The organism is uncultured Roseovarius sp., from assembly GCF_913057115.1.
Classification (GTDB): domain Bacteria; phylum Pseudomonadota; class Alphaproteobacteria; order Rhodobacterales; family Rhodobacteraceae; genus Roseovarius.
On sequence record NZ_CAJXNN010000015.1, the window covers coordinates 1 to 56,711 of the forward strand.

The 56,711-nt window shown below is 61.7% G+C and carries 53 protein-coding genes (1 of these 53 running past the window's edge); 26 read left to right on the plus strand and 27 right to left on the minus strand.

Annotated features, from left to right (window positions below; genetic code table 11):
- The 3 genes from QZ498_RS08140 to QZ498_RS08150 form a co-directional block, all read right to left on the minus strand.
- Positions 1-1,199, minus strand: a 1,199-nt coding sequence (locus QZ498_RS08140; protein ID WP_294621361.1) for an ABC transporter permease, incomplete at its 3' end; no start/stop codon positions are given.
- Positions 1,196-2,005: a taurine ABC transporter ATP-binding protein gene (locus tag QZ498_RS08145; RefSeq protein ID WP_154151646.1), complete on the minus strand. Its 810-nt coding sequence runs from the start codon at positions 2,003-2,005 to the stop codon at positions 1,196-1,198. The genes QZ498_RS08140 and QZ498_RS08145, both read right to left, overlap by 4 nt.
- Before the next feature lie 82 nt (positions 2,006-2,087).
- Positions 2,088-3,086 carry an ABC transporter substrate-binding protein gene (locus QZ498_RS08150; protein WP_294621362.1) on the minus strand — a complete coding sequence of 333 codons (999 nt, stop codon included), beginning with the start codon at positions 3,084-3,086 and terminating at the stop codon, positions 2,088-2,090.
- Positions 3,087-3,481: 395 nt separating this feature from the next.
- Between QZ498_RS08150 and QZ498_RS08155 the strand changes: the two genes are divergently transcribed.
- Together QZ498_RS08155 and QZ498_RS08160 are read left to right on the plus strand one after the other, a co-directional pair.
- Positions 3,482-4,864: an aminotransferase class III-fold pyridoxal phosphate-dependent enzyme gene (locus tag QZ498_RS08155; RefSeq protein ID WP_294621363.1), complete on the plus strand. Its 1,383-nt coding sequence runs from the start codon at positions 3,482-3,484 to the stop codon at positions 4,862-4,864.
- A 150-nt stretch (positions 4,865-5,014) separates the two neighbouring features.
- Positions 5,015-5,596, plus strand: a complete 582-nt coding sequence (locus QZ498_RS08160) for a HupE/UreJ family protein (protein ID WP_294621365.1) — start codon at positions 5,015-5,017, stop codon at positions 5,594-5,596.
- A gap of 102 nt (positions 5,597-5,698) precedes the next feature.
- On the opposite strand, the gene QZ498_RS08165 is transcribed toward QZ498_RS08160, so the two are convergent.
- Entirely contained in the window at positions 5,699-6,046 is a 348-nt protein-coding gene (locus QZ498_RS08165) for an antibiotic biosynthesis monooxygenase (protein WP_294621366.1), read from the minus strand.
- A 223-nt stretch (positions 6,047-6,269) separates the two neighbouring features.
- On the opposite strand from QZ498_RS08165, the gene QZ498_RS08170 reads away from it, so the two are divergent.
- From QZ498_RS08170 to QZ498_RS08200, 7 genes are all read left to right on the plus strand, one after another.
- The gene (locus QZ498_RS08170; protein ID WP_294621367.1) at positions 6,270-7,739 is read left to right on the plus strand and encodes a PLP-dependent aminotransferase family protein; all 1,470 of its coding nucleotides are present in this window, start codon (positions 6,270-6,272) and stop codon (positions 7,737-7,739) included.
- 239 nt (positions 7,740-7,978) lie between these two features.
- Positions 7,979-9,757: a sulfoacetaldehyde acetyltransferase gene (gene xsc, locus QZ498_RS08175; protein WP_294621368.1), complete on the plus strand. Its 1,779-nt coding sequence runs from the start codon at positions 7,979-7,981 to the stop codon at positions 9,755-9,757.
- 4 nt (positions 9,758-9,761) lie between these two features.
- Positions 9,762-10,928 (plus strand): acetate/propionate family kinase, encoded by a 1,167-nt coding sequence (locus tag QZ498_RS08180; RefSeq protein WP_294621369.1) that lies wholly within the window; start codon positions 9,762-9,764, stop codon positions 10,926-10,928.
- Positions 10,929-11,058: 130 nt separating this feature from the next.
- Positions 11,059-13,887 (plus strand): molybdopterin oxidoreductase family protein, encoded by a 2,829-nt coding sequence (locus tag QZ498_RS08185; protein WP_294621370.1) that lies wholly within the window; start codon positions 11,059-11,061, stop codon positions 13,885-13,887.
- Positions 13,884-14,033 (plus strand): hypothetical protein, encoded by a 150-nt coding sequence (locus QZ498_RS08190; protein ID WP_294621372.1) that lies wholly within the window; start codon positions 13,884-13,886, stop codon positions 14,031-14,033. The genes QZ498_RS08185 and QZ498_RS08190 overlap by 4 nt, the downstream gene beginning before the upstream one ends.
- Positions 14,030-14,800, plus strand: coding sequence for a 4Fe-4S dicluster domain-containing protein (locus tag QZ498_RS08195; protein ID WP_294621373.1), 771 nt, complete (start codon positions 14,030-14,032; stop codon positions 14,798-14,800). Before QZ498_RS08190 ends, QZ498_RS08195 begins: the two co-directional genes overlap by 4 nt.
- Positions 14,800-15,672, plus strand: coding sequence for a DmsC/YnfH family molybdoenzyme membrane anchor subunit (locus QZ498_RS08200; RefSeq protein WP_294621374.1), 873 nt, complete (start codon positions 14,800-14,802; stop codon positions 15,670-15,672). Before QZ498_RS08195 ends, QZ498_RS08200 begins: the two co-directional genes overlap by 1 nt.
- Before the next feature lie 197 nt (positions 15,673-15,869).
- On the opposite strand, the gene QZ498_RS08205 is transcribed toward QZ498_RS08200, so the two are convergent.
- From QZ498_RS08205 to QZ498_RS08215, 3 genes are all read right to left on the minus strand, one after another.
- Entirely contained in the window at positions 15,870-16,445 is a 576-nt protein-coding gene (locus tag QZ498_RS08205) for a DUF1523 family protein (protein ID WP_294621375.1), read from the minus strand.
- An 11-nt stretch (positions 16,446-16,456) separates the two neighbouring features.
- A complete protein-coding gene (locus QZ498_RS08210) occupies positions 16,457-16,723 on the minus strand; it encodes a hypothetical protein (protein WP_294621376.1) in 267 nt (88 codons plus the stop codon).
- A 122-nt stretch (positions 16,724-16,845) separates the two neighbouring features.
- Positions 16,846-18,054, minus strand: coding sequence for an aminopeptidase P family protein (locus QZ498_RS08215; RefSeq protein WP_294621378.1), 1,209 nt, complete (start codon positions 18,052-18,054; stop codon positions 16,846-16,848).
- A gap of 155 nt (positions 18,055-18,209) precedes the next feature.
- Between QZ498_RS08215 and QZ498_RS08220 the strand changes: the two genes are divergently transcribed.
- Positions 18,210-19,211: a P1 family peptidase gene (locus QZ498_RS08220; RefSeq protein WP_294621379.1), complete on the plus strand. Its 1,002-nt coding sequence runs from the start codon at positions 18,210-18,212 to the stop codon at positions 19,209-19,211.
- Here the strand turns inward: QZ498_RS08220 and QZ498_RS08225 are convergent.
- Positions 19,208-19,933, minus strand: coding sequence for a 2-dehydro-3-deoxygalactonokinase (locus QZ498_RS08225; RefSeq protein WP_294621380.1), 726 nt, complete (start codon positions 19,931-19,933; stop codon positions 19,208-19,210). The genes QZ498_RS08220 and QZ498_RS08225 overlap by 4 nt on opposite strands.
- Positions 19,934-19,936: 3 nt before the next feature.
- On the minus strand, positions 19,937-20,353 hold the full coding sequence (locus QZ498_RS08230; RefSeq protein WP_294621381.1) for a TIGR01244 family sulfur transferase: 417 nt from the start codon (positions 20,351-20,353) through the stop codon (positions 19,937-19,939).
- Between the two features lie 131 nt (positions 20,354-20,484).
- On the opposite strand from QZ498_RS08230, the gene QZ498_RS08235 reads away from it, so the two are divergent.
- Entirely contained in the window at positions 20,485-24,057 is a 3,573-nt protein-coding gene (locus tag QZ498_RS08235) for a hydantoinase B/oxoprolinase family protein (RefSeq protein WP_294621382.1), read from the plus strand.
- Here the strand turns inward: QZ498_RS08235 and QZ498_RS08240 are convergent.
- The gene (locus tag QZ498_RS08240; protein ID WP_294621383.1) at positions 24,054-24,521 is read right to left on the minus strand and encodes an Lrp/AsnC family transcriptional regulator; all 468 of its coding nucleotides are present in this window, start codon (positions 24,519-24,521) and stop codon (positions 24,054-24,056) included. The two genes, QZ498_RS08235 and QZ498_RS08240, sit on opposite strands and share 4 nt — an antisense overlap.
- Before the next feature lie 147 nt (positions 24,522-24,668).
- On the opposite strand from QZ498_RS08240, the gene QZ498_RS08245 reads away from it, so the two are divergent.
- The 3 genes from QZ498_RS08245 to QZ498_RS08255 all read left to right on the plus strand — a co-directional run bounded on the left by QZ498_RS08245 (position 24,669) and on the right by QZ498_RS08255 (position 27,125).
- Positions 24,669-25,103 (plus strand): universal stress protein, encoded by a 435-nt coding sequence (locus tag QZ498_RS08245; RefSeq protein WP_294621385.1) that lies wholly within the window; start codon positions 24,669-24,671, stop codon positions 25,101-25,103.
- Between the two features lie 27 nt (positions 25,104-25,130).
- Positions 25,131-26,672 (plus strand): sodium:alanine symporter family protein, encoded by a 1,542-nt coding sequence (locus QZ498_RS08250; RefSeq protein ID WP_294621386.1) that lies wholly within the window; start codon positions 25,131-25,133, stop codon positions 26,670-26,672.
- A 165-nt stretch (positions 26,673-26,837) separates the two neighbouring features.
- Positions 26,838-27,125, plus strand: coding sequence for a hypothetical protein (locus tag QZ498_RS08255; RefSeq protein WP_294621387.1), 288 nt, complete (start codon positions 26,838-26,840; stop codon positions 27,123-27,125).
- Positions 27,126-27,167: 42 nt separating this feature from the next.
- Here QZ498_RS08255 and QZ498_RS08260 read toward each other — a convergent pair whose 3' ends face one another.
- The gene (locus tag QZ498_RS08260) at positions 27,168-28,517 is read right to left on the minus strand and encodes an aminotransferase class III-fold pyridoxal phosphate-dependent enzyme (RefSeq protein ID WP_294621388.1); all 1,350 of its coding nucleotides are present in this window, start codon (positions 28,515-28,517) and stop codon (positions 27,168-27,170) included.
- A gap of 72 nt (positions 28,518-28,589) precedes the next feature.
- Complete coding sequence (gene zapE / locus QZ498_RS08265; protein ID WP_294621389.1) at positions 28,590-29,660, minus strand: cell division protein ZapE; 1,071 nt, start codon at positions 29,658-29,660, stop codon at positions 28,590-28,592.
- Positions 29,661-29,799: 139 nt separating this feature from the next.
- Here zapE and QZ498_RS08270 point away from each other — a divergent pair, with 139 nt between their 5' ends.
- From QZ498_RS08270 to QZ498_RS08280, 3 genes are all read left to right on the plus strand, one after another.
- Positions 29,800-31,038, plus strand: a complete 1,239-nt coding sequence (locus QZ498_RS08270; RefSeq protein WP_294621391.1) for an MFS transporter — start codon at positions 29,800-29,802, stop codon at positions 31,036-31,038.
- Positions 31,039-31,084: 46 nt separating this feature from the next.
- Positions 31,085-32,188 (plus strand): chorismate synthase, encoded by a 1,104-nt coding sequence (gene aroC, locus QZ498_RS08275; protein ID WP_294621392.1) that lies wholly within the window; start codon positions 31,085-31,087, stop codon positions 32,186-32,188.
- 65 nt (positions 32,189-32,253) lie between these two features.
- On the plus strand, positions 32,254-32,853 hold the full coding sequence (locus QZ498_RS08280; RefSeq protein WP_294621439.1) for a hypothetical protein: 600 nt from the start codon (positions 32,254-32,256) through the stop codon (positions 32,851-32,853).
- 61 nt (positions 32,854-32,914) lie between these two features.
- Here QZ498_RS08280 and QZ498_RS08285 read toward each other — a convergent pair whose 3' ends face one another.
- Positions 32,915-33,676 (minus strand): IclR family transcriptional regulator C-terminal domain-containing protein, encoded by a 762-nt coding sequence (locus QZ498_RS08285; protein ID WP_294621393.1) that lies wholly within the window; start codon positions 33,674-33,676, stop codon positions 32,915-32,917.
- Between the two features lie 73 nt (positions 33,677-33,749).
- On the opposite strand from QZ498_RS08285, the gene QZ498_RS08290 reads away from it, so the two are divergent.
- From QZ498_RS08290 to QZ498_RS08305, 4 genes are all read left to right on the plus strand, one after another.
- Positions 33,750-35,105 carry a selenium-binding family protein gene (locus QZ498_RS08290; RefSeq protein WP_294621394.1) on the plus strand — a complete coding sequence of 452 codons (1,356 nt, stop codon included), beginning with the start codon at positions 33,750-33,752 and terminating at the stop codon, positions 35,103-35,105.
- Entirely contained in the window at positions 35,102-35,470 is a 369-nt protein-coding gene (locus QZ498_RS08295; RefSeq protein ID WP_294621395.1) for a 2Fe-2S iron-sulfur cluster-binding protein, read from the plus strand. Before QZ498_RS08290 ends, QZ498_RS08295 begins: the two co-directional genes overlap by 4 nt.
- Position 35,471: 1 nt before the next feature.
- On the plus strand, positions 35,472-35,936 hold the full coding sequence (locus QZ498_RS08300; protein ID WP_294621397.1) for a CoA-binding protein: 465 nt from the start codon (positions 35,472-35,474) through the stop codon (positions 35,934-35,936).
- 250 nt (positions 35,937-36,186) lie between these two features.
- A complete protein-coding gene (locus QZ498_RS08305; protein WP_294621398.1) occupies positions 36,187-36,522 on the plus strand; it encodes a DUF1992 domain-containing protein in 336 nt (111 codons plus the stop codon).
- Positions 36,523-36,945: 423 nt separating this feature from the next.
- Here QZ498_RS08305 and QZ498_RS08310 read toward each other — a convergent pair whose 3' ends face one another.
- From QZ498_RS08310 to dapB, 4 genes are all read right to left on the minus strand, one after another.
- Complete coding sequence (locus tag QZ498_RS08310; protein WP_294621399.1) at positions 36,946-37,953, minus strand: phosphotransferase family protein; 1,008 nt, start codon at positions 37,951-37,953, stop codon at positions 36,946-36,948.
- On the minus strand, positions 37,950-39,164 hold the full coding sequence (locus tag QZ498_RS08315; RefSeq protein ID WP_294621403.1) for an acyl-CoA dehydrogenase family protein: 1,215 nt from the start codon (positions 39,162-39,164) through the stop codon (positions 37,950-37,952). The genes QZ498_RS08310 and QZ498_RS08315 overlap by 4 nt, the downstream gene beginning before the upstream one ends.
- A 272-nt stretch (positions 39,165-39,436) precedes the next feature.
- Positions 39,437-39,790, minus strand: a complete 354-nt coding sequence (locus QZ498_RS08320; protein WP_294621404.1) for a dihydrodipicolinate reductase — start codon at positions 39,788-39,790, stop codon at positions 39,437-39,439.
- Positions 39,791-39,843: 53 nt separating this feature from the next.
- On the minus strand, positions 39,844-40,662 hold the full coding sequence (gene dapB / locus QZ498_RS08325) for a 4-hydroxy-tetrahydrodipicolinate reductase (RefSeq protein ID WP_294621405.1): 819 nt from the start codon (positions 40,660-40,662) through the stop codon (positions 39,844-39,846).
- A gap of 140 nt (positions 40,663-40,802) precedes the next feature.
- On the opposite strand from dapB, the gene rbfA reads away from it, so the two are divergent.
- The 5 genes from rbfA to QZ498_RS08350 all read left to right on the plus strand — a co-directional run bounded on the left by rbfA (position 40,803) and on the right by QZ498_RS08350 (position 44,928).
- Complete coding sequence (gene rbfA / locus QZ498_RS08330; RefSeq protein ID WP_294621406.1) at positions 40,803-41,198, plus strand: 30S ribosome-binding factor RbfA; 396 nt, start codon at positions 40,803-40,805, stop codon at positions 41,196-41,198.
- Entirely contained in the window at positions 41,185-41,937 is a 753-nt protein-coding gene (locus QZ498_RS08335; protein WP_294621408.1) for a phosphodiester glycosidase family protein, read from the plus strand. The genes rbfA and QZ498_RS08335 overlap by 14 nt, the downstream gene beginning before the upstream one ends.
- 66 nt (positions 41,938-42,003) lie before the next feature.
- Positions 42,004-43,404 (plus strand): MATE family efflux transporter, encoded by a 1,401-nt coding sequence (locus tag QZ498_RS08340; protein WP_294621410.1) that lies wholly within the window; start codon positions 42,004-42,006, stop codon positions 43,402-43,404.
- A 61-nt stretch (positions 43,405-43,465) separates the two neighbouring features.
- Entirely contained in the window at positions 43,466-44,371 is a 906-nt protein-coding gene (gene truB / locus QZ498_RS08345) for a tRNA pseudouridine(55) synthase TruB (RefSeq protein WP_294621440.1), read from the plus strand.
- On the plus strand, positions 44,368-44,928 hold the full coding sequence (locus QZ498_RS08350; RefSeq protein ID WP_294621411.1) for a DUF1643 domain-containing protein: 561 nt from the start codon (positions 44,368-44,370) through the stop codon (positions 44,926-44,928). The genes truB and QZ498_RS08350 overlap by 4 nt, the downstream gene beginning before the upstream one ends.
- Before the next feature lie 8 nt (positions 44,929-44,936).
- On the opposite strand, the gene QZ498_RS08355 is transcribed toward QZ498_RS08350, so the two are convergent.
- The 10 genes from QZ498_RS08355 to QZ498_RS08400 form a co-directional block, all read right to left on the minus strand.
- The gene (locus QZ498_RS08355) at positions 44,937-45,518 is read right to left on the minus strand and encodes an amino acid synthesis family protein (protein ID WP_294621412.1); all 582 of its coding nucleotides are present in this window, start codon (positions 45,516-45,518) and stop codon (positions 44,937-44,939) included.
- Positions 45,496-46,353, minus strand: coding sequence for a UPF0280 family protein (locus QZ498_RS08360; RefSeq protein WP_294621414.1), 858 nt, complete (start codon positions 46,351-46,353; stop codon positions 45,496-45,498). The genes QZ498_RS08355 and QZ498_RS08360 overlap by 23 nt, the downstream gene beginning before the upstream one ends.
- Positions 46,350-47,804, minus strand: coding sequence for a 6-hydroxynicotinate reductase (locus tag QZ498_RS08365; protein ID WP_294621415.1), 1,455 nt, complete (start codon positions 47,802-47,804; stop codon positions 46,350-46,352). The genes QZ498_RS08360 and QZ498_RS08365 overlap by 4 nt, the downstream gene beginning before the upstream one ends.
- The gene (locus tag QZ498_RS08370; RefSeq protein ID WP_294621416.1) at positions 47,801-50,494 is read right to left on the minus strand and encodes a molybdopterin cofactor-binding domain-containing protein; all 2,694 of its coding nucleotides are present in this window, start codon (positions 50,492-50,494) and stop codon (positions 47,801-47,803) included. The genes QZ498_RS08365 and QZ498_RS08370 overlap by 4 nt, the downstream gene beginning before the upstream one ends.
- Positions 50,491-51,345 carry a xanthine dehydrogenase family protein subunit M gene (locus QZ498_RS08375; RefSeq protein ID WP_294621417.1) on the minus strand — a complete coding sequence of 285 codons (855 nt, stop codon included), beginning with the start codon at positions 51,343-51,345 and terminating at the stop codon, positions 50,491-50,493. Before QZ498_RS08375 ends, QZ498_RS08370 begins: the two co-directional genes overlap by 4 nt.
- Positions 51,346-51,426: 81 nt before the next feature.
- Entirely contained in the window at positions 51,427-52,683 is a 1,257-nt protein-coding gene (locus tag QZ498_RS08380; protein WP_294621418.1) for an aminotransferase class V-fold PLP-dependent enzyme, read from the minus strand.
- A gap of 148 nt (positions 52,684-52,831) precedes the next feature.
- Complete coding sequence (locus QZ498_RS08385; RefSeq protein WP_294621419.1) at positions 52,832-54,466, minus strand: acyl-CoA synthetase; 1,635 nt, start codon at positions 54,464-54,466, stop codon at positions 52,832-52,834.
- Between the two features lie 5 nt (positions 54,467-54,471).
- Complete coding sequence (locus QZ498_RS08390; RefSeq protein ID WP_294621420.1) at positions 54,472-55,275, minus strand: enoyl-CoA hydratase; 804 nt, start codon at positions 55,273-55,275, stop codon at positions 54,472-54,474.
- Between the two features lie 23 nt (positions 55,276-55,298).
- Complete coding sequence (locus QZ498_RS08395) at positions 55,299-55,763, minus strand: OsmC family protein (protein WP_294621421.1); 465 nt, start codon at positions 55,761-55,763, stop codon at positions 55,299-55,301.
- Positions 55,760-56,711, minus strand: the 3' portion of a protein-coding gene (locus QZ498_RS08400; protein ID WP_294621422.1) for a glycine cleavage T C-terminal barrel domain-containing protein. 218 nt of this gene lie beyond the right edge of the window; the window shows 952 of its 1,170 coding nt (coding positions 219-1,170); its start codon lies off the right edge, out of view; the stop codon is at positions 55,760-55,762. The genes QZ498_RS08395 and QZ498_RS08400 overlap by 4 nt, the downstream gene beginning before the upstream one ends.

The following is a 56,711-nucleotide window of genomic DNA, read 5'->3' on the forward strand; positions in this document are numbered from 1 at the left end:
CCGATGATCCCGATCAGGATGATCCCCATGATCACGATATCGGTGTTCTGGAAGCGGCTGGCGACCATCACCATCATGCCCGCGCCCTTTTCGGCGGCGACAAGTTCGGCGGCAACCACCGTGCCCCAACAGACCCCCATGGCCACACGCGCGCCGGTGAAGATCTCGGGCAGGGAATTCGGCACGATCACATGGCGCATCAGCTGCCACTTGCTGGCCCCCAGCGAATAGGCCGCATGCACCTTGGAAATCGCCACGCCCGACACCCCGGCACGGGCCGAAATCGTCATGATCCAGAGCGCGGCCAGGAACAGCAGGATGATCTTGCCGGTTTCACCAATACCGGCCCAGATGATGACCAGCGGGATCAGCGCCAAGGGCGGCACCGGGCGCATGAATTCCACGATCGGGTCAAACCAGCCGCGGAACCAATCGGAAAGGCCCATGGCATAGCCCAACGGAATGCCCACCGCGGCGCCGATAATAAAGCCTACGATCACCCGGAAGAGCGACCAGAAAAGGTGCTGCCAGAGGGTGAAGTTCTGATAGCCCTCGCTGGCGATCTCGCCCACGCGCGCGACCACCGCCTCGGGCGAGGGTAGCCAGATGGGTTCCATCTGCATGCCCTTGGCGGGGCTGAAGTTGATCGAGCCTTTGGAGGTGAGCGCAACCGTGCCATCGGCAACGCGGACGCTTTCTCCGGCGCTCACCGGCTGGCCATCAATCGCGACGATCTTGGCCCCTTCCTTGCGCTTCACCTCGTCGTTCTTGTCCATCAACAAAAGCTCGGACCGCCACGCGCCCACCTTGATGGCGTCGTCTTTGGCAAAGCCTTCACCGGGGTCGACCTCGGGCACATCGGCGTCCTCACCCACCTTGAAGACACGGGCGAAAACTGTGGCGTCATCGCGGGCACCGTCCGGGGCCTCAAGCGTGTAGGTGAACTGGGTCTCGCCCACGAAGGGTCCGGGCGCATGGATTGGCACCCATTTCGACCCGGTGAACGCCCCCCAGAGAAGGAAAATCGTGATCACCGATATCACGCTGGCCCAGCGATCCGGCCTTACCGCGCTTTCATCGCCAAATGTCACCGTCTTGAGCGAGGTGAAATCCTGCATCTGGCGGAATTTGCTCACGCCCATGCGCACCACGAAAAACGCCGCCGTAAAGATCACGATGTAGATAATCAGAATGGTCATGCCGAAGCCTCCTCGGTGCGGCCCATGATCTCTTCTTCCATGTCCCAGATCATCGACAGGATTTCCTCGCGCTTCTGGCCGAACTCGGGGTTCTTCTTGACCTCACGAAGGTCCTTGCCCACGCCATCATCGGCGAAGGGCAGGCGATATTCCTTGTGAATGCGCCCCGGGCGCGGGGCCATGACCAACAAGCGTTCCCCCAGCAAAAGCGCCTCTTCGACCGAGTGGGTGATCAGGATGATCGTCTTGCCGGTTTCTTTCCACAGCTTCAGAACCAAACCTTGCATCTTTTCACGGGTCAGCGCGTCCAAAGCGCCCAATGGCTCGTCCATCAAGATCACGTCGGGATCATTGGCAAGGCAGCGGGCCAAGGCGACACGCTGCTGCATCCCGCCCGACAATTCATAAACCGCCTTTTCCTTGAAGTCCTGAAGGCCCACCACATCGAGCAAATGGTCGACCGTTCCGGCCCATTCCTTTTCACGCTTGCCAGCCATGCGCGGCCCGAAACTCACGTTGTCGCGCACGCTCATCCACTCGAAGAGCGCGCCTTGCTGAAACACCATGCCGCGCTCGGCGTCCGGCCCGGTGACCAGATGATCGTTCAGCATGATCTTGCCTTCGGTCGGGGCCAAAAACCCCGCGACGATATTCAAAAGCGTGGTCTTGCCACAGCCCGAAGGCCCCAGCACACTCATCAATTCGCCTGTCTTGATCTCAAGACTGACGTCTTTCAAGGCTTGCACATGCCCGCCATTCGGCAGGTCAAAGCGCATCGATATATTTTCGATGGATAGCGTCGACATCCCCGCCCCCGTTGTTGATTTTTGAAATTTTTGAGTGTGGCGCGGGCCAAAGGATCAGGCCCGCGCCGCGTGACAGCGGGGATTACATCCCGTGGGCTTGCTCAAGCGGCCCGGTGTTCACGTTGTTCTCGTAAGTGTCCAGCGCGGCGTCGATGCTGCCGGCTTCCACAAAGACGTCGGCAACGCCTTTCATGAATTCCTGTGCACCGCCACCAAGCCACTTCTCGGTCAACTGCTCATCAACCGGCGGGAAAACGAAGGTGTCGATGGTGGCTGCTGTGGCCTCGACATCCATACCGCTGTCCTTGGCGATGACGGGCAGCATCTTGTCGCGGTTGGCGTCATCGGCCCACATCGCGTTGGCATCTGCGGTGACTTTCAGGAACTTGGCGACCACGTCGCCGTTTTCGGCGATGTAATCGGCAGGGCCACTGGTCACGTCAAACACCAGAATACCCAGTTCTTCCTTCTCAGCGCCGGTCAGCAGGACATTGCCGTGCTCTTTCGCACGACGCAGGCTGCCACCCCAGCCGCAGAACAGGTCAATCGCGCCTTGTGCGATGGCGGCAGCGCCCTCAGGCGGCGCCATGTTGACCACATCCATGGTCGAAATATCGACGCCAAAGTGGTTCATCTGCTTGAGGAAACCATAGTGCGCGGCGGTGCCCAGCGGCACGGCGGCCTTCTTGCCTTCAAGTTCCTTGGCGTTGGTCTTGTCGATCTCAAGCGCCTCGGCGGCGACACAGTTGTCGTTTTCCGAATAGCTCACCGCAACGTCGACGATCTGCAAATCCTGCCCCGCGCTTGTGGCCACCACGAAGGGCGGAACCCCTTGGCTGACCGACAGCTGCACATCGCCCGAGGCCATGGCCGCGCTCATCGCCGTACCGGTGTCGAAGGCGCGCCAGTTCACGGTCATGCCCAGCGCCTCGTCATACATGCCTTCGACCTTGGCGTACTGGAACGGCATCGGCCACTCAAGGAAGTAGCCCACGGTGATCTCTTCGGCGCTGGCGGCGCTGGCGCCACCCAGCATGGCCGCGCCGGCCGCAGCCGATATCAGTTTGGTTTTCAGCGTCATAATCTTGGTTCTCCCGTTGGTTCTTGGACCGGGCCTTTGCAGACCCTGTTGTTATAGATGCGCAGACAGCTGGCCATCCCCTTGGGTTTGGCGCAGCGGTCCGGTGCAGGTGTATCCGAGACCAATTCGCGATTCCGATCAATGCTTTTATCGGTCTGCTCCAGGTATTTCGCGCTTCGTGAAGGCAAATTTCGGGAAATCGCAAAGGAAAACGGCACGATTTGCTACAATATAAATACACGGGCGAGTCGCGGTGCCGCTCTGGCCTTAAACAAAGGTAAGTTTTGGCCCTATCGGATTCTTGGGATTCCGGGCTGATATGCCAGTCAGACAGCACCGGGCCAAGGCCCGCCACCCGGCATGCGAAACCCGGGCCCAACAGATGGAGACCCACCATGGATGGCACCCTGAAGAACGATATCGAAAAGGTCGTCGATGCCGACCGCGCCCACGTCTGGCACCACCTGATCCAGCACAAGCCGTTTGAAACCGGCGCACCGCGTATCATCGTGGAAGGCAAGGGCATGCGGGTCTGGGATCAGCATGGCAAGGAACACCTTGATGCGGTCTCGGGCGGGGTATGGACGGTAAACGTCGGCTATGGCCGTGAACGCATTGCCAACGCCGTGCGCGACCAATTGATCAAGCTCAATTATTTCGCTGGCACCACCGGCTCCATTCCCGGCGCGCTGTTTTCCGAGCGTCTGATCGAGAAGATGCCGGGGATGAGCCGAGTTTACTACACCAACTCCGGCTCCGAGGCGAACGAGAAAGCCTTCAAGATGGTCCGCCAGATCGCGCACAAGCGCTACGGCGGCAAGAAATACAAGATCCTCTACCGCGACCGCGATTACCACGGCTCCACCCTCGCCACCATGTCGGCGGGCGGTCAGGATGAGCGCAACGCCCAATACGGCCCCTTCGCGCCCGGTTTCGTGCGCGTGCCGCATTGTCTTGAATACCGCGCGCAGTGGGACCTGTCGGGCGAGGAATACGGCGTCGCCGCCGCCAACGCCATCGAAGAGGTGATCCTTGCCGAAGGCCCCGACACCGTCGGCGCGCTCTGCCTTGAACCCGTCACCGCCGGGGGCGGCGTCATCACCCCGCCGCCGGGCTACTGGCCCCGCGTGCAGGAGATTTGCCGCAAGTACGACATACTGCTGCATATCGACGAAGTGGTTTGCGGCGTCGGCCGCACCGGCACATGGTTCGGCTATCAGCACTACGGGATTGAGCCTGATTTCGTGACCATGGCCAAGGGCGTCGCCTCGGGTTACGCCGCGATTGCCTGCTGTGTGACCAATGAAAAGGTCTTCGACATGTTCAAGGAATCGCCCGACGATCCCATGGACTACTTCCGCGACATTTCCACCTTCGGCGGCTGCACCGCTGGCCCCGCTGCCGCGCTGGAAAACATGGCCATCATCGAAGAGGAAGGCCTGCTGGAAAACACCACGCAAATGGGCGATTACATGCTCGACCAGTTGCGCGCCCTGCAAGACAAGCACGCCGTGATCGGCGAGGTGCGCGGCAAGGGCCTTTTCCTTGGGGCCGAACTGGTCGCCGACCGCGACAGCCGCGAACCCGTGGCCGAGAAACTGGCACAGGCCGTGGTTGGTGACTGCAATGCCCAAGGCGTGATCATCGGCGTCACCAACCGGTCGATCCCCGGGTTCAACAACACGCTGTGTTACTCGCCCGCGCTGATCTCGACCAAGAACGACATCGACCAGATCGTCGAGGCCACGGACAAGGCCCTGACCAAGGTCTTCGGCTGATCACACTCCCAAAGATTAGCTTCTTCCCTACTCCCCGGCGCGCCGCGCCGGGGTTTTTTACCTGCGTGGTTGCATCCTCGGCCCAAAGCAGGCCATCTGACCCAAGACGTGACTCACCCCGAGGCGTCGGCAGACCAAATTGAGGACCACATGAAAAAGACCCCCGCACTCGCCACAATGGCCATCCTTGCCGCCACCCCCGCCGCCGCCCACCTGCCGCCCGGCGAATACGGCTCATTCCTTGCCGGGGTCACCCACCCGCTTTTCGGCCTTGATCACGTTCTGGCCATGATTGCCGTTGGCCTTTGGGCCGCGCAAATCGGCGGGCGGGCGCTCTGGCAAGTGCCCAGCGCCTTTGTCCTCGCCATGCTGGCCGGGTTCGCACTGGCATTGGCAGGCCTGCCGCTCCCCATGGTCGAACCGGCAATCCTTGTGTCGATCATCGTGCTGGGCCTTGTCGTCGCCATGGCCCTGCGCCCCGCCGCTCCTTGGGCCATGGCACTGGTCGCCGGCTTCGCGCTCTTCCATGGCCACGCTCACGGCGGAGAACTGGGCGGCGCACAAGCGCTGACATTCGGCGCGGGCTTTGCCATGGCCACCGCCGCGCTGCACGCCATGGGCCTTCTGATCGCGCTGATCTTTGCCCGCGCCCTTCAGGCAGGCTCCGGCCTCGTCCTGCGCCTCATGGGTGGGGCCACCGCCCTCGCCGGGGCCGCCATCGCCTTTGGCTAATCATCACAGAAAACCCCGGCGCATCGTGCCGGGGTTTTCTCTAAGCGGCACCGATTTCTTCAAAAGAAATCGGACCGAAATCTTTTAAAGATTTCGGTACCCTCACTGCCCATGTGCCGCTTTACTATCCGCAGGGGCCTCATCCCGCTCGTGCATCCCGTAATCCCGGATCACGCTGACCACCCGCAGGCGATAATCGTCGAACATCCTCTCACGCCCGGCCTTTTGCGCCCCCCGGTGCGCCTCCAAGGTGCGCCAACGCTCGACCGCAGCTTCATCCTCCCAAAAGCTCAGCGATAACAGCTTCTCGGGGTTGGTCAGGCTCTGGAACCGCTCCACGCTGATGAACCCCTCCACGCCTTCCGCCAAGGGCCGCATCTTGGCGGCCATCTCAAGGTAATCCGCCTTCTGCCCCTCACCGGGGGTCACTTCAAAAATGACCGCGATCATTTTTACCTCCTATGTCATCGACTTGACCCCAGACAACCGGATTACAACCTTCTGTGCAAACCCTGTTCCGCACCACCATGACCCGGGTTTTGTACGAAACGTACGTTCCGCCTCACGCACCCCCCGATTTTTGTACGAAACTCACGTACAAAACGTACGACTCGTACAAAACTCACACCATACCAGATTGCCAGCGCGATAAGTCCAATCTAACGTCACCTCTATGGCAATCTCGGTCGAAACCTTCTTTCTCAACCCCGATGATGAGGGCACGCTACAGGCCCGCATCCAACAGATGATCGCCCAAGGCATCCTGTCGGGGCGCTTCCGAAAGGGCGAAAAACTCCCTAGTTCCCGTAAGTTAGCCCAACATCTCGGAGTCAGCCGTATCACCGTGACCCTCGCCTACACCGAGCTTTTGGCCAACGATTACCTCGAATCGCGCGACCGCTCAGGCTATTATGTATCTGAAAACGCGCCAGAACCTCCGCAGTTCACCCCCAACCCCACCAGCAGCGGCGACAATATCGACTGGTCCCGCGCGCTTGGCCGCCGCTTTACCGGCGGGCGTACCCCTACCAAACCGCTCGATTGGTCAAGCTACCGTTATCCCTTTATCTATGGCCAAACCGACCCCACACTGTTCGATCACGCCAACTGGCGGCACTGCGCATTGCAAGCCCTTGGGCAAAAAGACTTTTCCGCGCTCACCACCGATTACTTCGACCAAGACGACCCCAAACTGATCGAGTTCATCGCCCGTCATACCCTGCCCCGGCGCGGCATCCTTGCCCAACCCGACGAGATCCTCGTCACCATGGGCGCCCAGAACGCCCTGTGGCTCACGGCGCAGGTTTTGCTGACCCAGCGGCGCACCGCCGCCATCGAGGAACCCTGCTACCACGCCCTTCGCGACATCCTCACGCAATCGCGCTGCTATCTCTCCCCCGTTGAGGTGGATACCAACGGCCTGCCCCCCGATGCGCTGCCCAATCATGCCGATGTGATTTTCACCACGCCCAGCCACCAATCGCCCACCAATGCCACCATGCCGCTTGAGCGGCGCAAGGCGCTGTTGGAAAAGGCGCGCAAGATGGACGCGCTGATTGTCGAGGACGACTACGAATTCGAGATTTCTTTCCTTCGCAGCCCCTCACCGGCTCTCAAATCGCTCGATACCGATGGCCGGGTGATCTATGTCGGCAGCTTCTCCAAGTCGATCTTCCCCGGCCTGCGACTTGGCTATCTTGTTGGATCAAAACAGTTTATCCGCGAATGCCGGGCCTTGCGAGCCTCTGTGCTGCGCCACCCGCCGGGGCATATACAGCGCACCGCGGCTTATTTCCTCAGCCTCGGCCATTACGACAGCCTGATACGGCGGATGGGGCAGGTCTTTGCCCGCCGCCGCAAAGTGATGGAGAAAGCGCTGGCGGATCATGGCCTTGGCGTCGAGGGGCGCGGCGTCTTTGGCGGCTCGTCCATCTGGATGCGCGCCCCCGAGGGCGTGGATACCGAGGAGTTGGACCATATCCTGCGCGCGCGCAGTGTGCTGATAGAACCCGGGCGCACCTTCTTTCGCGGCCCTGGTGCGCCGCGCAACTTTTACCGGCTGGCCTATTCCTCGATCCCGTCCGAGCGCATCCCGGACGGGATCGCGATTCTGGCCGACGAACTGGCAAAGTTAACAAGATAGCCCGCCTTCCGGGATGGCTCTGCAAAGCCCTGAATTTCCAGAAGAGTCTTTTTAAGAATCTCTTGAGGGCCGCCAAATTTTCCCAATAATGACTTACAATTGAGACCTTGAGTCTCATTAATATTTTACACTGGATATATCATGCTATAGTATCTGGCCCTACTGCGCGGATGCGGCGCGGCATACCTTTCGCCAGACTCGCCGGACCTCCGGCCTTTTTTCTCTTGGGAGTGCCAGACATGAAGATGACCACCGAAGAAGCCTTCGTTAAAACCCTTCAACGCCATGGGATCGAACATGCCTTCGGGATCATCGGGTCGGCCATGATGCCGATCTCCGACCTGTTTCCAAAGGCCGGGATCACCTTCTGGGATTGCGCCCACGAAGGCAGCGCCGGCATGATGGCCGATGGCTACACCCGCGCCACCGGCAAGATGTCGATGATGATCGCCCAAAACGGGCCCGGCATCACCAACTTCGTGACTGCGGTCAAAACCGCCTATTGGAACCACACCCCGCTTCTTCTGGTCACCCCACAAGCCGCCAACAAGACCATCGGTCAGGGTGGCTTCCAGGAAGTCGAGCAGATGAAGCTCTTTGAAGATATGGTCGCCTATCAGGAAGAAGTGCGCGACCCATCCCGCGTGGCCGAGGTTCTGGCGCGCGTGATCTCCAAGGCGAAACAGCTTTCGGCCCCTGCGCAAATCAACCTGCCGCGCGATTACTGGACGCAAGTGATCGACGTGGAGATTCCGCAAGCCTTGGAATTCGAGCGCTCTTCTGGCGGTGAAAACTCGGTCGCCGAGGCTGCGCGCATCATGTCCGAAGCCAAGAACCCGGTCATTCTCAATGGCGCGGGCGTGGTCCTGTCCAAGGGCGGCATCGCAGCCAGCCAAGCCTTGGCCGAGCGTCTGGATGCCCCTGTTTGCGTGGGCTACCAGCACAACGATGCCTTCCCCGGTTCGCACCCCCTGTTCGCCGGGCCGCTGGGCTACAACGGCTCCAAGGCCGGGATGGAACTGATCAAGGAGGCCGATGTTGTGCTTTGCCTCGGCACCCGGCTTAACCCGTTCTCGACCTTGCCGGGCTACGGCATGGAATACTGGCCCGCAGACGCCAAGATCATTCAGGTCGACATCAACCCCGACCGGATCGGCCTGACCAAGAAGGTCACCGTCGGTATCGTCGGTGATGCGGCCAAAGTGGCAACGGGTATCCTGAACCAGCTTTCTGATACCGCCGGTGACGAAGGCCGCGAGGCCCGCAAGGCGAAAATCGCCGAAACCAAATCCCGCTGGGCGCAACAACTGTCGTCGATGGACCACGAAGAAGATGATCCCGGCACCACCTGGAACGAACGCGCCCGCGCCGACAAGCCCGAGTGGATGAGCCCCCGCATGGCATGGCGCGCCATCCAAAGCGCCCTGCCGCGCGAGGCGATCATCAGCTCGGACATCGGCAACAACTGTGCCATCGGTAACGCTTATCCGGCGTTCGAGGAAGGCCGCAAATACCTTGCGCCGGGCCTGTTCGGGCCTTGCGGTTATGGCCTTCCCGCCATCGTCGGCGCCAAGATCGGCTGCCCGGATGTGCCGGTTGTGGGCTTTGCCGGTGACGGGGCCTTTGGCATCGCGGTCAACGAACTGACCGCCATTGGCCGCAGCGAATGGCCCCCGGTCACGCAGATCGTGTTCCGCAACTACCAATGGGGTGCGGAAAAGCGCAACTCGACCCTGTGGTTCGACGATAACTTTGTCGGCACCGAGTTGGACGACGACGTCAGCTATGCCGGTATCGCCAAGGCCTGTGGTCTGAAAGGCGTGGTGGCCCGCACCATGGACGAACTGACCGACGCGCTGAACCAAGCGATCAAGGATCAGATGGAAAACGGCACCACCACCCTGATCGAGGCGATGATCAACCAGGAACTGGGCGAACCCTTCCGCCGCGACGCGATGAAGAAACCCGTGGCTGTGGCTGGCATCGACGCCGGCGACATGACCCCGCAGCAGGTGTAAGACAGTGGCAGGGCCCGGTGATACAGATCTTATTCTGGTTCTCAATGCCGGGTCCTCCTCTATCAAGTTTGCCGTTTTCGACAGCAAGCTGAACGATGTTCTGTCCGGAATGGCCGATGGCGTCGGTGGGCCGGGCACGCTCAAGGTTGGCGACGACAAGACCGAGGTCAGCCTTGCCAATCACGATACATCCCTAGAAGCAGTGCTTGACGCGCTGCGCGCAAAGGATATGCCGCCCGAACGGTTCGCCGCCGCCGCGCATCGCGTCGTCCATGGCGGCACCAATCTGACCGCCCCCGCGCGCGTCACACCCGACACTCTCAACGAAATACGTGCCTGCGTGCCCTTGGCCCCGCTGCATAACCCGCACAACATCGCCGCCATGGAAACCTTGGCCCGGCTGGCCCCGGACCTGCCGCAATTCGCCAGCTTCGACACCGCCTTTCACGCCACCATGCCCGAGGTTGAGCGGCTATATGCCCTGCCGCCGCGCATCAGTGCGCGTGGCATTCGCCGCTATGGCTTTCACGGCACCTCTTACGCTTCCTTGGTGCGGCTTTGGCCTTCGGTCACAGGGGGCGATCTGCCCGACCGGGTCTTGGCCTTCCACCTTGGCAACGGGGCCTCCCTTTGTGCAATCCACGAAGGCCGTTCAGTGGCCACGACCATGGGCTATTCGCCGATTGAGGGGCTGACCATGGGCACCCGCACAGGCGATATTGACGCCAATGCCGTACTGCGCTTGGCCGAGGAAGACGGCATCGCAGCAACAGCCAAACTCCTCAACCGCGAAAGCGGGCTGACGGGCCTCTCGGGCGGCACCTCGGACATGCGCGCGCTATTGGCCAGTGACGACCCGGACTGCGCTTTCGCGGTCGATCACTTCTGCCACAGCGCCCTGCGCCACGCAGGGGCCTTGATCGCTGCCATGGGTGGGTGCGATGCCTTGGCCTTTACCGGCGGTATCGGCGAAAACGCCGCCCCGATCCGGGCGCGGATCATGGCGGGCCTCGCATGGCTTGGTCTGACGCCGGACGTGACCGCAAACGACGCCAATCAGCCGCGGCTTCATGCCCAGGACTCCGCCATTTCCGCATGGATTATCCCCGCCGAAGAAGAACGCATGATCGCCGCCGACGCCCTCCGCCTTCTGAAACCGGAGGCCGAATGACTCACAACGCATACCCCCGACATTCAGGATTTCCGGGACGATTTTTCGGCAAATCAGAAGGTTTTAGAAATATGTCGCGAGGCTGCAAAATCTGCCCTACCGTGACCCACGCATCAAACGGGACCGCGCAATGACACATCACCAGCCACGGATCGACACCTCGCCGAAAGTTTCCGACGAGGTCAGGAAAACCACCTGCTACATGTGCGCCTGCCGTTGCGGCATCAACGTGCACATGAAGGATGGCAAGGTCGCCTATATCGAAGGCAACCGCGACCACCCGGTGAACAAGGGCGTGCTTTGCGCCAAGGGCAGCGCCGGGATCATGCAGCACAACGCGCCCTCGCGCCTGCGCGCGCCCCTGAAACGTGTCGGCCCCCGCGGCTCGGGCGAGTTCGAGGAGATTTCGTGGGACGAGGCGCTCAGCCTCGCCACCGAATGGCTGGCCCCGATCCGCGCGGAAAACCCTGAAAAGCTGGCCTTCTTCACCGGCCGTGATCAATCACAAAGTTTCACCAGCTTTTGGGCGCAAAACTTCGGCACCCCCAACTATGCCGCCCACGGCGGCTTTTGCTCGGTCAACATGGCGGCGGCGGGTATCTACACCATGGGCGGTGCCTTTTGGGAGTTTGGTCAGCCCGATTGGGATTACACGAAACTCTTCATGATTTTCGGCGTGGCCGAAGACCACGATTCCAACCCCATCAAGATGGGCATCGGCAAGATCAAGGAACGCGGCGCGCGGGTCATCGGGGTGAACCCGATCCGCTCAGGCTATAACGCCGTGGCCGATGATTGGGTCGGCATCACACCCGGCACCGATGGCCTCTTCATCCTGTCGCTGATCCATGAGTTGCTCAAGGCGGGCCGGATTGATCTGGATTACCTTGCGCGTTTCACCAACGCGCCCTGCCTGGTGAACATGGACCCGGATTCACCCGAACACGGGCTGCTGCTGCGCGACGAGAACGGCAAGACGCTGGTCATCGACCGCAAGACCGGGAAGCTCACCCCCTTCGATCAACCCGGCGTACAGCCCGATCTTTCGGCCAGTCACCGCAAGGCCGGCATCACCCATAAGCCGGTGATGCACCTGATTGCCGAGCGTTACCTAGACGATCAATACGCGCCCGAGGCCGTGGCCGAACACTGCGGCATAAAGCCAGAAAAAATCCGCGCCATTGCCGCCGAACTGGCCCGCGTCGCCTTTGACGAGGCCTTCGAGCTGGACCATGAATGGACGGATTTCCGCGGCGAGACCCACAAAACCATGACGGGCCGCCCGGTCAGCTTCCATTCCATGCGCGGAATTTCCGCCCATTCCAACGGCTTCCAAACCTGCCGCTCCTTGCACCTGCTGCAAATCCTGCTGGGCACGGTCGAAGTACCGGGCGGTTTCCGCTTCAAACCGCCCTACCCCAAACCAGTCAGCGCCCACCCCAAACCGCATTGCGGCGTAACGCCGGGAAAGCCGCTCGATGGCCCGCACCTCGGCTTTGTCCAAGGCCCCGACGATCTGGCGCTGAAGGACGATGGCAGCCCCGCCCGCATCGACAAGGCCTTCACATGGGAAAACCCCATGTCGGCCCATGGCCTGATGCATATGGTGATTTCCAACGCCCACGCGGGCGACCCCTACAAGATCGACACGCTTTTCATGTACATGGCCAACATGTCGTGGAACTCCACCATGAACACGCGCGGCGTGATCGACATGTTGACCGACAAAGATGAAAACGGCGATTACGTGATCCCACATATCATCTATTCCGATGCCTATAGTTCGGAGATGGTGGCCTATGCCGATCTGATTTTCCCCGATACCACCTATCTGGAACGGCACGATTGCATCTCGCTGCTGGACCGCCCGATTTGCGAGGCGGACGCGGCGGCCGACGCCATCCGCTGGCCAGTGGTGGAACCCGATCGCGACGTGCGCGGCTTCCAATCGGTGCTGTGCGAGTTGGGCGCGCGCCTCAACCTGCCAGGCTTCGTCAACGACGACGGCAGCCAAAAATACGCCGATTACGCCGATTACATCACCAACCACGAACGCAAACCGGGCATCGGCCCGCTGGCCGGCTGGCGCATGGGCGAAGAGGGCCTGACGCACGGGCGCGGCGGCCCGAACGAGGCACAGCTTGACCACTACATCGAAAACGGTGGCTTCATGGTCAAACACATCCCCGAGGAAGCCAGCTATTACAAACCGTGGAACAAGGCCTATCAGGACTGGGCGGTGGAGCTGGGGCTTTTCGACAGCCCGCAACACTACATCTTCGATCTCTACGCCGAACCCCTGCGCCGCTTCCAACTGGCTGCCGAAGGCCATGGCGACCGACAGCCACCCGAACACCTGCGCGAGCGTATCAAGGAAACGCTGGACCCGCTGCCGATCTGGTACGCACCATTCGAGGATAGCGGCGTCGACACCGACGAATTCAACGTCCACGCGCTGACGCAACGGCCCATGGCCATGTACCACTCATGGGGCACTCAAAACGCGTGGCTGCGGCAAATCCACGGGCACAATCCGCTCTACCTGCCGACCAAACTCTGGGAAAAGCACGGCTTCGCCGAAGGCGACTGGGCGCGCGTGACCTCGGCGCATGGTGAAATCACCGTACCCGTGGCCCACATGGCCGCGCTCAACGAAAACACCGTCTGGACATGGAACGCCATCGGCAAGCGCAAGGGCGCTTGGGCGCTCGACAAGGACGCGCCCGAAGCCACCAAAGGCTTCCTGCTCAACCACCTTATCCATGAGCTGCAACCGCCCAAGGGCGATGGCCTGCGCTGGGCCAATTCCGACCCGGTCACGGGACAGGCGGCTTGGTTCGACCTGCGGGTGAAAATCGAAAAATCGGGCGCCCCCGCCGAGGTTCAACCCAGCTTTGAGCCGATCAAATCCCCGGTGGGCCAAGGCCCCGCCAACCTTGAATGGAAGGTTGGTAAATGAGCGGCAAAACCCTGACCCTCTTGCTCATCCTCGCCTTCGTCGCCCTGACGCTGGGCTCTTTCATCTGGTTCATCATGAGCTGGGACAAATCCAAGACACAATCGGTCACAACCGGACCGCAAATTATTGAGGAGCGCATCGCATGACCACGCTTCCCGAAAAAACCGACCGTAAACTGGGGCTGGTGATCGACCTTGATACCTGCGTCGGCTGTCACGCCTGCGTGGTCTCCTGCAAAGGCTGGAACACCGAAAACTACGGCGCGCCCCTCTCGGATCAAGACCCCTATGGCGCCGACCCAACGGGCACCTTCCTCAACCGCGTGCACTCCTACGAGGTGCAGCCCGAGGAAGGCACGGCGCAGCTCATCCATTTCCCCAAATCCTGCCTGCATTGCGACGACGCGCCTTGCGTCACCGTCTGCCCCACCGGGGCCAGCTACAAGCGCACCGAGGATGGCATCGTTCTGGTCAATGAAACCGACTGCATCGGCTGCGGGCTTTGCGCATGGGCCTGCCCCTATGGCGCGCGGGAAATGGATGCCGCCGAGGGCGTGATGAAGAAATGCACCCTCTGCGTCGACCGCATCTATAACGACAACCTGCCGGAGGTGGACCGCGTCCCTGCCTGCGTACGCACCTGCCCTGCCGGCGCGCGCCACTTCGGCGATCTGGGCGACCCCGACAGCGAGGTCAGCCAACTGGTCGCCGAACGCGGCGGCATGGACCTGATGCCGGAACAAGGCACCAAGCCGGTCAACAAATACCTGCCGCCCCGGCCCAAGGATGAACTTGACCGCACAGCCGCCCCCGAGGATGGCGAGATCGACGTTCTGGCCCCCTATCTCAATCCCGTCGCCGACAGCCCCAAGGGCTTCCTTGGCTGGCTCGACAAGACATTGGAGAAGCTCTGATGCATCCCGCACCCTCCGTCATCATCTTCACAACGCTGTCCGGTCTGGGTTTTGGCCTGCTGGCGTGGCTTGGTCTTGGCTTTCCCGCCGTCACCGGCTGGACCGCCTTTGCCTTTTTCGCCATCGCCTATGCGCTGGCCGTGGGCGGGCTTCTGGCTTCGACCTTCCACCTCGGACACCCCGAACGGGCGATCAAGGCCTTCACCCAATGGCGCTCCAGCTGGCTCAGCCGCGAGGCTTGTACCAGTGTCGCCGCGCTTGTCGTTATGGGCCTCTACGGCGCGGGTTTGGTGTTCTTGGGGGAACGCTGGACACTGCTTGGCTGGATCGGCGCGGCGCTCTCGCTGCTGACCGTCTTTACCACCTCGATGATCTACGCCCAGATGAAGACCGTGCCACGCTGGAAAACCCCGTTGACCCCGGTTCTATTTCTGACCCTCGCCCTCACCGGCGGGGCGATCCTTTCGGGCGAAGTCACCGCGGCACTGGTGCTATTGCTCCTCGCTGCCGTGGTGCAGGTGATCTGGTGGCAACGCGGCGATAACGCCTTGGGGCAAAGCGGCACCAACCTTGCCACAGCCACAGGCCTTGGCAAACCCGGCCAAGTCCGCGCCTTCGAGCCGCCGCACACCGGCACCAACTACCTGCTGCGCGAATTCGTCCATGTGGTGGGCCGCAAGCATGCGATGAAACTGCGCCTCATCGCGCTGGTTCTTGGCTATGCCCTGCCCTTTGCCTTCCTTGCCCTGCCTTTCAGTCACCTCTTCGCACTTCTCGCCGTGCTCAGCCATCTGGCCGGCATCGCCGCCTCGCGTTGGCTGTTCTTCGCAGAAGCCGAACATGTTGTGGGCCTCTACTACGGCAAACGCTAAGACAGAGGCACCCGCCGCTTCTTCTGGCCGCAAATATCCTGGGGGAGTTTGAAAATCTTCTGATTTTCAAACTGGGGCGAAGCCCCTAACGGCGCGCCGCAGGCGCACAGTTTTGAATGCGTTCAGGCCACGCAGGCCTTGGGGGCGCTGCCCCCAAACGCCCGGGATATTTAAGAACAGAAGAAGAGGCTAAAGCGTTATTCCCAGCCGTCGGTCCATTCATCGACCTTGGGGGCGATCTTGTTCTTTCTAAACCGCCGCCAACGGGCCCAGATACCCCATGCGAAAGCGGCGAGAATCGTCAGAACGATGATGTTGAACCACGGGATGAGCGTTACATCCGGTCCTGCCACCCGCTTGATCCCCACGGCATTGGGGAAGATCGACAGGAACTCATTTCGCCACCCATAATGCGTGACGGCATACCATTCCGGCGCGTCCTTGGTGGAGGTCGAGTCGCTGGCATCGGTATAAAGGTTGGCGGTGTCGAACTTGAAGTAAGGCGGCCAGCCCCAGCCGGTATCCTCGTTGCGATAGACCATCGGATCACCATCGGGGGCGATCGCTTGAATGAACTGAACATCCCAGCTTTGCAGGCGCTCCTGTGATTGGTCCGAGGCAGCCCAGAACATCTTGGTCCAGCCGGTGACATCTTGGCGTTCTTCATAGGTGTTCACGATCCGCACGATATCGCGCTGCGGCAGGGAGTAATGCAGGAACCCAACCACGATGAGCCAGAAAAGCCCCCAGAACACCCATTTGACATAAACCATCAAAAGCCCTTTCACATGAAATTGGTCACGTAGATGATCGTTCCGACCACAACGACCGGCACCACATAGATGAGCAGTATAAGCTTGCGGCGCAAGGATTGTTCGTATTGCGCCATGCCGGTCTCGATATAGGTTTCCTTATCGCCCGGCTGGCCGTTTTCGGTCCAGTCCTTCGCAAGCTTGCGGCGCTGCGTCGCGCGCGACCAGACCAAGACGATGACATAGATCACCGTGAGGATCAGAAAGCCAAAGACCACCAATCGCAGGAATGCCACCATGACGTTCGCCTTTCATCCGCGTTCCCGTTCTGCATAAGGCGCAGGAGATCACAGGGCAATGACGATCGACGCGAAAAAGGGCGGCACTCGCGCCGCCCTTGCCTGTCCTTGTCGTATCGCGGTTACCCCACCACGTTGAACTCTGGCCCGTAGGGGTAGCCGGTGATGTTCTCGTTGCCATCCTCGGTGATGATCAGGATGTCATGCTCGCGGTAGCCGCCCGCACCCGGTTGGTCATTGGCAATGGTCAGCATCGGCTCCATCGAGATCACCATGCCCGGTTCCAGCACCGTGTCGATATCCTCGCGCAGTTCCAGCCCCGCCTCGCGGCCATAGTAATGCGACAGCACTCCGAAGGAATGGCCATAGCCAAAGGTCCGGTATTGCAGCAGGTCACGCTCGGCAAAGAAATCGTTGGTCTTCTGGGTCACCTCGGCACAGCTTGCCCCGGGGTTGAGCAGGCTCATCCCGTATTCATGCGCCGCCACGTTGGCCTCCCAGATCTTCAGGCTGGCCTCGTCCACCTCACCCACGAACATGGTGCGTTCCAAAGCGGTGTAATAGCCCGAGATCATCGGGAAGGTATTGAGGCTCAGGATATCACCGCGCTGCAATTGCCGCGCTGTTACCGGGTTATGCGCGCCATCGGTGTTCAGCCCCGATTGGAACCAGACCCATGTGTCGCGGTATTCGGCATCGGGGAAGGATTTGGCAATCTCCAACTCCATGGCATCGCGCCCTGCCATGGCCACGTCGATCTCGCGCGCGCCCTCCTTGACGGCCTCGCGGATGGCATAGCCCCCCACATCGGCCACCCGCGCCCCTTCGCGGATCAACAAAAGCTCGGCAGGCGATTTATGCATCCGCTGGCGCATGGTGGTGGGGGCGATATCGACCATGGTCACCGGCTTCAGGAAATCCTCCAGCTTGTCGCGCTGTTGCAGGGTCAGGTGATCGCCCTCATAGCCCACAACGCGCCCCTCGCCCGTCACTGACAGGATCGCGCGCCAGAAATTGTCGCGTTGCCAGTCCGTATAGGTGATGTTGTCACCATGGCACCGGCGCCACGGCTGGCCCGCGTCAATGCCCGCACTGATGGTCACGCTTTCGCTGTCCGTCACGACAAGCCCATAGGGCCGCCCGAACGAGCAATACAAGAAACCGCTGTAATAGGCGATGTTGTGCATCGAGGTGAAAACCGCCGCTTGCACACCGGCCTCTTCCATCCGGGCGCGCAGAGCTTTCAAGCGCGCTTCATACTCGATCTCGGCAAAAGGCAGCGGGGCCTTTTCACCATTGTGGAAACGATACATTTCAGGACGTGCAGTCATAACGACCCTCCTTCAAAAGAAAGGTCCCGGCGTTCAGGACTGTTTTGGAATAAGGCCCGAAGCGGGCGACGCCATCGCCCGGCCATAGGCTTTCCTTGCCGATCGCGCGCAATCTGGCAAGATGAATCTCACCAAGGATAGGAAATTTCACGACCATGACCGCCAAACCCGGCCCCCGTAACCTGATCACCGATGTTCCCGGCCTGAAGGTCGGCCAAGCGCAGGACGAGTCCGTCAAGACCGGGGTCAATGTCCTTTTGGGTGACGCGCCCTTCACCTGCGGGGTGCATGTCATGGGCGGCGCGCCGGGTACCCGCGAAACTGACCTTCTGGCGCCTGACAAAACGGTCGAGCAGGTGGATGCCCTCGTGCTGTCCGGCGGCTCGGCCTTTGGGCTTGATGCCGCCTCGGGCGTGGCCGACGGATTGCGCGCCATGGGGCGCGGCTTTGCCGTGGGGGACCAACGCGTGCCGATCGTGCCGGGCGCGATCATCTTCGACCTGCTGAATGGCGGCGACAAGAGTTGGAGCGATAACCCCTACAAGCGATTGGGGCGAAAGGCCCTCGGTGCCGCATCGGGAAAATTCGCCCTCGGCACCCATGGCGCAGGGACCGGGGCCACCACGGCCAACCTCAAAGGCGGCGTCGGCTCTGCGTCGGTGGTGCTTGCAACGGGGCATACAGTCGGTGCGCTTGTCATCGTCAACGCGCTTGGCTCCGCCACCGTGGGGGACAGCCCGCATTTCTGGGCCGCCCCCTTCGAGATCGAGCAGGAATTCGGCGGCTTTGGCCCGGCGTCGCAGTATCCCGACCTCACAACCCCTCCCACCAAGCTCAGCCAACACGCCAACACGACCATCGGCATCGTCGCCACAGACGCCGCCCTGACAAAGCCGCAATGCACGCGGATGGCCACGGCCGCGCATGATGGCTATGCCCGCGCCTTGGTGCCTTCGCACACGCCCATGGACGGCGATTTGATCTTCGCTGCCGCAACGGGCGCACGGATGATGGCTGATCCTCTGGCGGAAACGCTCATGCTGGGCCATGCGGCAGCCACATGCATGGCAAGGGCGATTGCCCGGGGGGTCTATGCCGCCACTGCCGCCAAAGGCGATACGCTTCCCTGCTGGCACGACAGGTTCGACAAGGCTTAGCCCGCCAAACCCAACCGCGTGCCCAATGCTTGCAAGCCCAATGGCTCCAGATCCTCGGCGGCCACGACGTCGACCGGCACGCCCTGCGCCTGCAAGGCACCGGCATACCCCAACCTGTCGCCAATCACCGCCACCTGCTGACCCAACCAATAAGGCCGTGCGGCAGCCAATTCCGCGCCGATCAAATGCCCGGTCAGCGCAGTCGCATTGCCAGCCACCTCCGCTGCACGCAGATGCGCGGCAAGGCGTTCCGGGCGGCTCAGGCTATCGGCAAGGGCGGCCTCGTCGGGGGCGGCTGCCGCGCCCAAGGCCTCATTCAGGCGTGGGGTCAGAAAACTCTGGCAACTCACCACCTCATCGGCGCTGACATGCAGCCAATGACTGATCCCGCCCTCTTGGGCACAGATGATCCCATCCCAATTCTCACGGCTGGCCAGAAACCCGGCGATCCAAATACGCACCCAAGCGCCGATCACATCCGCCGGGGTTTGCTGGGTCAGCGCAGGACAGCCTCCACCGCTTTTCGGCAAAACCGGCGCAGGCACCGCTTCCGGCGCCCCATCCCCTATCCGTACCAAGCGGGCCTCACCATGCCCCAAGGCTGCCAAGGCCCCGGTCTCATCGCTCCCCTGCGCCGACGAAAGCCAGCTCGCGCCGCGCATCGCATGGGCAACAACACCCGACCCGCCGTGGCGGCCAATGGCAATCCAATCGCTTGCCAAAACTCAGCGCGCCTGCAACTGGCGGACAAGCCCGCCCATGTCATAACCCGCCGCCTGCGTCGCCTTCAGGATTTCATCACCGCCAAGATCGTCGAACTTCACAAGGCTCCACAGCATGGTGCAGCGCGTCCCGGTCCGGCAATAGGCCAAGATCGGCTTGGGCATCTCCTCAAGCGCCTGCGCGAAATCCTGTGCCGCCTGCGGCGTCACCATGCCCGACACAATCGGCACGCTGCGCACCTCAAGGCCCGCCGCCTCGGCGGCCTTGGCCACATCGTCAAAATCGGGCTGGCCATATTCCTCACCATCCGGGCGATTACACAGGATGGATTTGAACCCGGCCTGCGCCACCGCCTCCGCCTCGCTCACATCAATCTGCGGCGAGACCGAAAAATCATCCGAAAGTTTGCGGGCATCCATGGGTCAATCTCCTTTGACACTCCCTGCCATATGCCCCCAAGGCCCAGGCAATTTCAATGCCGTGCCGCGTTGACTTTTGCCCAGAACCCTACAAACCTTTGACATATGGGTAATTTTTGGGCGGGGTTGGTATGAGCGGACAATGGGAATTCTGGATCGACCGGGGCGGCACCTTCACCGATATCGTGGCGCTTGACCCAAAAGGCACGGTGCATACCCACAAACTTCTGTCCGAAAACCCCGACCGCTACCGCGATGCCGCCGTGCAAGGCATCCGTGAGGTGATGGAGGTTACCGGCGACTTCCCCAACCAAAGCATCCGCGCCGTCAAGATGGGTACCACCGTCGCCACCAACGCCCTTTTGGAGCGTAAGGGGGAACGCGTGCTTTTGCTCATCACCAAGGGGTTCCGCGACCTGCTGCAAATCGGCTATCAGACGCGCCCGCGCCTCTTTGATCTGCATATCAAACGCCCCGACCTGCTGTATGAGGAGGTGGCCGAGATGGACGAGCGCCTCGATGCCGATGGCGCGGTGGTTCAGGCCCTCGATGAAGACACCACCCGCATCGCCCTCCAGGCAGCCTATGACAAGGGTATTCGCGCGGTGGCCATCGCGGGCCTGCACGCCTACCTCAACCCCGATCACGAACGCCGCGTTGCCGACATCGCCGCCGAACTGGGCTTTACCCAAATCACCGCCAGCCATCAGGTCAACCGATTGGCCAAGCTGGTGGGCCGCGGCGATACCTCCGTGGTCGATGCCTACCTTTCCCCGATCCTGCGCCGCTATGTCGATCAGGTGGCCGATGCGCTGGACGTGGGCCGCGCCTGCGAGGCGCTGTTGTTCATGCAATCGAACGGCGGGCTAACCGATGCGCGGCTCTTTCAAGGCAAGGATGCCATCCTGTCCGGCCCCGCGGGCGGTATCGTCGGCATGGTCAAAACCGGCGAGGCGGCGGGCCATGACAAGCTCATCGGCTTTGACATGGGCGGCACCTCCACCGATGTCAGCCACTACGCCGGGGACTACGAACGCAGCTTCGAGACTGAGGTGGCCGGCGTGCGGATGCGCGCGCCGATGATGGATATTCACACCGTCGCCGCCGGTGGCGGTAGCATCTGCAAATTCGAAGGCGGCCGCTTTCAGGTTGGCCCCGAAAGCGCGGGCGCCGATCCCGGCCCGGCCTGCTATCGCCGCGGCGGGCCGCTCACGGTGACCGATTGCAACGTCATGCTGGGCAAGCTGAACCCCGATCACTTCCCCGCCGTTTTCGGCCCAAACGGTGACGAGCCGCTAGACGCCGAGGTGGTCCGCCAGAAATTTGCCGACCTCGCCCAAACCGTGGCTGAAGAAACGGGCGAAAGCCCCCGCACCCCCGAAGACATGGCCGAAGGCTTCCTGCGCATCGCCGTCGACAACATGGCCAACGCGATCAAGAAAATCAGCGTGCAGCGCGGCCATGACGTGACCGGCTATACCCTGCAATGCTTCGGCGGCGCGGGCGGGCAACATGCCTGCCTCGTGGCCGATGCGCTTGGCATGCAAAAGGTGCTGATCCACCCGCACGCAGGCGTCCTTTCGGCCTATGGCATGGGCCTTGCCGAAATCCGCGCCATGCGCGAGGTGCAGCTTGATGCCCCCCTCTCGGCCATCCAAACCGCCGAAGACGCGCTTGCCCAAATCACCCGCCAAGCCCGTGGCGAGGTTGAGGCGCAGGGCGTGCAAGACATCTCCCTGCAACCCCGCGCCCACCTGCGCTATGACGGCTCCCATCAGGCGCTTGAGGTGCCTTATGGCAGCCCCGACCAGATGCAGAAGGATTTCGAAGCCGCCCACCGGCAACGCTTTGGCTTTCACAGCCCTGAACGCGACATCCTGTTCGACATGCTCAGCGTCGAGGCCATCGGCGAAACCGGCCAAGCGCCCAGCGCCGCCATGCCCTCGGGCCAAGGAAACCCAAAGGCACAAATCCCCGTGCATATCGAAAACGGCTATACCGATATCCCGCTTTATGACCGCGACGATCTGAACGCCAATACGACCGTCCAAGGCCCCGCCATCATAACTGAACCCACCGGCACCAACATGGTCGAACCCGGCTGGTCCGCCCGTGTCGATGCCATGGGAAACCTCCTGCTCCAGCGCACGGAAACCAAATCCCGCGACCTTGCCGCAGGCACACAGGCCGACCCTGTGCTTCTGGAGGTGTTCAACAACCTCTTCATGTCCGTCGCCGACCAAATGGGCGCGACGCTGGCCAATACCTCATGGTCGGTGAACATCAAGGAACGGCTGGATTTCTCCTGCGCCATCTTCGACGACAAGGGCGATCTGGTGGCCAATGCCCCGCATGTCCCGGTGCACCTTGGCTCCATGTCCGACAGCATCAAAACCGTGATGCGCCTCAATCCCGATGTTTGCCCCGGCGATGCCTTCATGCTCAACTCGCCCTATAACGGCGGCACCCACCTGCCCGATGTGACCGTGGTCACCCCTGTGTTCGTCGGCGACACCCCCGCCTTCTGGCTTGGCTCGCGCGGGCACCACGCCGATATCGGTGGCCGCACCCCCGGAAGTGCGCCGCCCGACAGCAGCCATATCGATGAAGAAGGCGTTTTGATCGACAACGTCAAACTCGTCGACCAAGGCAGCCTTTTGGAAGAAAAGGCCGAAGCGGTGCTCGCCTCGGGCCGCTACCCCTGCCGCAACATCCGCCAGAACATGGCCGACCTGAAAGCCCAAGTCGCCGCCAATGAAACCGGACGGCAGGAACTCCTCAAGGTCGTCGACCACTACGGCCTCGATGTGGTGCAGGCCTATATGGGCCACGTTCAGGACAACGCCGAAGAAAGCGTGCGCCGGGTGATCGACCGCCTCAAAGACGGTGAATTCACCTACCCGATGGATATCGGCAGCACGATCCAAGTGAAGGTCACCGTCGATCACGCCAACCGCGCGGCCACCATCGACTTCACCGGCACCTCACCGCAGAACCCCGGCAACTACAACGCCCCGCGCTCGATCTGTGACGCGGTGGTGCTCTATGTCTTCCGCACCATGGTCGGCGGGGACATTCCATTGAACCAAGGTTGCCTGAAACCGCTCAACATCATCGTCCCCGATGGCTCCATGCTCAACCCGGTCTATCCCGCCGCCGTCATCGCCGGGAACACCGAGGTTAGCCAAGCCACCTGCAACGCGCTGTACGGCGCGCTGCATGTCATCGCCGGATCACAGGCGACGATGAACAACTTTGTCTGGGGCAATGACGACTTCCAGAACTATGAAACCATCGCCGGTGGCACCGGCGCGGGACAGGGGTTCGATGGCTGCGACGCGGTGCAAAGCCATATGACCAACACCCGCATGACCGATCCGGAAATCCTAGAAAAACGCTTCCCCGTCCGGCTTGAAGATTTCTCGATCCGGCCCGCCTCGGGCGGCGCGGGCAGGTGGCGCGGCGGGCATGGCGTCTTCCGCCGCCTGCGCTTCCTTGCGCCGGTTACCGTGACAACCCTGTGTTCGCACCGCGAAATTCCGCCCTTCGGCGTGGATGGCGGTGAACCCGGCAAGGTCGGGGAAAACTGGGCCGAATGGCCCGATGGCACCGTACAACCCATGGCTGGCAATGATGAAATCGACCTGCCCGCCGGGGCCGTGTTTGGCATGGCCACACCGGGCGGCGGCGGCTGGGGGCGTTAATCCCCAAGCCCATCCAGATTGTAACCCCGAAACTCCTTCACCGTGGAAAGGCTCAACAGCGTCTTCATCTGCGTGACCGACGGAATCTGTGACAGCCGATTGCGATAAAGCGCCTCGTAATCCCCGGTGCTCTGTGCCGCGACCCGAATCAGGTAATCGAACTCCCCCGAAATCAGGTGACACTCCAGAACGTCATCCATCCGCTTGATCGCCTCCTCGAAGGCTTGGATATCCTCAGGTCGTTGCGACGTCAGCTTGATCTCGATGAAGACCTGAATTTCAAGGCCAATCGCCCGCCGATCCAACCGCGCGGCGTAATGCGAAATCTTCCCCTCGCCCTCAAGAATCTTGACCCGCCGGTGACAGGCCGAAAGAGACAACCCAACCGCCTCGGACAAGCGCGCCATACTGATCTGTCCGTCCCTTTGCAGAATGGAAAGAATACGGCGATCCAGTTTATCCATAATAAAATTTCCCATATATTGCCTATTTTAAGATATGTTTTCTTAAATTTTCCGAATTCGCAAGGAACTTCGATAAGTTTTACCTCACAACGCAGGGTAAATTGGACCTGCGCCAAAACCGCGCAGCTACAACTTTGGGAGGATGCAATGTCCGGAAAATTCGTCGTCGGCTATGACGGCAGCGAAGGCGCGCGCCGTGCGCTCGACTTCGCGATTGAACGCGCCGCGGCACAAGGTGGGTCGGTCGTGATCGCCCATGTGCTCGAATGGTCGCCCTATTCGTTTCTGACACCAAACGAACTGGAGGAGCGTCACAAACGCCGCAAGGAAGAACTGGAACGCGCCGAAACCGCCCTCATGGCTCCGGTCGTGAAAGAGGTGTCCGGCAAAGGTGCCGAGATCGAGACCGCCATCAAATACGGCAAGATCGCGGACGTCCTGTGTGACATCGCCAAAGAAATGGGCGCATCACAGATGTTCATCGGTCGTAACGGTCATTCACCAATGGGCGCACGCGTCTTCGGATCGGTGGCAAGCGTATTGGTGCAAACCGCGCCCGTACCCTGCACCGTCGTACCATAAACAACAGATAAAACAGGGATAGTCATCATGTTCCGCACGTTCAATCGCGCGGCTGCCACGGGTCTGGGCCTCAGCCTTCTATCCGCCCCCGCCTTCGCGCAGTCCATCGACGAAAAGGTCAACGACCTTTTCGCAAGCTCCACAGGCTGGTTCGTCAGCTTCATCTTCAGCCCCTTCCCCGGCACGTCCTTTCCATGGATCGTGGCATGGCTGGTTGTCGCGGCAACCGTCTTCACTCTCTACTTCGCCTTCGTGCAGTTCCGAAGCTTCGGCCATGCGATCTCACTGGTGAAAGGCGACTACTCCGACCCCAACGACGCCGGTGAAGTCAGTCACTTCCAAGCACTGGCAACGGCGCTTTCAGGCACCGTCGGCCTGGGCAACATCGCCGGTGTGGCCGTGGCCATCGGCATTGGCGGTCCGGGTGCCACCTTCTGGATGATCCTTGCGGGCCTGATGGGGATGGCCTCGAAATTCACCGAATGTACGCTGGGCGTAAAATATCGCAACGAATACGAAGACGGCACCGTTTCAGGCGGCCCGATGTATTATCTCACCAAGGGCTTTGCCGAACGCGGCCTGCCGGGCGGGAAAATCCTCGCGGTTCTCTTCTCGGTCTTCTGTATCCTCGGTGCCCTGGGCGGCGGCAACATGTTCCAAGCCAACCAGGCCCACCAGCAAATCAGCGGCATCACCGGCGACTATCCCGGCTGGATCACGGGTGTGATTTTTGCCGTGATCGTCTTCCTCGTGATCGTCGGCGGCCTGAAATCCATTGCCCGCGTGACCGAAAAGGTGGTGCCCTTCATGGCCGTGGTCTACGTTTCGGCCGCCCTGATCATCATCATCGCCAACTTCGACATGGTCGGCTGGGCCTTCGGACAGATTTTCGAAGGGGCCTTCACCGGGCTGGGCGTTGCCGGCGGCATGGTCGGCGCGCTGATCCAAGGCTTCAAGCGCGCCGCCTTCTCGAACGAAGCGGGCGTTGGTTCAGCGGCCATCGCCCACTCGGCGGTGCGCACCAAGGAACCCATCACCGAAGGCTTCGTGTCATTGCTGGAACCTTTCATCGACACCGTCGTGATCTGCACCATGACCGCGCTTGTGATCATCATCTCGGGCCAATTGATCGTCGATGCCGATACCGGTCTCTACATCGCCACCGAAAGCGGCATGTTGCAAACCGTCGATGGCAACACCGGCGTCAGCCTGACCTCAGCCGCCTTCGCCACGGCCTTCGGCTGGTTCCCTGTCGTGCTGGCCATCGCGGTGGTGCTCTTCGCATTCTCGACGATGATCAGCTGGTCCTACTACGGCCTCAAAGCCTGGACCTACCTCTTCGGCGAAGGTCAAGGCAAAGAGATCACCTTCAAGGTCATCTTCTGCATCTTCGTGGTGATCGGCGCCTCGGCCAACCTCGGCCCGGTTATCGACTTCTCGGATGCGGCAATCTTTGCCATGGCCGTGGTCAATGTCTTCGGCCTCTACTTCCTGATGCCGATCGTCAAACGCGAGCTGCAAAGCTACACCGAGCGGCTGCGCTCCGGCGAAATCAAGAAGTTCCACTAAAGAACCATATCATTGACCTGATCAGGGCCGGCCATGCGCCGGCCCTTTTTTCATGCTATCGTGCGATTGTCGCAGACGGTTGATGGTCGCGGTCCGTGCTCTTACCTCTGGTTAAGAGACAGGCCGCAACTCGGCTCATTTGGAATTGAACGGAAGGATTTACCCATGGCGGACAAAGACGCATACGAAAAGAAGCTCAAAGCCCAACTGGACGAATGGCAGGCCAACATCGACAAGATGCGCGCCCAAGCGCAAGAAGCCAGCGCCGACGCGCAAATCAAGTACCAAGAACAGATCAAGGAACTCCGCAGTCAACGCGACGAGATGGAGACCAAGCTCAAAGAGCTGCAGGATTCACAATCTACCGCTTGGAATGACGTAAAAGCCGGTGCCGACAAGGCTTGGGACGAAATGACCAAGGCCATGCAGGACGCCTGGAAACGGTTTAGCTAAGGTCAAGAGTAGGGTGCGCATTCACTGCGCACCCTCCAAAGCTCACGCCGCGGCAAACCCTTTATCAAGTGCCGCGATGATCCGGTCCACCTCAGCCTCAGAAATTGTCAGGGGCGGTGACATCAGGATGTTATGCGCGCCCAGCCGCACCATGGCCCCGGCCTCATAGGCCGTCTGGTGCACCCGCTTCATGGTCTCGGCATCCATCGGCGTCTTGGCCGCCCGGTCACTGACCAGTTCGATCCCGGTCATCAACCCATGGCCACCCCGCACATCGCCGATGATGTCGTATTTCTCGGCCAGCTTGCGCACACCTTCATAAAGCTGCGTGCCCCGCGCCGCCGCATTGGTTTTGGTATCAAGCCGCAAAGTCTCACTCAAACAGGCCACAACCGCCGCCGCGCCGACGGGATGCGCCGAATAGGTATAGCCCGTCCAGATCGACCCTTCCGGCCCCGCACTTTCGAACACATCCGCCACCTTGTCCGACAGCAGCACACCACCCACCGGGAAATACCCGCTGGTGATGCCCTTGGCGACGGTCATCATGTCGGGCTTCACGCCCCAATGCCGCGCGCCGGTCCAGTCACCCGTCCGGCCAAAGCCACAGATCACCTCGTCACTGATCATCAGGATGCCGTAGCGGTCACAAATCTCGCGCATATGGGTCATGAAGGAGGCATCCGGCACGATCACCCCACCAGCCCCCTGAATCGGCTCCATGATGAAGGCGGCAATGGTGCTGGGGTCTTGGAACTCGATCTCGTCCACCATGGCTGCCGCGATCTTCTCGGCCAGCTTGGCAGGATCGGTTTCGTCAAACGGATTGCGATAGGTGTACGGGCTGGGCAGGTGGAAACAGCCCGGCAAAAGCGGCTCATAGGTGATGCGGAAGCGGTTGTTGCCATTCACACTGGCCCCACCCCAATGCGTGCCGTGATAGCCCTTCTTGAGGCTCAGGAACTTGGTGCGCGTCGGCTCTCCGCGAAGGCGGTGATACTGCCGCGCCATGCGCAAGGCGGTATCCACACTGTCCGACCCGCCCGAGGTAAAGAACACCCGGCTCATGCCATCCTCGGCAAAAAATTCCTGCACCGCGTATGACGCCTCAATCGCCGCCGGGTTCGAAGTGCCCGCAAAGGCCGAATAATAGGGCAACTGCCACAGTTGATCGGCAATCGCCTGCTTCACCGCATCGTTGGAATAGCCAAGGTTCACACACCACAGGCCACCCACCGCATCCACCGCCCGGTGGCCATCAAGGTCGATAATCTCAACGCCCTCGGCGCCTTTGATGATCTTGGGGGCGTTCTCTTGCGCCTCGCCGGGGTGGCCCATCGGGTGCCACAAATGGCGGGCGTTCATCTCGCGCAGGAAATTGTCGTCTTTCATCGGGCCACTCCTTGGGCTGAGTCTCGGATTTGATCAAATCCTGACACCAGCCTGCGCCCAAGTCCAGAGGGCTCAGGTCTCCTCGCGCCCCCAGCCGTCCGATTGCATCTCGCGCAAGCGGCTTGCGGTGCGCTCGAACTCGAAACTGCCTTCGCCCTCGACGTACAGATACTCCGGCTCCGCCGCCGCCGAACAGATCAGCCGCACCTTGGCTTCATAGAGCGCATCAATCAGGGTCACGAACCGCTTGGCCTCGTTGAAGTTCGACCGGCTCAGTTGTGGCACGTTTTCCAACACCAAAACCCGCGCCGCATTGGCAAGCGCAAGGTAATCCGCCGGGCCAAGCGGCTTACCGCAAAGGTCATAAAACGTCGCCCGCGCCACGCCATTGCGAAACGCCGGAATCTCCACCTCGCGCTTTTTCACATGCAGGGTCAAAGGCTCACCCCCCTGCCCATCGGTCAGGTCCTGCCAAACCTCTTCGATCCGCGCCCGAGCTTCCGCGCCCAATGGCGCGAAATAGGTGGGCGAACCTGCCAATCGATCCTGCCGGTAATCGGTGGGGCTGACCATCTCATGCACCACCATCCGTTCTTTCAGAAGGTCAATGAACGGCAAAAACAACTGCCGGTTCAGCCCGTCCTTGTAAAGATCATCCGGCACCCGGTTGCTCGTCGTGATGACCACGACACCACCGTCGAACAACGCCTCGAACAGCCGCCCCACGATCATCGCATCGGTGATGTCGGTGATCTGCATCTCGTCAAAGGCCAAAAGGCGTACCTCGTCGACAACCTGCTTGGCGACAGGGGCCAGCGCATCCTCCACCCCTTCGGCACGGGCCTTGTGCATCCCGGCATGAATTTCCTGCATGAAAGCATGGAAATGCACCCGACGGCTTGGCACCTCCAAGCCCTCCACGAACAAATCCATCAACATGGATTTGCCGCGTCCGACACCGCCCCAAAGGTAAAGCCCCTTGATCTCGGGCGCCGAGGCGCGCCGAAACCACCCGCGCTTCACCGGCTGCGCCAATCCCTCGCGAATACGCTCGAACTCCGGTAACACCGCCTCCTGCGCGGGGTCGGCTTCCAACCTGCCCTCGGCCACCAGCCGGGCATATCTTTCACTCACGCGTTCCATAGACCCGCCATAGCGCACCGCATTTCGTTAGGGAAGAACCCTCCGTGCGTCAGCCTCCCTGATACCCCCCATCACAAACCCTGAATTGACCACCCCCTGAAAACGCCTAAAGTCGCGCCCAGCGAACCAAGGACAGATCATGCAAAAGTCACCCCCCCTCTTCACGCCCGTCCTTATCGCGGGCTGCGTGATCATGCTGGTCTCCTTCGCGATCCGCGCGTCCTTCGGCGTGTTTCAAATCCCGATTGCCGAGGAATTCGGCTGGCTCCGGGCCGAGTTTTCGCTCGCCATCGCCATCCAGAACCTCGCATGGGGCATCGGGCAACCCATTTTTGGGGCCATCGCCGAACGCATCGGCGACCGCAAGGCCATCATCTTGGGCGCGCTCACCTATGCCGCCGGTCTGGTGCTCTCGTCCTTCGCGGTCTCCCCCGAAGCACACCAGTTCTATGAAATCCTCGTCGGCTTTGGCATCGCGGGCACCGGCTTTGGCGTGATCCTCGCCGTCGTGGGCCGCGCCAGCAGCGACGCCAACCGCTCCATGAGCCTTGCCATCGCCACCGCCGCAGGCTCGGCCGGGCAAGTCTTCGGCCCACCCGTGGCCGAGGCGCTGCTTGGCATAATGAGCTGGCAAATGGTTTTCGTCAGTTTCGCCGCCGCGGTGCTGGCCACGCTCGTGTTCCTTCCGCTGATGCGCGCCCCCGAACCCGCCTCCAAGGCGGAACTCGAAGAAACCATGGGCCAGATCCTCACCAAGGCCTTCCGCGACCCCTCCTATACGCTGATCTTCCTTGGCTTCTTCTCTTGTGGCTACCAATTGGGCTTCATCACCGCCCACTTCCCCGCCTTCGTGACGGAAATGTGCGGCCCGATCTCCCCCGGCGGGGTGCTGCACAATATCGGCATCACCACCACCTCGGCCCTTGGGGCCACCGCCATCGCGGTCATCGGCCTTGCCAATATCGCCGGCACGCTCAGCGCCGGTTGGCTCGGCAATCGCTATTCCAAGAAATACCTGCTGGCGGGCATCTATGCCGGGCGCACCCTGATCGCCGCCGCCTTCATCATGACCCCGATGACCCCAGCCACAGTGCTGCTATTCTCGGCCAGCATGGGCGCGCTATGGCTCGCCACGGTCCCCCTCACCTCTGGCCTCATCGCGCATCTTTACGGGCTGCGCTACATGGGCACGCTCTATGGCATCGTCTTCTTCAGCCACCAACTCGGCAGCTTCCTTGGCGTCTGGCTCGGTGGCCGCATGTATGACCTGACGGGTGGCTACACCATGGTCTGGTGGATCGGCGTGGGCGTGGGGGCCTTCTCGGCCCTCGTCCACCTGCCGGTGCGTGAGACTCGCCTGATCCCCAAAACCACTTGAGGCCACGCCACCACCCCGCTATCTCAGGGCGCAAAGGAGCCGCGCCATGAGCCTCAACACATTCGGACATCTCTTTCGCGTCACCACATGGGGCGAAAGCCACGGCCCCGCCTTGGGCGCCACCGTCGATGGCTGCCCCCCGGGCGTGCCGGTGGATGAAGGCTTCCTGCAACAATGGCTCGACAAACGCCGCCCCGGTCAGAACAAGAACACCACTCAGCGGAATGAACCCGACGCGGTGCAAATCCTCTCGGGCGTGTTCGAAGGCCAGACCACCGGCACCTCGATCCAACTGATGATCGAAAACACCGATCAACGCTCCCGCGACTATGGCGAGATCGCCCAGACCTTCCGGCCCGGTCACGCCGATATCACCTATCACCAGAAATACGGGCTGCGCGATTATCGCGGCGGCGGGCGCAGTTCCGCCCGCGAAACCGCGGCCCGCGTGGCCGCCGGTGGTATCGCCCGCGCCGCCCTGCGTGAACTGGTCCCCGGTTTGGAAATCAAAGGCTACATGACCCGCATGGGCGAGATGGAGATCGACCGCGAGCGCATCGACTGGGCCGCCATCGACACCAATGATTTCTGGCTCCCCGATGCGAACGCCGCGCCCGAGTGGGAGGCTTATCTGCAAAAACTCCGCAAGGATAAAAACTCCGTCGGGGCCGAGGTCGAAGTGGTCGCGCGCGGCGTCCCGGTGGGCCTGGGCGCGCCGGTCTATGGCAAACTCGATACCGACCTTGCCGCCGCCATGATGTCGATCAACGCCGTGAAAGGCGTGGAAATCGGCGAAGGGATGGCGGCCGCCCGCCTGACAGGCACCGAAAACGCCGATGAGATATTCATGGGCGACAACGGCCCGGAATATTCCTCGAACCATTCCGGCGGCATCCTTGGCGGTATCTCGACGGGGCAAGACGTGGTCGTGCGCTTTGCCGTCAAACCTACCTCCTCGATCCTGACGCCCCGCCGCTCCATCCGCATGGATGGCACGCCCACCGAAGTGGTCACCAAGGGCCGCCATGATCCTTGCGTCGGCATCCGCGCCGTGCCCGTGGGCGAGGCGATGATGGCCTGCGTGCTGCTCGATCACCTCATGCTGCACCGCGCCCAAGTGGGCGAAGGGCCAAGGGGCAAGATCGGCTAGACCCACCTCGCCAAACCAGCCTGAAACGCAGCCCGCCACAGCTTGCTTGACAGCGGGTGGCGGTCATGATCATTCGCCCTATGATTGCACCCACCCTTCTCTTCTTCGCGTCGCTCCTAGGTATCTGCATCGCCCTCTTGGTGATGCAGTCGACCAATCTCGCGCTCCTTGCCGCCCTCTGCAGCATCGCCAGCCTAATCCTGCTGGTCCAAGGCTATATTCGCCACCGCCGCGCCAAGGCGCGGGCGAACTGGCTGATCTTGGATGGCTCAAACATTATGCATTGGAAAGACAACACCGCCGATATTGCCACCCTGCGTGCGGTGACTGACTACCTATCGCAACTTGGCTACACCCCTGGCGTCGTCTTCGACGCCAATGTTGGCTATAAAATTTCCAACCGTTTCCTGGATGATCGCGCCTTGGCCAAACTGCTACACCTGCCCCGCAATCAGGTGATGGTCGTGCCAAAAGGCACCCCCGCCGATCCCACAATCCTCACCGCCGCCCACGACTTTGGCGCAAGGGTCGTCAGCGACGACCGCTTTCGCGATTGGGAGCAAACATACCCGGAAATCAACGAGCCAGGGTTCCTCATTCGTGGCGGCTATCAAAACGGCGAACTCTGGCTGGACTTGCCAACAGCCTCACAGCGCAGTGCATGACGGGTTTGAGGCCGCGCTGGACATTGACGCCACAAACGGAAAACGGCGCAAGAAAAGACCCTTAGGCTGACTTTGGCGCGCGCGGCAACTCGCTCCGGTAGAGACCTGCCTCAATGTCGCGCGCGATCCGGGTCATCGCCTCTCCGATACTCACGCGGAATGCCGGGGAAAACACGCGGGTCGATCCCGTCGCGCCGATTGACATTGTCGCGCCCGGTCCGCTGTGGCCCAGCGGTGCGGCGACCGAACACATGCCGCGTTCAATTTCCTCAACGCATTCGGCATAGCCGCGCCTGCGGATTTGTTCCAGTTCCGCCTCCAAATCCTCAAACCTTGTAAGCGTAAATTCGGTATAGGCCTTGAGCCGACCAGCAAGGCTTTGCGACGCCAGAACTTCCGGCGAAAACGCCACGATCGCCTTCGAGCAGGAGCACGCGTGAAGCGGGCGTTTCCCAAGGCCGGGGTGCAGAAAGGACACCCCGGTATCAGGGGTTTCGACATGGATGATCTCGACGGCCCGACCGCGCAGCCGCGACAGGAAAAAGGCCGCGCCATGCGTCATTGCCGCCTGTTTCAGGCTGGGGGCCACAAGTTCAATCAGTGTTTCGTCCGACTGGTCGGATTGAACAACCCGCCTGAGCCGCGTGCCGATCATGAACCGCCCCCGCGCCACCGGTTCCAGCAATCCGGTGCCAACCAAATCCTGCACCAGCCGATAGGCCGTGGCCTTGGGCAGGTCCGAATGGCCGCAGATATCGGCCACCGTCGCCTCGCCCTTCTGGCCAACGATTTCGAGGATAAGCGTCAGGCGTTCCAGATGCATGATTTTCTCATTTCATAAAACATGGTTTTTCGTTATACGGGAATTAACGGGGATTCAAGGGAGGACGCGGACAATGGACGGAGCATGCTGCGGACCGGGCTATTCAAGCCCGCAAGAGGCGATAAGAGCACCAAGGGAAAAACTGCTTTACACAATCGCCATCTATACCGGGACCGGAATCCAGAAACCGGACTATCTGGCAACGGTCGATGCCGACCCCGACAGCCCGACCTATTCCCAGGTGATCCACCGGCTGGAAATGCCGGGCATCGGGGATGAGCTGCACCACATGGGCTGGAACGCATGCTCCTCGTGCCATGACGACAGCTCGATGTCGCGCAAGTACCTGCTGGTTCCGGGCGTGCGCTCCAACAACATCCATGTCGTCGACACGGCCACCGACCCCTATGCGCCGCGCCTGCACAAGGTGATCGACGGGGCCGAAATCAAGGCAAAGGCCAACCTCAGCGGCCCGCACACCGTGCATTGCCTCGGGTCCGAGATCATCATTTCGTTCCTCGGTGACGCGCAGGGCGAAGCGCCGGGCGGCTACCTTCATCTCAACAAGGACTTCGAGATCGTCGGCCGCTGGGAAGAAACCATGGGCGACATCCCCTTCGGCTACGATTTCTGGTATCAGCCGCGGCACAACGTGATGATCAGCTCGGAATGGGCGGCCCCCAACACCTTCATGCCGGGCTTCGATCTGGAGGAGGTGGGGCACCTGAAATACGGCCGCCGCCTGCATATCTGGGATTTCGAGAAACGCACCCCCGTCGACAGCATGTATCTGGGCGAGGACGGGTTGATCCCGCTGGAGGTGAAGTTCCTGCACGATCCCGACAGCACGCATGGCTTCTGCGGGGCGGCCCTGTCCACCAACGTGATCCATTTCTGGAAATCCGACTCCGGCAAATGGGAATGGGAAAAGGTCATCGACGTCGACAACGAGCCGCACCCCGAATGGCCCATTCCAGTGCCGGGTGTGATGTCGGCCATCCTCGTGTCGATGGACGACAAGTATCTCTACCTCAACAACTGGCTGCACGGCGACATGCGCCAGTATGACATCACCGACCCGCACAACCCGAAACTGACCGGCCAGGTCTGGATGGGCGGGCTTCTGGGCCGCGCCCCCGAGGTCAACGGCGTCAAGGTCGCCGGCGGGCCGCAGATGTTCCAGCTCAGCCTCGATGGCAAACGGCTCTATGTCACCACCTCGCTGTTTTCGACCTGGGACAACCAGTTCTACCCCGAGATCCGCACCCAAGGCGGGGTGATGGTGATGATCGACTGCGATGTTGAAAACGGCGGCATGAAGATCAACGAGGATTTCATCGTCGATTTCGGGAAAGAGCCGAACGGCCCCAGCCGTTGCCACGAAACCCGCTACCCCGGTGGCGACTGCACCAGCGATATCTGGCTTTGACCGAGACCCGCACCATAACCCTCGCCAACCGCGACGGCGCGACATACACCGTCGATGCGCGCCGCCCGTTGCTCGACACCCTGCGCGAGCAAGGCGTTGATCTGCCATATGGCTGCAAATACGGCGGCTGCATCACCTGCGCGGCCAAGCTCACCGCGGGCGAGGTTGATCAGCGCCGCCAAGTGGCCCTGAACAATCGTCAGATCGACAACGGCTATGTCCTGCTGTGCATTGCCCGTGCGACCACCGACATCACCTTGGAAATCGGTGTCGAAAGCCACGACAAACTCTACCGAAACCCATTCCTCGATCCGCTGGAGCCGCATGAGCTCAAGGCGGACATCGCCACACCGAAGGAGCGTTAACATGCCTGCGACCGCGCTTGACGAGCTTTACGACTACGACCAGACGTACCTCGCCGACATCCTGAACTCGGTCAAGACCATCGCGATGGTCGGGGCCAGCGCCGACAAGACCAAGTTCAGCTACGGGGTGCTGCGGGTTCTGCACGAAACCGGCTACGACATGATCCCGGTGAACCCCAACCCCAAGGTCACCGAGATCCGGGGCATCAAGGTCTATAACTCGCTGGAGGACATCGACCGGCCCGTGGACATGGTCGAAGTGTTCCGCCCCAAGGAAGAGCTTTACGGCATCACCGAAAAGGCCATCGCCATTGGCGCGAAAGTGCTTTGGGGGCAGATCGGCGTCTACGACGATGACGCGGCCAAACTTGCCGAGGAGGCAGGCTTGAAGGTGGTAATGAACCGCTGCCCCAAAATCGAGCTGTTCCGCCCCTTCTGGAAGCCGCGCCTCGATCTGGCGATCTGAACCGCCCGGGGCAATGAATGTATGTCGGAGGCTCGGAGCTACCGTTGGCGCCCGGCCCCGACCCTGCGCCGCGGCCCGCCATACCGGCCATTCGTCCGCCTGGCAGAATTTTTGAGCGCGAAGGGTCGCTATGCGGGACGGAGTGGACTTCTTGAATTCCTCTCCGTGTGTCGACTTTCGAAAAAACGTGCTATGGTCGCGCGATGTTTAACGCATTCTCCGCAATGCAGTCTTTCGTGAGAGCAACGCTATGTCGCAATCGCTTGGTCGCCTTGTAGAACGCCAGATTCAGAAAGCATTGGCTGAAGGCAAACTTCAAGGATTGGAGGGCGAAGGGAAACCACTTCCTGACCGCTCAGGCGAAGCTTTCACAGATATGGCAACAGCAGTCGCGGTTCGGATAATGGCCGAAGCGGGGACGCTTCCGGAAGAGTTCAAGATCAAGAAGCTTCTCGAAGCTGCTAGGGAAAACTATCGGGCTGCGAAGACAGAAGACGAAAAACATGTTGCAATGGCGCTGATCGCAGAGTTGGAACAACGCTACAGTATTGCGGTCGAAGCCCGACGCCGTTTCATGGCTCCGTAACAGAACCGCCATTCGCGCATTCTGCAGCATTAGCCGAAATGGGCTCAAAGCAGCCTTGCGGCAGAGCAGAGAGCGGGTTCGCGTCAAGGCCTTTCAGACATCCGTTTCTCCGCTTTGACGCTGTAAGGCTCGTCAACGCAGCGAATGTTTCTCCCCGTCCACCGTATCCATCACCGTATCGATGAGGGTCTGGGTGTGGGGTCAGCGTCTGACTGGCAAAAGCGATCTTTGTTCTAACGGGTCAAAACGTACGAAACTTCCGTACGTTTCGTACGTTTCTCACCGCACGCCCTGTTAACCTGCGGGGACACAGACAAAAACACCGACGCGATACCGACGTTTTACCGACGCGTTACAGAAAGCGATTTTTTCGGTTAACCAATGGGTTAGACCCGATTCGCTCGTCCTTTGCCTCTGCCCCCTTCAACCCGCCAGAAGCTCCAGCCCACGCCGCCCCAGAGCCTGCGCCAGCGGCGCAAGCTGATCCGCGTTCTTGCCCGCCGCCGTCCCGGCGCGGGCGCGGTCGGCTATGCCCACGAAGATCACGCCAAAGCGGAAAAGCGAGAATATGACGTGGAAATCCGTCAACTGACCCGCCTCCGATTGCGCGTCGTACCGGGCCACGAACTCCTCCTTGGACGGGATGCCAAGCGCCCCAAGGTCAAGGCCACGGATGCCGCCGTATTCTTCCGGCGTCGTGTGCCATGTCATGCAGCAATACCCAAGGTCAGCCAAGGGGTGGCCAAGCGTCGACAACTCCCAATCCAGAATCGCGATGACCCGCGGCTCGGTCGGGTGAAACATCAAGTTTCCAAGGCGAAAATCGCCATGCGCAATCCGGCTTTGCCCGTCATCTTCGGGCAGGTTTTCCTGCAACCACAGGGACAATTCATGCAGTTCGGGGATCGGCTCGCCGGTGGAGCCATGCAACTGCTTGGTCCAGCGTCCGACCTGCCGCGCAAAATAGTTTCCGGGCTTGCCATAATCAGCCAGCCCCACCTGTGCCGGATCGACAGCATGCATCTTGGCCATGGCATCCGCCATGCCAAGATAAATCGCGCGGCGTTCCTCCGGCGCGATACCGGGAAGCGAGCAATCCTCGAAAACCCGTCCCTGCAACCGTTCCATCAAGTAAAACGGGGTTCCAAGCGCCTCCGGGTCATCATGGAAAAGCACCACCTTCGGCACCGGCACAGGCGTCGGGCCAAGGGCCTCCATCACCCGGTATTCGCGGTCAATGGCATGCGCCCCCCGAAGGATCTCCCCGTTGGGCTGTTTGCGCAGCACCATCTGCCTTGTGCCATGCGTCACGAAATAGGTCGGGTTCGACTGCCCACCCGATATGCGGGTCAACTCGGTGATGGGCGCAGCGCCAAGGGTACTATCCAACACCGCCTGAAGGCGCGCAGGGTCGAAATCGGTGTCGCTCATGCCTCTGCCCCGGCCACATCCCAAGCCCAGAAACCACGGCCCTCTGCCCGCAACTCACGGCTCAGGACCATGCGATGTACCTCGTCGGCCCCGTCGACAAGCCGGGCCTGCCGGGCATAGCGGTATATCCACTCCACGACGGTATCCTTGGAGTATCCGCGCGCACCGTTTATCTGGATCGCCGCATCGGCGGCATCGTGCAGGACATTGGCCACCTGGATCTTGGCCATGGAAATCTCCTTGCGGGCAAAGCCGCCCCGGTCGATTTCCCGCGCGGCTTTCATGACAAGCAACCGCCCCACTTCGATCCGCATCGCAACGTCACCCAGAATCTGCGCCACGCTTTCGCGCTCGATCAGACGCTGTCCAAAGCCTTCGCGCGTCTCGGCGTACTCCGTGGCAATCTCCATGCAGCGTTTGGCAAGCCCCAACCACCGCATGCAATGTGTCAGGCGCGCAGGCCCCAAACGGGTCTGCGTCACTTTCATGCCACGGCCTTCCTCCAAAAGCACGTTCTCGGCAGGAATCTCCAAACCATCGAACACCATCTCGCAATGGCCGCCATGCTCTTCTGGACCCATGATCGGGATGCGCCGTTCAATCGACCAACCCGGGTCATCCCGGTGAAACAGAAAGGCAGTATGCCCGCGCTTCGCGTCATCCGAGGTGCGCGCCACGAGGATGAAATGCGCCGCTTCGTCGGCGCCGGTGATGAACCACTTGCGCCCATGCACGACATATCGGTCGCCCCGCTTCTCCGCTCGGGTCAACATCATGCCGGGGTCCGATCCACCCCCGGGCGCGGGCTCGGTCATCGCAAAGGCCGAGCGCACCTCGCCACGCATGATCGGGTCGAGCCAACGCTCGCGCTGTGCTTCTGTTCCCAAGGCCCCGAGAACCATCATGTTGCCGTCATCCGGCGCGGCCGAGTTGAACACCACCGGCCCGAAGATCGAGCGGTTCATCTCTTCATAGACCACTGCCATGCCAGCCTTGGACAGCCCCCCACCGCCAAGCTTTTGCGGCATCTGCAAACACCACAGCCCCGCGTCACGCGCGGCGGCGCGCTCGCGCTCAAGAACATCCAACGCTATGTTTTCATGGTCGTCGTAGTTCGCTCTATCCGCCTCAAGCGGGATCAGGCGCTCCTCAACGAACTCCGCTACGCGGCGGCGGATGTCTTCGAGGTCCGTGGAGATGCTGAAGTCCATGTTGTCGCCTTTCACCAGGTTGCAACCAAAGGCTCGCCTTTGAAGGCGAACGCGTTTCCGGCTTGTAACGCGCGCCACCGAGGGCAGGCAACCATCACCTCGTCGTGGAATTGGAAACCATCGGGTCCGCTTTACCGGCGGATCATGGGGCCGCCCTTGGCAAACAATGAAACTCACGCGGGAACATCTCGATAACAACTAAAACACCCGCTTTTCTGAAGCGTGGGTTTCAGTGGAAAAACCGCAGCATGGAAAGGCTTGCGGCTCAGCGCTTAGCGCAACTGCAAATCCGCAAATTGACCAGTGCCCCGGTCTGAGATGAAGCGCATGGTCCGCCCTCGAACCTTCACCGCCTGGCAATTCGGTCCAAGATCCATCTGGCCCCAGTACAGATCACGACAGAAGTATCCGGACCTCCAGCGCCATGCGCCTGTCACATCACGCCCGAAAGCACGGCCCTTGATCCGACCATCACGGGTGACATCCAGCTTGATACCAAAACGGGTAAGCTCGCGGCCTTCGACAAGCGAAACGAACGCGCCTTTTTCGGAAATTTGTGAAAAGCCTTCGGCGCTTGCGGGCGGCGCCAAGGCCATCGCGAGAACAAGTGCGCATGCACGTTTCATGGGTCACGCTCTTTTGGCATACACCGATGGTACGTGACCCGAGGGAAACCGGATCAATTTTCGCTCAGGCCCAGCACATCCAGCATGTCATATTCGCCAGGGCCACGTCCCTGCCCCCAAAGCGCCGCCTTCAATGCGCCACGGGCGAAAACCGCCCTGTCACTGGCGACATGGCGCAGGGTGATCCGCTCACCCGTGGCGGCGAAAAGAACATCATGCTCCCCCACGATGTCACCGCCCCGGATTGCGTGAAAGCCAATGTGCCCGCGTTCGCGTTTGCCGGTGATCCCGTCGCGCCCTCGGTCCGAAACGGCTTCAAGATCGACACCCCGGCCATCCGCCGCGGCTTGGCCCAGCATCAGGGCCGTCCCCGAAGGCGCATCGACTTTTTGGTTGTGGTGAGACTCGATCACCTCGATGTCGAAATCTTCGTCCAGTGCCGCAGCCACCTTTTTCGTCAATTGAACCAACAGGTTGACCCCAAGGCTCATGTTGCCGGCCCGAACCACGACAGCGTGGCGCGCCGCAGCCTTGATCTTGGCAAGGTCATCGTCGCTCATGCCAGTGGTACCAATGACATGCACACAGCGTGCTTGCGCGGCGATGCCCGCGAATTCCACCGTGGCGGCAGGGGCGGTAAAATCAATAACCGCATGCGCTTTGGCGAAGGCTTCCAGCGGGTCGTCCGTTACGGTCACCCCCATTTCGGCACCTCCCATGGCTATACCCACGTCGCGACCGATCCAGTCATGGCCCTTGCGCTCCAACGCCCCCACCAGCCGCGCGCGTCCACTTTCCACGATGGTACGGATCAACATCTGTCCCATGCGCCCCGAGGCGCCTGTCACCACGATACCCGGCAGGTCTGTCATCGCTTTTATCTCCCGTTCTTGCCGCGCCTTGCATAGCGCGGGCAGAGACAATTGGCAAAGCGGCTTTGTGGTGGTGCAATCAGGCCAACCAACGCCGATCATCGCTTGGCAAAACGAGCCCGAGCGATTAGATGCGAGGCATGGCAAAGAACAAGTTTCATGACGGGCCCGGCCCCTCCCAACGGCAACTTCGCGTCGGCGAGTTGATCCGCCGGACCCTGTCCGAGGTGCTGATGCGTGGCGATATCCATGATCCCGACCTCAACCGCATGTCGGTAACGGTGGGTGAAGTGCGCACCTCTCCCGACCTCAAGATCGCCACAGCCTATGTCTTGCCCTTGGGCGGCGAAGGACAGGATGATCTGATTGAGCTGCTGGCGCGCAACAAAAGCGAGTTGCGTCGTCTCATCGGTAAGAAACTTGATCTGAAGTACGCCCCCGACCTGCGCTTTCGCCTTGATAAGACCTTCGATCAAATGGACGAAACCCGACGCCTGTTTTCCCAAGAAAAAGTTCGCCGGGATGTTGAAGGCTAGGCGCTTCGCGTGGTGTCTTGCGACGCTCACGGTTCTCGCAAGTCCGACCCTCGCGGTAGAGTGCGGCCGTCTGGACCATGACGGCGCAACCTATACCGTTTGCAAAGTCGACACGACGCATGAAACCATCCGGCTGTTCCTGAATGACCCTGAAACCGGCAAACCTCTGGGCAGCTTCAACAATGTCGAAACGCTCAGCGAAGCGCGTGGCGAAATCCTCACTTTCGCCATGAATGCCGGGATGTATCATCAGGATCGCACCCCTGTGGGGCATTACCTTGAGGACGGCAAGGAAGCCCGAGGGGTCATAACATCGGATGGTCCTGGCAATTTCGGCCTTTTGCCCAATGGCGTGTTCTGCGTAGGTGGTGACGGCGCGCAGGTCATCGAGACCAAGCGCTATGTCGAGGAAAAGCCAAACTGCACATATGCCACGCAATCCGGGCCCATGCTGGTGATTGACGGCGGACTGCACCCGCGTTTCCTGAAGGACAGCGACAGCCTTTATGTCCGCAACGGTGTGGGAACCTCAGCTGACGGCAAAACGGCCTATTTCGCGATCTCCGAGGACGCTGTGAATTTCCACGCATTCGGACGCCTGTTTCGCGATGCCTTGAAAGTTCCGCAAGCGCTGTATTTCGACGGCAATATCTCACGGCTCTTTTCGCGCGACTTGGGCCGCCACGATGGCGGCTTTCCCATGGGGCCTATCGTCGGTGTGACCCAACCTACCCAATAACGCGAAACTGGCCTTCCCTGGGACGCGCACTACGTCGGCACAGATGATATCAGAAGGCCAAACCGCATGACCGCCGATCGTGACCTGAACGAAGGCCCGGTCAGTCACGCCCTGATCGCTGTCAGCGCGCCCATGACGCTTGGTATTTTAGGCGTTCTTTCGGTGGGTCTGGCCGACGCCTTTTTTCTGGCCCGCCACAGCGACACGGCGCTGGCTGCTATCGGGTTCGTCTACCCGGTTATCGTCGCGCTGGTCTCGCTTTCCATCGGGCTATCTGCAGGAACCAACACGGTCGTCTCGCAGGCCATTGGCAAGGGGGAGCGAGGCGCGACGCGACAACGCCTGACGCTACACGCCATGGGCCTCGCGGCGACCATGGCCTGCACGGTGTCATTGGCATTTTATCTTGCCGCGCCGTGGCTGTTCTCGGTGATGGGTGCCAAGGGGGACGTACACGACGCGATCCTCGGCTATGTGCCCTATTGGTGTCTCAGCTTTCCGCCAATGGTGACGGGCATGGCGCTGAACGCCACCTTCCGCGCCGCCGGACGCAGCGGCGTAGCAGCCACGGTGATGGCGGTTCAAGCCCTCCTCAATATCGCTCTTGATCCGCTTTTTATCTTTGGCATTGCTGGTGTGCCTGCTCTGGGCGCCGAAGGTGCCGGGCTGGCGACTTTCCTCGCACGTGGTATTGCCTTTCTTGGGCTATTCACCTTCGCGCTGCATCAAGGTGCGATCCGGCTGGATTGTGCGCCCCTTACCGACCTACGCAAATCCATCCGAAGGATTGCACGCGTCGGACTGCCGGCAGCCCTGTCCAATGCAATCAACCCGGCGGGCATGGCCGCCGTCACAGCCGCCGTGGCCGTCATCGGCGATGTGGCCGTTGCAGGCTTTGGCGCGGCGGCGCGAGTGCAATCCATCCTTTTCGTCCCCATGCTGGCGCTGTCGTCCGGGATCGGCCCTGTGGTTGGTCAGGCCTGGGGTGCCAAAAAGTATGATCGCGCTCGCGATGCGATGCGGCTTTCGGTTCTTATCTGCCTTGGCTATGGGCTGACACTGGCTTTGGTACTGCTGGTTTTCGCCAAACCGATCGCTACCCTAATGACTGGTGGAGATGGGGCTGCGCCCTATACCGCGCGATACCTGCGCATCGTCGGCTGGGGCTTTTTCGGCTACGGCATTCTTGTCACCGCGAACGCTGCAATGAACGCCCGGGACCGCGCGGTTTGGTCCATGGCGCTGAGCGTTACGCGCATCGCGGTGGTTTTCATACCTTTCGCTTGGGCGGGTGTCTGGCTCCTGGAGTACACCGGAGTTCTGTTGGCGGCACTGGCCGCCAATGTCATCGGCGCCTGGGCCGCATTGATCGCCACGCGCGCCACGGGCCTGCTGCACCTTGACTGGTGGCCGATAGGTCTACCCGCCCGGCAACTCACACGCAGCTTGCCAGTCAGCACGAATTGACAGGACACCCGCCTTGGGCTACCCCGCCGCCTTCATCCAGGGCAACGGGCAGGCAAGCACCATGGCACGCAAACGCAAGGGACGCGATATCTCCGGCTGGCTGGTGGTGGACAAACCGGCTGGCATGACCTCTACTTCCGTGGTGAACAAGGTCCGCTGGGCGCTTCAAGCCAAGAAGGCCGGCCACGCTGGAACGCTGGACCCCGAGGCGACGGGGGTATTGGCCGTGGCTTTGGGTGAAGCCACCAAAACCGTTCCCTACATCACCGATGCACTCAAGGCCTATGAGTTTACGGTGCGCTTGGGGCAAGCCACCAATACCGACGATGCCGATGGCGAGGTCATCGCAGAAAGCGACACCCGTCCGGACGATGATGCCATCAAGGATGCACTCGGCCAATTCGTGGGTGAGATCATGCAGGTCCCGCCCAAGTATTCCGCCGTGAAAATCGACGGCGAACGCGCCTACAAACGCGCCCGCGATGGTGAGGATTTCGAGGTTGAAGCCCGCCCCCTCTGGGTTGAGGAGTTGCTGCTTGTCGATCGCCCCGACGCCGACCACGTCACGCTGGAAATGACCTGCGGCAAAGGCGGCTACGTGCGGGCAATCGCCCGCGATCTGGGTGAGGCGCTCGGCTGCTACGGCCATGTGCGCGACTTGCGGCGCATCTGGTCCGGTCCCTTCCGCGCCGAGGAGGGATTGACCATCGACCAGATCGACGAAATGGCCCATTCGCCCGAACTGGACACCTACCTGCGACCGCTCGAAGATGGCCTTACCGACCTTCCCCGCGTTACCGTCACCGACCAGGGGCTTGCCAAGCTCAAGAACGGCAATCCTGGCTTGGTTGTCGCGCATGATGTCGAGTATGGCGAAGAATGCTGGGCCGCCTATGATGGCCACGCCGTCGCCGTGGGCCGCTTCAAGGCCGGGGAATTGCACCCCAGCCGGGTCTTCAACCAATGACCGAAACCGGCGCGCATGATCCCGGTGGCAAGGTTCGCCTGAAACTGCCCGAGGGTGTGACAGGCACCGCCAGGTTTTCCGATTGCGGCCGCTATCGGCAGGCCCTTACGCGCGATTGGACACCCGAAGGCGGGGCCCCCCGCGCGATCCTCTTTATCGGCATGAACCCCTCGGTTGCCGCCGCCGAAGTCTCCGACCCAACGTGCCACCGCGAATTGATCTTTGCGCAGGATTGGGGATTTACCCGATATCTCAAGGGCAATGTTCTGGATTGGCGGGCCACCTCGCCCAAGGACATCCCCGCCGATCCTGATCTGGCGTGCAGCCCCGCCAATATTCCGACGCTGGTCGAAATGGCGGCTGAAGCCGAAGTGATCGTCATGGCCTACGGCAAGCTTCACAAACGCTTTGCCCCCCTGACCGAAACCGTGATCCGCGCCATGGCCGACACCGGCAAACCACTACGCTGTTTGGGCCTCAACAAGGATGGCTCTGCCAAACACCCGCTTTACCTGCGCAAGGACACGCCCTTGATGGACTTCCCCCACCAAGGCTAATCGCGCCGCTATCGCAGCCCGTCTTCACCTTTGACTTCATCGACGGTCAGCCCACCCATACGGTCGTGAATACGCCCGCCGCGCGACATGGCCAGCACAAAGAGCAACTCGTCGGCGCGGGGGCCATCGGGCAGACCCACTTCCATCCCATCAAAATGACTGCGCACATAGGCGGCGTTGATATGGCCCAGTGGCACATCAAGGCGGGTGCCCGGCCCGCCTTGTTTCATTGAAGAGGGCACGATGGCCTTGGCCTCGCCCAGCCGGGCGCGCATGGCGTAACCGCCCGGCACGTGCCAAAGCGCGGTATGCTCAAGCTCGCCGCGTTCCCCGGCCATGGCGGCCTTGCCGTAGCCGTCGATGCCCTCGGCACCGCCCATGGCCTCGACCAGACGGTCGGTCATCATCAGGCCCAGCGGTTTGAGGTCATCCATGGCCGATTGCAGATCGTCCACATAGGTGCCTGCAAAAGGGTTCTTGACCAGCGCCGCGATGGCGGCGCGGCGGCGGGGCTGGTCGGCGAAGGGGCCGCCATCGTGGTGAATCTCTTCGACGAAAAGCGCGGTTTTACGCAGGGTGAACTCGGGCATGTTCTGGGTCTTTCTTTTGGATGAGCGAAGGCGCGCCAACAAGGCGCTGTGCGCCTTGCAGGGTCAGTACGGCGGCGGTGATCAGGCCTTGGGCGATCAGCAATTCTGCATAAGCCGCGCCGGTGTCGAGGGCTTTGGCCTTGTCTTGCTCAGACAAGGCGGCGACATGGGTGGTGACGAGCCGCGCGCCAAGATCACTATCGTGCGCAAGGTCCTTGGCCGGCTGCCGGACGATGGCCGGGTGGCCCGGCAGATCAGTGGCATTGGCGATCATCGTGGCGGCGGCATCGGCCATGGCCGCGCCGGGGGCCAGCACGGTAACCGCATCGGCGATGCCCAGCGAATGGCTGCGCCCTTGCCAGCCGGAAGTGGCGACGCCGCGCACCGGGTCGCCGTGGCAGATCAGGGCCTGGCCGGGGGGTGCGGTGGCCAGCGCGGCGCGCATCGCCTCACCTTCACATAGGTGAAAGGCCACGTCGCCGCCGTTGTTGACATAGGCGCGGGTGATCCCCGGCCCGTAACAAATAGCGCGCAGGATGGTTTCGGCCCCCGCGCCCGCCACGGCGGCCATGGGCGTGATGAAGCGCGGCACGAAGGGCTGTGTTGCGCGGTGCATGATGCGGGCGGTTTCGCCTTTGGGTACGGGGCCATGTGCGCGGCGCAGGCGGGGTAGTTCCTCCACGAGTTCGTTCAGCAGGGTTTCAAACCTTTGGGTGGCGCGGGCAAACCCGGCCTTTCGCCCTGGCCCGTCCATCCCGACGATCATGTCGATCGGCCCGTGGTGCAGGTGAAGCCTTTGACCATCCGGGAGCCATGATGCCTGTGCCCCGCTCATGCTTTGCCCTTGGGGCCGACGGCGCGGGCGGCGCTGCCGTATTCGCCGCCTTTTTCGAGGATGTCCGAAAGGCTGCGCACCGCTTTGTCATGGCCGCCTAGCACCCGGTAATCTTCGCGCGGCAGGGTGAATTCCAAGGGCGCGACCAGCGCCGGGGTGGGCACATAGCCAAAGGAGCCTTCGGGCATCTGCGTGACATCCACCATCAGGGTGATCCCGCCACCGGGCCAGACATAGGCAGGCGCACCGCCGCAGGTCACACGGGTTTTGAGCGCCTGCACCGAGCGGGTTAGCTTTACCGGGTTGCGCGTGACGCCCGAGCGCAGGGAACCGCCTGCGCCCGCCTGAAACATCACCGTGCAAAGCGCCGGTTCACAGTTTTCGGCGATCAGGTCGACCGAAGGCTGGAGTGCCTCTGGCATAGGGGTCGGTTGCGGGGTCAGGTCATCGTCCAGCACGTAATAGGCCGCGTGTTCGCCGGTGGTGGAGACCATCAGCAGGGTCAGCCCCGGCCGCGCGCCTTTCTTTTCCAGCCATGGGTTGAGAATCGCCAGCGGGTCATCAATATCCGTCCCGCCCCAGCCAAGGCCGGGGTTGGCAACTTGGAAATAGCGCCCGGGGGTGGAGCGGCGGCCCTTGATGCGGATGCCGGTATCGGGCCAGCCCAGAACCTTTCCGGCCTGATGTTCACTGACCACGCCGGTGATATGGTCATCGACCACGACGACTTCATCCACCAAGCCGTGCCATTGACTGGCGAACATCCCGATGGTGGCCGAGCCGCAGCCAACGCGCATGCGTTCCTCGCGCTGGCCATCGACGATGGGGGCCTTGCCAGCCTGCACCGTGACGGTTGCGCCGCCGTCGATGGTCAGCTCCACCGCCTCGCGGTTGCACAGGCGCAGGAGGGTGTCGCAGGTGACGCGGCCTTCGGGTTTGCTGCCGCCGGTGAGGTGTTCGACCCCGCCAAGCGACAGCATTTGCGAGCCGTATTCGGAGGTGGTGACATGGCCCACGGCCTCGCCCTGCGCCCGCACCGTCGCGGCCTCCTCGCCCAGGTGCCTGTCGGTGTCGATTTTCACCTTCACGCCACAGTAGGAATAGATCGCCTCGGTCACCACGGTGACGAAATCCGCGCCGTCTACCTCTTGGCTGACGATGAAGGGGGCGGGTTTGTAATCGGGGTAGGTGGTGCCCGCGCCGACGCCGCTTATCGCCAAGGTTTCATTGCCCATAACCTCGCCGTCCCAATCGGATTTGAGGAAGGGGCGGACCTCATCGCCTGCGGCCAAGCGACGGTCCAGCACGGTGAAGGGATCGCAGCGGACGATCTTGCCATCCTCGTTGGCGTAGCGGTCGCAGGCGCCCACTTTGCCCGGTGCGATGTAGCACATCACCGGGCAGGCATCGCAGCGGATCTTTTCCTCTTTTTCGCGGGCGCGGTCGCTCATGCCTTTGCCTCCCGCATCGCCGCCAGCACGCGGTGCGGCAGCGCGGGCAGTTCGGTGACCAATGCGCCGGTGGCGTGGCGAATGGCGTTGAGGATCGCAGGCGCGGTGGGGATCAGCACGTGTTCGCCCAAGCCCTTGGCCCCCATCGGGCCTTCGGGGTCGGGCACCTCAAGGAAGATCGTGTCGATCGGGGGCATGTCGCCGGTGGTGGGAATGAGGTAATCGTGCAGGTTTTCGGTGCGGGCGGGGATATATTCCTCCATCAGCGCAAGGCCCAAACCTTGGGCGATGCCGCCCTGCACCTGACCTTCGGCCAAGATCGGGTTGATCAACCGGCCCAGATCATGCGCGGCGGTGATATGGGTGACTTTGACCGTGCCAAGCCGGGTGTCCACCGTCAGGCGGACCACCTGTGCGCCGTAGCCATAGACCGCATAGGGCGCGCCTTGGCCGTTTTCATCCAAGGGCCGCGTGGGTGGGTCATAGGTTTCTTCGGCGGCGAGGACATAGCCGTTGGCGTCAGCCTGTAAGTCCGACAGGGCGATGTGGCGCGCGGCTTGGCAGTCGCTGACCGTGAGGGTGGTGCCATCGAGGTGGAACGCGGCCTCCTTACCCATGTTGGTCATTTGCAGGATGCGTTGGCGCAGGGCGGCCCCGGCGCGCAGGGCGGCGCTTCCGGTGACATAGGTTTGCCGCGAGCCGGAGGTTTTGCCGCAATCGGGGGTGCGGGCGGTATCGGCGTCGATGATCTGCATCTGGGCGATGGGCAGGCCAAGGGCGTCGGCGCAAATCTGGGTGATCACGGTGTTGGAGCCTTGGCCGATGTCGACCGCCCCTTGGTGCAGGCGCAAATCGCCCTGGGCTGTGATCCCCACCCGAATGGTCGAGGGGTTCGGGATGCCGGTATTGCCGCAGCCATACCAACAGGAGGCCACGCCAACCCCGTGGCGCATGGCCCCGCCCTGGGCGTTCTCTGTTTCGGCCCAGGCCAGCGCCTTCTTCCAAGGCTCTTCAAGGGCCTCAAGACAGGCGGCCATGCCGACGCCATGCAGGACTTGCCCGCAGACGGTATCCTGCCCGTCGCGCAAGGCGTTGAGGTGGCGGAAGGCCAAGCGGTCCATTCCGGCCTTGTCGGCAAGTTCATCGAACAGGGTTTCTTGCAGGATTGCCGCCTGTGGCACGCCAAAGCCCCGGAAAGCGCCCGAGATCGGCTCGTAGCTGTAATTGGCGCGCGCCTCGGCGTGGTAGTGGGGGATGTAATAGGGGCCGGAGGCATGCACCGGCACCCGGCCCGAGACCGTCGGCCCCCAACTGGCATAGGCGCCAGTGTTGAAATCACCGTCAAAGGTCATGCCCGTCAGCCGCCCCTCGGCATCGACGCCGATGGTGCCGCGCATGTCGGAGGGGTGGCGCTTGGTCGTGGTGGCCATGGATTCGGCGCGGCTATAGATCATCCGCGCGGGCCGCCCGGTTTTCAGCGCCACAAGCCCGATGAGCGGTTGCAGCGAGAGGTCCAGCTTGGCCCCGAAACCACCGCCGGTTGCTGCGGGCAGGATGCGCAGCTTCTCAAGCGGTAGGCCAAGGATGCGCGCGGTATCGTCGCGGTCCATGATCGGGGCTTGGGTGCAGGCGCGGATGACAAGCGTGTCGCCTTCCATCCAAGCCACCCCGGCCTCGGGCTCAATATAGGCGTGTTCCACATATCCGGTGCGCATATGGCCGCTTGCCAGATGGGCCGCGTTTTTCAGGGCGTCTTGGGCTGTGCCGCGCCGCACCACGCCTGTGATCAGGGTGTTATCGGGGTGGGTGTCATGCACGGGGGCGTCGCTTGGGGCCTCGGCCCAAGTGATGGGGAAGGTTTCAAGCTCCAGCGATTCGATCAGCGCAGGGTCGCCCGCGACAAGGGCCACGGCCTCGCCCCGCATGCGGACGCGCGATTGGGCAAGGGCCGGTTGATCGACGAAAGCCGGGATGACGCCAAAGCGGTTCACGCCGGGAATGTCACTTGCCGTGAAGATATGCAGCGGGCCGGCGTGCGCGGCCTGCCATTCTTCAAGATCGCCGAAGGTGAAGGTCATCGGCGCGGCGGGGGCGCGGATCGCCCGGACCAAAAGCGCACCTTCGGGGACGTGATCAGCACCGTAGCTTTCGCTGCCGTCGACCTTGGGGGCACCGTCCAGCCGCTCCAGTGGCGCGCCCACCGATTGCCCCGCGTCGGGCATCGGTGGGGCTGCGCCGGGGGCGGCATCCAGCACCGCGTCAAGGATGCGGGTGTAGCCGGTACAACGGCAAAGCACGCCGCCAAGGGCCTCCTCAGCCTCGGCACGGGTCGGGGTTGGGATGCGTTCCAGAAGGGCGGTGGCGGCCATCAGCATGCCGGGCGTGCAAATTCCGCATTGCGCCGCGCCGTGACGCAGGAAGGCGCTTTGCAGGCGGGTGGCGGTCAGGCCTTCGACGGTGGTGATATTCCGCCCGGCGGCTTGGGCGGCAGGGGTCAGGCAGGCGCAGACCGGCGCGCCATCCAAAAGAACGGTGCAGGCCCCGCAATCGCCCGCGTCGCAGCCCACCTTGGTGCCGCGCATCCCCAGCCCCTCGCGCAGAAGTTCCGACAAGCGGGTGCCGGGATGGGCGGGCAGGCTGACTGTTTCGTCGTTGACGCTTAGGGTGAGGGTGTCAAAGGGCCTGTTCATGCGGCGGCCTCATACTCGTGGGCCAGATCAGCCAAGGCTCGGCGCATGAGCTCCGCCGCCGCGTGGGCGCGATAGATGGCATCGGCGCGGATATCGGCGATGGGGGCAAGGGCAGGTGTGATGATGGCATCTATGGCAAGGGCCGGCAGGCTGCTGTCCACCGGCTGTCCGATCAAGGCCTGTTCCAATTCGGGCAGACGCGTGGCTACCGGGCCGCAGGCCCCGATGGCAAGAGCGGCTTGTTTGACGTGACCGTCCTCCACCTCAATGCGCACAGCAACCATGGCAATGGAAATCACCAGATACCTGCGCGCGCCCAGCTTCGCGAAGCGCGAACGCCCTTGCACCGCGCTCTGCGGAACATGGATCGCCGACAACATCTCACCGGGGGCCAGCGCGGTTTGCCGTGGGCCTGTGATGAACGCCTTTAGCGGTAGAGTGCGCACACCTTGGATCGAGGTCAATTCCACCTCAGCATCCAGGGTCAATAAGCAAGGCACGCCATCGGCCGCGGGCGAAGCGTTGCAAAGATTCCCCGCGATTGTCCCCGCGTTCTGAATCTGACGCGATCCGACCTCCTTCGCCGCCTCTTTCAACATATCGAAGGCGGGCGGCAAATCGGCGGCGATAACGTCTGACCACGTCGTTGCCGCACCGATACGGAAACCGGACGAAGCTGACCCGATCCCACGAAGTGCCTTGATACCAGTGATATCAAGCACCGACCCGGGCAAACTTCGCGCCTCGGTGGCTGGGAAAAGGTCGGTGCAGCCCGCCGCGATGGTCACCCCGCCCTCGGCCAGAAGGCCAAGCGCGTCTTCCATCCTGTCGGGCCTGTGATAAGCAGCCATGGCGCACCGCTGTCCTGAAACCACCGGAAGATCCGGCAATGGAATGGTGCGGCAGGCGGCGCGCGCCTGTCAACTGCGCTGTCAGCTGCCGGTCGCCTCGGCCATGGCCGACAGGAATTGCGCCACTTCGGCATGGCTGTTGTAATGGCTGATGGAGACCCTGATGCAATCCTCAACCCCCAAGGGGCCAAGGATATTGCCACAGTAATGGTCGTTCTTGCGGATGTGAACGCGAATGCCACGCTCGGCAAGGAAATCCACCAGATCAGCAGAATTGATGGAGGCAAGACGCAACGAAACAACACCCTCGCGCCCATCCAAAGCATCGCCGCCAATGAACTCTACCCCCGGCATTTCTCGCAGCCCTGGAAGGTTTCCGGTGCCAGACAACGCCGCCTGCATCAACGCGCGTTCATGCACGGCAATCGCTTGTGTCGCCGCTTCCAGACGGGCGCGGGGGGCGGTGACATCGCTCACCTCACCGCCCAACCAATCGAGATAATCAACGACGTCCGAAAAGGTGGCATAGGCCCCGGTATCACGGGTGCCCAATTCCCAGTTTTCCGTCGGACCATCCTTGATCTGTTCCTTGGTCAGAGCCGTCAGCCGGTCCGAGGCCCAGCCGACACCATAGCCATGGCGCGAGAACACTTTGTAAGGTGATACTGCATAGCCATCGGCCTGACAGGTGGAGACATCCACCGCACCGTGGCTGGCATGCTGTATCCCGTCCACGATGATGAAACATTCGGGCGCAACCTCACGAATGGCGGCGGCAATCGCCGGTACATCAACGGCCATACCTGTAACCGGCGAGGTATGGACAATGGTCGCAACGCGCAGATCCGAGGTGATATGTTCACGATAAGCATCGACCGATACCGTCCCCGTGGCATCATCATGCGGCACTCGGATATGAGGGCGTCCAGTCACCTCGGCCCAGCGCGCCATCGCACTGTTCGACGCCGGATGCTCAAGGGACGACCCCAACATCACACCCCCCTGCGGTGCGCCCAAGGCGGCCGTGCGGACCAATCGGAACAAAACCTCTGTGCCGCTTTCCCCCACGAAGGGCACGCCACCCGAGGCGTTGAAAAACAGCATCATGTCTGCCTTGCCTTTGGCAATCACCTCCATCAACGCCCGCGAAGCAACGTTAGCACGCCCTTGGTTGTCTGGATAGCCTGCGAACTTGGCTGATGTTTCGATCACGGATTTCAGCCGCAAGGCCCCGCCCGCATTCTCGAAAAACACCCTGGGGCCTTCGAACGGGCACATGTCGACATGTGCGAAACGACTGCGAATAGCCTGTAAAAGGTCTGGTGTGTCTGAGATCATCGCCCGTAGCCCCAAGATTCTTTGCCCGAACCATGAACAGCCACGCGGCAATTGGCAAGCCGGTCACCTGATACGCTGAAACCCCAGAAAGCTATCACGACGAACAGGGAATCGCGCATTCGATACACCCGTTCACCAAGCAGCGCGCTCACATCACGAGATCTGGCACCCGCTGTCGCAGAACGAACTTTTGGATTTTCCCGGTCGAGGTTCTGGGGATCGTTTCGAAGACGATCTTGCCCGGAACCTTGTAGGACGCAAGATGCTCGCGGCACCAAGTGCGCAGGGTCGCCTCATCCAACTCTTGGCCCGCGTTCAGTTCGACAAAGGCACAAGGGGTTTCGCCCCATTTCTCGTGCGGCATGGCAACGACCGCTGCCACCGCCACAGCCGGGTGGCGATACAATGCTTCCTCCACCTCGATGGAAGAGATATTTTCGCCCCCCGAGATGATGATGTCCTTGGAACGGTCCTTCAATTGTATGTAGCCATCCGGGTGAACAACCCCCAGGTCACCCGAATGGAACCACCCGCCCGAAAGGGCCTTTTGTGTGGCTTCCGCGTTGCGGAAGTAACCTTTCATCACGACATTGCCACGGAACATGACCTCGCCCATGGTTTCGCCGTCACGTGGGACGGGCTGCATGGTGTCGGGGTCCAGCACGTCAAGCTGTTCCAGCGGCAAGTACCGCACGCCTTGGCGGGCCTTCAGGCGGGCCTGTTCGGCGGCGGGCAGGGCCGACCAATCGCCATGCCATTCATTGACCACCGCCGGGCCATAGGTTTCGGTGAGGCCGTAAAGGTGCGTCACGTCAAAGCCTGCCGCATCCATGCTGGCCAACAGGCTTTCGGGCGGCGGGGCGGCGGCGGTGAAAAACTGCACCCGGCGGTCAAGCTCACGCTTTTCCTCGGCCGGGGCGCTTTCGATCAGCGACATGACGATGGGCGCGCCGCAGAGGTGTGTCACCCCTTCTTCGGCGAGCGCGCGCCAGATCGGTTCGGAGCGGACTTGGCGAAGGCAGACATGAGTGCCGATGATGGCGGACAAAGTCCAAGGGAAGCACCAGCCGTTGCAATGGAACATCGGCAGGGTCCAGAGGTAAACGCTGTGCTTGCCCATCGAGGTGGTCAACGCGTTGCCCTGCGCCAGAAGGTAAGCCCCCCGGTGGTGCGAAACCACGCCCTTGGGGTCGCCCGTGGTGCCGGAGGTGTAGTTGATGGAAATCGCGTCCCACTCATCCTCGGGCATGAGCCATGCAAATTCCGGATCGCCCGAGGCCACGAATGCCTCGTAATCCTCGGCCCCTTCCATGGCACCGGGGCCGGTATATTCGGGATCATCGTAGAGGATCACCTGCGGAGTGACCTTGGCCAGCGCCAAGGCCTCGCTCATCAGCGGTGCGAATTCCCGGTCCACGATGACGATCTTCGCCATGGCGTGATCCAGTTGGAAGGCGATGATCGCGGCATCAAGGCGCGTGTTGATCGAATGCAGAACCGCACCGCACATCGGCACGCCATAGTGGCTTTCCAGCATGGCAGGCGTATTGGCCAGCATCGCCGAGACCGTATCGCCCCGCCCCATGCCGCGCTCCGCCAAGGCCGATGCCAAAGCCCGCGACCGGGCATAGAACTCCGCATAATTGCGGCGCAGGTCCCCGTGCACGATAGCGGTGTGATCGGGAAACACACTGGCCGCACGCTCCAGAAAGCCAAGCGGCGTCAGCGGCTGATGGTTCGCCGGGGTGCGATCAAGGCCGGTGTTGTAGGGGTTCTCGGTCATGTCTTTTATCGATCCTGCCACTGGGGCGCGCGTTTTTCGATGAAGGCACCGATGCCTTCTTCGGCATCATGCGCCAGCATGTTATCAACCATGACTTGGCTGGCATAGTCATAGGCCTCGGCCAAGGGCATTTCGCGCTGGGCATAGAAGGCGCGCTTGCCGGTGGCCAGTGTCATGCTGGATTTCGAGGCGATCTTGCGGGCCATTTCCATGGTCGTCTCGGTCAAGGCATCCTCGGCCACGGCATAGTTCACAAGGCCGATCTCGGCGGCGCGGGCGGCCGGCGTCATATCGCCGGTCAGCAGCATTTCCATGGCGTGCTTGTTAGCGGTGTTGCGCGACAGCGCCACCATGGGGGTGGAGCAGAACAGCCCGATATGCACGCCCGGCGTGCTGAACTTGGCGCTCTCGGCGGCCACGGCCAGATCGCAGCTTGCCACCAATTGGCAGCCTGCGGCGGTGGCAATCCCGGTCACTTCGGCAATCACCGGCTTGGGGCAGTTGACGATCCCCTGCATGACGCCCGAACACTGCGCCATCACGCGCGTGAAATAGGCGCGACCCCGATCCTCGGCCTCGCGCCCGGCGGTCATTTCCTTGAGGTCGTGACCGGCGCAGAAGGCCGGGCCATTGGCGGCCAGCACGATCACCCGAACATCCGGGTTCTCGCCTGCCTCCGCAAATGTCCGGCCCAGCTCGGTCAGCATCGCCTCGGACAGCGCGTTGCGCCGCCCGACGTCATTCAGCGTCAACCGAAGGATCCCGTCGTCTGACAAATCTTGCAGCAGAATAACGCTTTCGTTTTTCATAGCACGAGGTCCTTCTTGGGGTCTTAGTTGACGTTGATGTCCACGCTGTCGGCCAGCGTGTTGGCGATGAAGCAATAGCGGTGCGCGCGGTGCTGCATCTCGTCCAGCTTGTCTTGCTCGACCGTGAATCCAGTGTCGAAACGCACCACCGGGTTCAGGTCGATCCGCGTGACCGACATTTGCCCCTTTGGGTTCTTGCCCAAATGCGCCTCGGCATAGTCGTGGTAGCTGGCCACCGGCCAACCCGCCTTGGCGCAAAGCGCCAAGAAGGTCATCATGTGGCAACTCGACAGGGCCGCGGCGAGGGCCTGTTCGGGGTTGGTGTTTTCCGGATCGCCGCCCCAATCAGGGGCGGCGTCCACTTGCAGCTCATGCTCGCGGTTGTATTGCACGGTATGGGAGTTGGAAAACTTGCCAGTTTCCAAAACCGGTTCCGCGCGGTGCCAGTGCAACTCGACCGCGAGATCGGAAAGCGTCGCGGCCTTCATGCTGTCGCCTGTGCGTTGATGGCGGCACCGGTGGCGGCAATCTGCTTGCGCGGATCGAAGAAGGGTTTTTCCACGACGGTCGCGGTGGTCTCACCCGTCTGGGTCAGAACTTCCAACTCGCTGCCCAGTTCGGCCGCCTCAACCGCCACCATGGCCAGCGCGATGTTCTTTTTCAGGCGCGGCGAATAAACCGCCGAGGTTACCTTGCCCACAGTCTCGCCCTCGTGATTGATCGTCCAGAAGGCGGTGTTCGGGCCGGCCATCGGATCGCCATCAATGATCAGGCCAACCTGTTTGCGGGCAACACCATTGTCACGGATGCGTTGCAGGGCGAACTTGCCGATGAAATCGGCCTCCATGTCGAGGTTCACCAGACGGTCAAAGCCCAACTCGAAGGGGTTCGTGGTGATGTCGGCATCGGCGTGGTACGACAGCATGCCACCTTCGATGCGGCGGATGGTCGAGGTGTGGCCGGGCTTGAGGCCCATGGGCATACCAACGGCCATGATCCGCTCCCACAGGGCGTCGCCATAGGTGGAGTCTCGCAGGTAAATCTCGTACCCCAATTCGCTGGACCAGCCGGTGCGCGACACGATCAGCGGAATACCGTCCAGCTGCGTTTCGATGAACCAGTAGTAACGCAGGTCCATGATCTCGTCGCCAAAGAGTTCCCGCATGATCTCACCCGATTTCGGGCCTTGCAGCTGCAACGGCGACACATCCGGCTCGGTGATGGTCACATCAAGGCCCGAGTGTACGGCCACACCCTGCGCCCAAAGCAGGATGTCGCTATCGGCCAGCGACAGCCAGAAGTGATCTTCCGCCAGTTTCAGCAAGATCGGATCGTTCAGGATGCCGCCTTCGGCATTGGTGATCAGGACGTATTTGCACTGACCGACCGACATGTTGGACAGGTCGCGCGGGGTCAGCATCTGGGTGAACTTTGCA

Excerpts from the sequence above, each read along its gene's own strand:
- QZ498_RS08245 (WP_294621385.1), top strand. The coding sequence starts at position 24,669 with ATGTCCGGAAAATTCGTCGTCGGCTATGACGGCAGCGAAGGCGCGCGC.
- QZ498_RS08270 (WP_294621391.1), top strand. The coding sequence starts at position 29,800 with ATGCAAAAGTCACCCCCCCTCTTCACGCCCGTCCTTATCGCGGGCTGC.
- QZ498_RS08285 (WP_294621393.1), bottom strand. The coding sequence starts at position 33,676 with ATGCATCTGGAACGCCTGACGCTTATCCTCGAAATCGTTGGCCAGAAG.
- QZ498_RS08355 (WP_294621412.1), bottom strand. The coding sequence starts at position 45,518 with ATGCCCGAGTTCACCCTGCGTAAAACCGCGCTTTTCGTCGAAGAGATT.
- QZ498_RS08160 (WP_294621365.1), top strand. The coding sequence starts at position 5,015 with ATGAAAAAGACCCCCGCACTCGCCACAATGGCCATCCTTGCCGCCACC.
- QZ498_RS08340 (WP_294621410.1), top strand. The coding sequence starts at position 42,004 with ATGACCGCCGATCGTGACCTGAACGAAGGCCCGGTCAGTCACGCCCTG.
- QZ498_RS08190 (WP_294621372.1), top strand. The coding sequence starts at position 13,884 with ATGAGCGGCAAAACCCTGACCCTCTTGCTCATCCTCGCCTTCGTCGCC.
- QZ498_RS08360 (WP_294621414.1), bottom strand. The coding sequence starts at position 46,353 with ATGAGCGGGGCACAGGCATCATGGCTCCCGGATGGTCAAAGGCTTCAC.
- QZ498_RS08155 (WP_294621363.1), top strand. The coding sequence starts at position 3,482 with ATGGATGGCACCCTGAAGAACGATATCGAAAAGGTCGTCGATGCCGAC.
- QZ498_RS08370 (WP_294621416.1), bottom strand. The coding sequence starts at position 50,494 with ATGAACAGGCCCTTTGACACCCTCACCCTAAGCGTCAACGACGAAACA.
- QZ498_RS08390 (WP_294621420.1), bottom strand. The coding sequence starts at position 55,275 with ATGAAAAACGAAAGCGTTATTCTGCTGCAAGATTTGTCAGACGACGGG.
- QZ498_RS08335 (WP_294621408.1), top strand. The coding sequence starts at position 41,185 with ATGTTGAAGGCTAGGCGCTTCGCGTGGTGTCTTGCGACGCTCACGGTT.
- QZ498_RS08305 (WP_294621398.1), top strand. The coding sequence starts at position 36,187 with ATGTCGCAATCGCTTGGTCGCCTTGTAGAACGCCAGATTCAGAAAGCA.
- QZ498_RS08150 (WP_294621362.1), bottom strand. The coding sequence starts at position 3,086 with ATGACGCTGAAAACCAAACTGATATCGGCTGCGGCCGGCGCGGCCATG.
- QZ498_RS08395 (WP_294621421.1), bottom strand. The coding sequence starts at position 55,763 with ATGAAGGCCGCGACGCTTTCCGATCTCGCGGTCGAGTTGCACTGGCAC.
- QZ498_RS08260 (WP_294621388.1), bottom strand. The coding sequence starts at position 28,517 with ATGAAAGACGACAATTTCCTGCGCGAGATGAACGCCCGCCATTTGTGG.
- QZ498_RS08350 (WP_294621411.1), top strand. The coding sequence starts at position 44,368 with ATGACCGAAACCGGCGCGCATGATCCCGGTGGCAAGGTTCGCCTGAAA.
- QZ498_RS08235 (WP_294621382.1), top strand. The coding sequence starts at position 20,485 with ATGAGCGGACAATGGGAATTCTGGATCGACCGGGGCGGCACCTTCACC.
- QZ498_RS08380 (WP_294621418.1), bottom strand. The coding sequence starts at position 52,683 with ATGATCTCAGACACACCAGACCTTTTACAGGCTATTCGCAGTCGTTTC.
- dapB (WP_294621405.1), bottom strand. The coding sequence starts at position 40,662 with ATGACAGACCTGCCGGGTATCGTGGTGACAGGCGCCTCGGGGCGCATG.
- QZ498_RS08220 (WP_294621379.1), top strand. The coding sequence starts at position 18,210 with ATGACCGCCAAACCCGGCCCCCGTAACCTGATCACCGATGTTCCCGGC.
- QZ498_RS08250 (WP_294621386.1), top strand. The coding sequence starts at position 25,131 with ATGTTCCGCACGTTCAATCGCGCGGCTGCCACGGGTCTGGGCCTCAGC.
- QZ498_RS08365 (WP_294621415.1), bottom strand. The coding sequence starts at position 47,804 with ATGAGCGACCGCGCCCGCGAAAAAGAGGAAAAGATCCGCTGCGATGCC.
- QZ498_RS08385 (WP_294621419.1), bottom strand. The coding sequence starts at position 54,466 with ATGACCGAGAACCCCTACAACACCGGCCTTGATCGCACCCCGGCGAAC.
- QZ498_RS08310 (WP_294621399.1), bottom strand. The coding sequence starts at position 37,953 with ATGAGCGACACCGATTTCGACCCTGCGCGCCTTCAGGCGGTGTTGGAT.
- xsc (WP_294621368.1), top strand. The coding sequence starts at position 7,979 with ATGAAGATGACCACCGAAGAAGCCTTCGTTAAAACCCTTCAACGCCAT.
- zapE (WP_294621389.1), bottom strand. The coding sequence starts at position 29,660 with ATGGAACGCGTGAGTGAAAGATATGCCCGGCTGGTGGCCGAGGGCAGG.
- QZ498_RS08170 (WP_294621367.1), top strand. The coding sequence starts at position 6,270 with ATGGCAATCTCGGTCGAAACCTTCTTTCTCAACCCCGATGATGAGGGC.
- QZ498_RS08215 (WP_294621378.1), bottom strand. The coding sequence starts at position 18,054 with ATGACTGCACGTCCTGAAATGTATCGTTTCCACAATGGTGAAAAGGCC.
- truB (WP_294621440.1), top strand. The coding sequence starts at position 43,466 with ATGGCACGCAAACGCAAGGGACGCGATATCTCCGGCTGGCTGGTGGTG.
- QZ498_RS08145 (WP_154151646.1), bottom strand. The coding sequence starts at position 2,005 with ATGTCGACGCTATCCATCGAAAATATATCGATGCGCTTTGACCTGCCG.
- QZ498_RS08195 (WP_294621373.1), top strand. The coding sequence starts at position 14,030 with ATGACCACGCTTCCCGAAAAAACCGACCGTAAACTGGGGCTGGTGATC.
- QZ498_RS08185 (WP_294621370.1), top strand. The coding sequence starts at position 11,059 with ATGACACATCACCAGCCACGGATCGACACCTCGCCGAAAGTTTCCGAC.
- QZ498_RS08315 (WP_294621403.1), bottom strand. The coding sequence starts at position 39,164 with ATGGACTTCAGCATCTCCACGGACCTCGAAGACATCCGCCGCCGCGTA.
- QZ498_RS08205 (WP_294621375.1), bottom strand. The coding sequence starts at position 16,445 with ATGGTTTATGTCAAATGGGTGTTCTGGGGGCTTTTCTGGCTCATCGTG.
- aroC (WP_294621392.1), top strand. The coding sequence starts at position 31,085 with ATGAGCCTCAACACATTCGGACATCTCTTTCGCGTCACCACATGGGGC.
- QZ498_RS08210 (WP_294621376.1), bottom strand. The coding sequence starts at position 16,723 with ATGGTGGCATTCCTGCGATTGGTGGTCTTTGGCTTTCTGATCCTCACG.
- QZ498_RS08290 (WP_294621394.1), top strand. The coding sequence starts at position 33,750 with ATGGACGGAGCATGCTGCGGACCGGGCTATTCAAGCCCGCAAGAGGCG.
- QZ498_RS08165 (WP_294621366.1), bottom strand. The coding sequence starts at position 6,046 with ATGATCGCGGTCATTTTTGAAGTGACCCCCGGTGAGGGGCAGAAGGCG.
- QZ498_RS08280 (WP_294621439.1), top strand. The coding sequence starts at position 32,254 with ATGATCATTCGCCCTATGATTGCACCCACCCTTCTCTTCTTCGCGTCG.
- QZ498_RS08240 (WP_294621383.1), bottom strand. The coding sequence starts at position 24,521 with ATGGATAAACTGGATCGCCGTATTCTTTCCATTCTGCAAAGGGACGGA.
- rbfA (WP_294621406.1), top strand. The coding sequence starts at position 40,803 with ATGGCAAAGAACAAGTTTCATGACGGGCCCGGCCCCTCCCAACGGCAA.
- QZ498_RS08375 (WP_294621417.1), bottom strand. The coding sequence starts at position 51,345 with ATGGCTGCTTATCACAGGCCCGACAGGATGGAAGACGCGCTTGGCCTT.
- QZ498_RS08255 (WP_294621387.1), top strand. The coding sequence starts at position 26,838 with ATGGCGGACAAAGACGCATACGAAAAGAAGCTCAAAGCCCAACTGGAC.
- QZ498_RS08320 (WP_294621404.1), bottom strand. The coding sequence starts at position 39,790 with ATGAAACGTGCATGCGCACTTGTTCTCGCGATGGCCTTGGCGCCGCCC.
- QZ498_RS08200 (WP_294621374.1), top strand. The coding sequence starts at position 14,800 with ATGCATCCCGCACCCTCCGTCATCATCTTCACAACGCTGTCCGGTCTG.
- QZ498_RS08300 (WP_294621397.1), top strand. The coding sequence starts at position 35,472 with ATGCCTGCGACCGCGCTTGACGAGCTTTACGACTACGACCAGACGTAC.
- QZ498_RS08230 (WP_294621381.1), bottom strand. The coding sequence starts at position 20,353 with ATGGATGCCCGCAAACTTTCGGATGATTTTTCGGTCTCGCCGCAGATT.